The organism is Streptomyces sp. NBC_00984 (assembly GCF_045162475.1).
In the GTDB taxonomy this organism is placed as follows: Bacteria; Actinomycetota; Actinomycetes; order Streptomycetales; family Streptomycetaceae; genus Streptomyces.
In genome coordinates, this window is the sequence record NZ_CP108734.1 from 1,718,257 (window position 1) to 1,775,927 (window position 57,671).

44 protein-coding genes and 1 pseudogene (2 of these 45 only partly in view) are annotated in these 57,671 nt (G+C 71.1%); 13 read left to right on the forward strand and 32 right to left on the reverse strand.

What is annotated here, in order from left to right; translation table 11 throughout:
* The 3 genes from OG520_RS07445 to OG520_RS07455 all read right to left on the reverse strand — a co-directional run.
* Window positions 1–441: the 5' portion of a response regulator gene (locus OG520_RS07445; protein WP_406012633.1), read on the reverse strand. It extends 243 nt beyond the left edge of the window; only the first 441 of its 684 coding nucleotides appear in the window; it begins with the start codon at window positions 439–441; its stop codon lies beyond the left edge, outside the window.
* Between the two features lie 67 nt (window positions 442–508).
* Window positions 509–2,173 (reverse strand): murein biosynthesis integral membrane protein MurJ, encoded by a 1,665-nt coding sequence (gene murJ, locus OG520_RS07450; protein ID WP_406012634.1) that lies wholly within the window; start codon window positions 2,171–2,173, stop codon window positions 509–511.
* Window positions 2,170–3,333 (reverse strand): lipid II:glycine glycyltransferase FemX, encoded by a 1,164-nt coding sequence (locus tag OG520_RS07455; RefSeq protein WP_406012635.1) that lies wholly within the window; start codon window positions 3,331–3,333, stop codon window positions 2,170–2,172. Before OG520_RS07455 ends, murJ begins: the two co-directional genes overlap by 4 nt.
* A 225-nt stretch (window positions 3,334–3,558) precedes the next feature.
* Here OG520_RS07455 and OG520_RS07460 point away from each other — a divergent pair, with 225 nt between their 5' ends.
* Together OG520_RS07460 and OG520_RS07465 are read left to right on the forward strand one after the other, a co-directional pair.
* Complete coding sequence (locus tag OG520_RS07460; protein WP_406012636.1) at window positions 3,559–4,773, forward strand: Ig-like domain-containing protein; 1,215 nt, start codon at window positions 3,559–3,561, stop codon at window positions 4,771–4,773.
* A pseudogene (locus OG520_RS07465) lies at window positions 4,772–5,600 on the forward strand (CocE/NonD family hydrolase C-terminal non-catalytic domain-containing protein); the annotation flags it as partial. The gene OG520_RS07460 and the pseudogene OG520_RS07465, both read left to right, overlap by 2 nt.
* A gap of 58 nt (window positions 5,601–5,658) precedes the next feature.
* Here the strand turns inward: OG520_RS07465 and OG520_RS07470 are convergent.
* From OG520_RS07470 to OG520_RS07495, 6 genes are all read right to left on the reverse strand, one after another.
* Window positions 5,659–6,531, reverse strand: a complete 873-nt coding sequence (locus OG520_RS07470) for an amino acid ABC transporter permease (protein WP_406012637.1) — start codon at window positions 6,529–6,531, stop codon at window positions 5,659–5,661.
* Window positions 6,528–7,172: an amino acid ABC transporter permease gene (locus tag OG520_RS07475; RefSeq protein WP_406012638.1), complete on the reverse strand. Its 645-nt coding sequence runs from the start codon at window positions 7,170–7,172 to the stop codon at window positions 6,528–6,530. Before OG520_RS07475 ends, OG520_RS07470 begins: the two co-directional genes overlap by 4 nt.
* Window positions 7,173–7,189: 17 nt before the next feature.
* Complete coding sequence (locus OG520_RS07480) at window positions 7,190–8,101, reverse strand: glutamate ABC transporter substrate-binding protein (protein ID WP_406016435.1); 912 nt, start codon at window positions 8,099–8,101, stop codon at window positions 7,190–7,192.
* Window positions 8,102–8,115: 14 nt separating this feature from the next.
* Window positions 8,116–8,859, reverse strand: coding sequence for an amino acid ABC transporter ATP-binding protein (locus tag OG520_RS07485; protein WP_266428985.1), 744 nt, complete (start codon window positions 8,857–8,859; stop codon window positions 8,116–8,118).
* 123 nt (window positions 8,860–8,982) lie between these two features.
* Window positions 8,983–9,423 carry a DUF6278 family protein gene (locus OG520_RS07490; RefSeq protein ID WP_406012639.1) on the reverse strand — a complete coding sequence of 147 codons (441 nt, stop codon included), beginning with the start codon at window positions 9,421–9,423 and terminating at the stop codon, window positions 8,983–8,985.
* Window positions 9,424–9,557: 134 nt separating this feature from the next.
* Window positions 9,558–10,178, reverse strand: a complete 621-nt coding sequence (locus OG520_RS07495) for a TetR/AcrR family transcriptional regulator (RefSeq protein ID WP_406012640.1) — start codon at window positions 10,176–10,178, stop codon at window positions 9,558–9,560.
* Between the two features lie 48 nt (window positions 10,179–10,226).
* Between OG520_RS07495 and OG520_RS07500 the strand changes: the two genes are divergently transcribed.
* Together OG520_RS07500 and OG520_RS07505 are read left to right on the forward strand one after the other, a co-directional pair.
* Window positions 10,227–10,946, forward strand: a complete 720-nt coding sequence (locus tag OG520_RS07500; RefSeq protein ID WP_406012641.1) for an SDR family oxidoreductase — start codon at window positions 10,227–10,229, stop codon at window positions 10,944–10,946.
* Between the two features lie 563 nt (window positions 10,947–11,509).
* Window positions 11,510–12,688, forward strand: a complete 1,179-nt coding sequence (locus OG520_RS07505; protein WP_406012642.1) for a Cmx/CmrA family chloramphenicol efflux MFS transporter — start codon at window positions 11,510–11,512, stop codon at window positions 12,686–12,688.
* 124 nt (window positions 12,689–12,812) lie between these two features.
* Here OG520_RS07505 and OG520_RS07510 read toward each other — a convergent pair whose 3' ends face one another.
* The 3 genes from OG520_RS07510 to pcaC are packed head-to-tail and all read right to left on the reverse strand — an operon-like array spanning window position 12,813 to window position 15,588.
* Window positions 12,813–13,592, reverse strand: coding sequence for an exodeoxyribonuclease III (locus tag OG520_RS07510; protein WP_399332996.1), 780 nt, complete (start codon window positions 13,590–13,592; stop codon window positions 12,813–12,815).
* 48 nt (window positions 13,593–13,640) lie between these two features.
* A complete protein-coding gene (locus OG520_RS07515; RefSeq protein ID WP_399332998.1) occupies window positions 13,641–14,297 on the reverse strand; it encodes an MBL fold metallo-hydrolase in 657 nt (218 codons plus the stop codon).
* Between the two features lie 13 nt (window positions 14,298–14,310).
* On the reverse strand, window positions 14,311–15,588 hold the full coding sequence (gene pcaC / locus OG520_RS07520; protein WP_406012643.1) for a 4-carboxymuconolactone decarboxylase: 1,278 nt from the start codon (window positions 15,586–15,588) through the stop codon (window positions 14,311–14,313).
* 599 nt (window positions 15,589–16,187) lie between these two features.
* Here pcaC and OG520_RS07525 point away from each other — a divergent pair.
* Window positions 16,188–18,806, forward strand: coding sequence for an SdrD B-like domain-containing protein (locus OG520_RS07525; protein ID WP_406012644.1), 2,619 nt, complete (start codon window positions 16,188–16,190; stop codon window positions 18,804–18,806).
* Window positions 18,807–18,929: 123 nt separating this feature from the next.
* Window positions 18,930–19,751 (forward strand): hypothetical protein, encoded by an 822-nt coding sequence (locus OG520_RS07530; protein WP_399333004.1) that lies wholly within the window; start codon window positions 18,930–18,932, stop codon window positions 19,749–19,751.
* 108 nt (window positions 19,752–19,859) lie between these two features.
* Here OG520_RS07530 and OG520_RS07535 read toward each other — a convergent pair whose 3' ends face one another.
* Window positions 19,860–21,200: a right-handed parallel beta-helix repeat-containing protein gene (locus OG520_RS07535; RefSeq protein WP_406012645.1), complete on the reverse strand. Its 1,341-nt coding sequence runs from the start codon at window positions 21,198–21,200 to the stop codon at window positions 19,860–19,862.
* 57 nt (window positions 21,201–21,257) lie between these two features.
* Here OG520_RS07535 and OG520_RS07540 point away from each other — a divergent pair, with 57 nt between their 5' ends.
* Window positions 21,258–22,469: a Dyp-type peroxidase gene (locus tag OG520_RS07540; RefSeq protein WP_406012646.1), complete on the forward strand. Its 1,212-nt coding sequence runs from the start codon at window positions 21,258–21,260 to the stop codon at window positions 22,467–22,469.
* Here the strand turns inward: OG520_RS07540 and OG520_RS07545 are convergent.
* Window positions 22,375–22,875 (reverse strand): hypothetical protein, encoded by a 501-nt coding sequence (locus OG520_RS07545; RefSeq protein WP_406012647.1) that lies wholly within the window; start codon window positions 22,873–22,875, stop codon window positions 22,375–22,377. The genes OG520_RS07540 and OG520_RS07545 overlap by 95 nt on opposite strands.
* Window positions 22,876–22,924: 49 nt before the next feature.
* A complete protein-coding gene (locus OG520_RS07550) occupies window positions 22,925–23,686 on the reverse strand; it encodes a cbb3-type cytochrome c oxidase subunit I (protein WP_406012648.1) in 762 nt (253 codons plus the stop codon).
* Between the two features lie 388 nt (window positions 23,687–24,074).
* On the opposite strand from OG520_RS07550, the gene OG520_RS07555 reads away from it, so the two are divergent.
* Window positions 24,075–25,769 (forward strand): GAF domain-containing protein, encoded by a 1,695-nt coding sequence (locus OG520_RS07555; protein WP_406016436.1) that lies wholly within the window; start codon window positions 24,075–24,077, stop codon window positions 25,767–25,769.
* 14 nt (window positions 25,770–25,783) lie between these two features.
* On the opposite strand, the gene OG520_RS07560 is transcribed toward OG520_RS07555, so the two are convergent.
* On the reverse strand, window positions 25,784–26,506 hold the full coding sequence (locus OG520_RS07560) for a response regulator (protein WP_406016437.1): 723 nt from the start codon (window positions 26,504–26,506) through the stop codon (window positions 25,784–25,786).
* 266 nt (window positions 26,507–26,772) lie between these two features.
* Between OG520_RS07560 and OG520_RS07565 the strand changes: the two genes are divergently transcribed.
* The gene (locus OG520_RS07565) at window positions 26,773–28,110 is read left to right on the forward strand and encodes a globin domain-containing protein (protein ID WP_406012649.1); all 1,338 of its coding nucleotides are present in this window, start codon (window positions 26,773–26,775) and stop codon (window positions 28,108–28,110) included.
* Here OG520_RS07565 and OG520_RS07570 read toward each other — a convergent pair.
* Together OG520_RS07570 and OG520_RS07575 are read right to left on the reverse strand one after the other, a co-directional pair.
* Window positions 28,061–28,741, reverse strand: a complete 681-nt coding sequence (locus tag OG520_RS07570; RefSeq protein WP_406012650.1) for a vitamin K epoxide reductase family protein — start codon at window positions 28,739–28,741, stop codon at window positions 28,061–28,063. The genes OG520_RS07565 and OG520_RS07570 overlap by 50 nt on opposite strands.
* Window positions 28,738–29,217 carry a hypothetical protein gene (locus OG520_RS07575; RefSeq protein WP_399333019.1) on the reverse strand — a complete coding sequence of 160 codons (480 nt, stop codon included), beginning with the start codon at window positions 29,215–29,217 and terminating at the stop codon, window positions 28,738–28,740. Before OG520_RS07575 ends, OG520_RS07570 begins: the two co-directional genes overlap by 4 nt.
* 220 nt (window positions 29,218–29,437) lie before the next feature.
* On the opposite strand from OG520_RS07575, the gene OG520_RS07580 reads away from it, so the two are divergent.
* Window positions 29,438–29,896, forward strand: coding sequence for a pyridoxamine 5'-phosphate oxidase family protein (locus tag OG520_RS07580; RefSeq protein ID WP_406016438.1), 459 nt, complete (start codon window positions 29,438–29,440; stop codon window positions 29,894–29,896).
* A 201-nt stretch (window positions 29,897–30,097) separates the two neighbouring features.
* On the forward strand, window positions 30,098–30,946 hold the full coding sequence (argB, locus tag OG520_RS07585) for an acetylglutamate kinase (RefSeq protein WP_406012651.1): 849 nt from the start codon (window positions 30,098–30,100) through the stop codon (window positions 30,944–30,946).
* 81 nt (window positions 30,947–31,027) lie between these two features.
* Here the strand turns inward: argB and OG520_RS07590 are convergent, their stop codons facing one another.
* Window positions 31,028–31,549, reverse strand: a complete 522-nt coding sequence (locus OG520_RS07590; protein ID WP_406012652.1) for a GNAT family N-acetyltransferase — start codon at window positions 31,547–31,549, stop codon at window positions 31,028–31,030.
* Window positions 31,550–31,670: 121 nt separating this feature from the next.
* Window positions 31,671–31,880 (reverse strand): MbtH family protein, encoded by a 210-nt coding sequence (locus OG520_RS07595; protein ID WP_399333027.1) that lies wholly within the window; start codon window positions 31,878–31,880, stop codon window positions 31,671–31,673.
* A gap of 268 nt (window positions 31,881–32,148) precedes the next feature.
* Between OG520_RS07595 and OG520_RS07600 the strand changes: the two genes are divergently transcribed.
* On the forward strand, window positions 32,149–33,261 hold the full coding sequence (locus OG520_RS07600; RefSeq protein WP_406012653.1) for an alpha/beta hydrolase-fold protein: 1,113 nt from the start codon (window positions 32,149–32,151) through the stop codon (window positions 33,259–33,261).
* A 48-nt stretch (window positions 33,262–33,309) separates the two neighbouring features.
* On the opposite strand, the gene OG520_RS07605 is transcribed toward OG520_RS07600, so the two are convergent.
* The 8 genes from OG520_RS07605 to OG520_RS07640 form a co-directional block, all read right to left on the reverse strand.
* Window positions 33,310–35,010: an ABC transporter ATP-binding protein gene (locus tag OG520_RS07605; protein WP_406012654.1), complete on the reverse strand. Its 1,701-nt coding sequence runs from the start codon at window positions 35,008–35,010 to the stop codon at window positions 33,310–33,312.
* Window positions 34,997–45,880, reverse strand: a complete 10,884-nt coding sequence (locus OG520_RS07610) for an amino acid adenylation domain-containing protein (protein WP_406012655.1) — start codon at window positions 45,878–45,880, stop codon at window positions 34,997–34,999. The genes OG520_RS07605 and OG520_RS07610 overlap by 14 nt, the downstream gene beginning before the upstream one ends.
* Window positions 45,881–45,937: 57 nt before the next feature.
* Window positions 45,938–47,725 (reverse strand): ABC transporter ATP-binding protein, encoded by a 1,788-nt coding sequence (locus tag OG520_RS07615; protein ID WP_406012656.1) that lies wholly within the window; start codon window positions 47,723–47,725, stop codon window positions 45,938–45,940.
* A gap of 46 nt (window positions 47,726–47,771) precedes the next feature.
* Window positions 47,772–48,821, reverse strand: a complete 1,050-nt coding sequence (locus OG520_RS07620) for an iron-siderophore ABC transporter substrate-binding protein (RefSeq protein WP_406012657.1) — start codon at window positions 48,819–48,821, stop codon at window positions 47,772–47,774.
* Between the two features lie 154 nt (window positions 48,822–48,975).
* Window positions 48,976–49,818 (reverse strand): ABC transporter ATP-binding protein, encoded by an 843-nt coding sequence (locus OG520_RS07625; protein WP_399333039.1) that lies wholly within the window; start codon window positions 49,816–49,818, stop codon window positions 48,976–48,978.
* A 38-nt stretch (window positions 49,819–49,856) separates the two neighbouring features.
* Window positions 49,857–50,918, reverse strand: coding sequence for a FecCD family ABC transporter permease (locus OG520_RS07630; RefSeq protein WP_406012658.1), 1,062 nt, complete (start codon window positions 50,916–50,918; stop codon window positions 49,857–49,859).
* The gene (locus tag OG520_RS07635; protein ID WP_406012659.1) at window positions 50,915–51,973 is read right to left on the reverse strand and encodes a FecCD family ABC transporter permease; all 1,059 of its coding nucleotides are present in this window, start codon (window positions 51,971–51,973) and stop codon (window positions 50,915–50,917) included. Before OG520_RS07635 ends, OG520_RS07630 begins: the two co-directional genes overlap by 4 nt.
* Before the next feature lie 11 nt (window positions 51,974–51,984).
* Window positions 51,985–53,337, reverse strand: a complete 1,353-nt coding sequence (locus OG520_RS07640) for a lysine N(6)-hydroxylase/L-ornithine N(5)-oxygenase family protein (RefSeq protein WP_399333045.1) — start codon at window positions 53,335–53,337, stop codon at window positions 51,985–51,987.
* Window positions 53,338–53,581: 244 nt separating this feature from the next.
* Here OG520_RS07640 and OG520_RS07645 point away from each other — a divergent pair, with 244 nt between their 5' ends.
* On the forward strand, window positions 53,582–54,529 hold the full coding sequence (locus OG520_RS07645) for a methionyl-tRNA formyltransferase (protein WP_399333047.1): 948 nt from the start codon (window positions 53,582–53,584) through the stop codon (window positions 54,527–54,529).
* A 140-nt stretch (window positions 54,530–54,669) separates the two neighbouring features.
* On the opposite strand, the gene OG520_RS07650 is transcribed toward OG520_RS07645, so the two are convergent.
* From OG520_RS07650 to OG520_RS07665, 4 genes are all read right to left on the reverse strand, one after another.
* Window positions 54,670–55,260 (reverse strand): hypothetical protein, encoded by a 591-nt coding sequence (locus OG520_RS07650; RefSeq protein ID WP_406012660.1) that lies wholly within the window; start codon window positions 55,258–55,260, stop codon window positions 54,670–54,672.
* A 14-nt stretch (window positions 55,261–55,274) separates the two neighbouring features.
* Complete coding sequence (locus OG520_RS07655; protein ID WP_266428855.1) at window positions 55,275–56,438, reverse strand: ROK family glucokinase; 1,164 nt, start codon at window positions 56,436–56,438, stop codon at window positions 55,275–55,277.
* Between the two features lie 133 nt (window positions 56,439–56,571).
* Window positions 56,572–57,432 carry an ATP-binding cassette domain-containing protein gene (locus OG520_RS07660; protein WP_399333051.1) on the reverse strand — a complete coding sequence of 287 codons (861 nt, stop codon included), beginning with the start codon at window positions 57,430–57,432 and terminating at the stop codon, window positions 56,572–56,574.
* Window positions 57,429–57,671 carry the end of an ABC transporter permease gene (locus OG520_RS07665; RefSeq protein WP_399333053.1) on the reverse strand. 810 nt of this gene lie beyond the right edge of the window, so only the last 243 of its 1,053 coding nucleotides appear in the window; its start codon lies off the right edge, out of view — the gene reads right to left on this strand; it ends in the stop codon at window positions 57,429–57,431. The genes OG520_RS07660 and OG520_RS07665 overlap by 4 nt, the downstream gene beginning before the upstream one ends.

Below are 57,671 nucleotides of genomic sequence, written 5' to 3' on the forward strand. Positions count from 1 at the left end.
CCCGGCCTTGGCGACCGAGAGTCCGGCCCGGTCGACGGCCAGTTCGCCGTGGATCTCGGTGCCGCCGCGCCCGGCCGGTTCGACGTGCCTGCGCAGTACGGCACGGATCCTGGCCTCGATCACTTCGGTACGGGCCGGCTTGACGATGTAGTCGTCGGCGCCGGCCTCCAGCCCGACGACCACGTCGAAGTCGTCGCCCCGGGCCGTGAGCATGATGATCGGCAGCTGGCTGGTCTCGCGTATCCGGCGGCAGACCTGGACCCCGTTCATCGCGGGGAGCATCAGGTCGAGGAGCACCAGATCGGGCCGGAAATCCCCCAGGGCGGCCAGCCCCGCCTCGCCGCTCTCCACGGCGCGCAGTTCGTGGCCGCGCCGCCGCAGCCCCAGCTCGACCCCTTCGCGCACGGAGGGGTCGTCTTCGATCAGCAACACGCGAGGCATGACAGCAGTATCCCAGCGATCAAGAAATGGATTCGAATGGGTGAGCGGGCAGGTCTGCCCGGCGGGGTCATGCCCGCCGCAGCCGTCCCCGGCCCGCCGCGATCACGGCGCTGACCTCCCGCAGCCGGAGCGGCCGGGCCAGCAGCGCCACCGTGAGCAGGAGCACGAAGGAGCCCGCGCCCACCGCCGCGAAGTCCCCGAACCCGGCGCAGCTCCGGGCGGCCAGGTACCCCAGCAGCCCGGCGGGCACGGACGCCACCACCAGCCGGAGCTGCGCCCACAGCGCGGGCGAACGCACCGGCGGGGTTCCGGTGGCGTCACCGCGGCCGAGCCTGCGGTGCAGCACGTACGCGGTGGCCGCGAAGCCCGCGAACAGCGCCACCGAGTAGGCGCCGGCCATTCCCGTCACGGCCCAGCGGACCGGCAGCAGCAGATACGCGGCGACCGAGAGCCCGGCGTTGAGCGCCGCGATCACCAGATTGAGGAGGAACGGCGTGCGGGTGTCGCTCATCGCGTAGAACGCCCGGGAGAGCACGTACTGTCCCGAGTAGGCGATGAGTCCGGGCGCGAACGCCATCGTCATGCCCGCCATCACGGCGATGTCCGCGTCGTCCGTGGCCCCGTACCCGTACACCGCTCCCATCACCCACGGTGCCAGTGCGAACAGCAGGGCCACCGCGGGCACCACGACCGCGGCCGAGGTGCGCAGGGCGTACGAGACGTCGCGTCGCAGGCCCGGCAGGTCGTTGTCGGCCGCCGCCCGGCTCATCCGGGGCATCATCGCGGTGACGAGCGAGACGGTCACGATGCCGTGCGGCACCACCCACAGCTGATAGGCGTAGCTGTACGCGGTGTAGCCGGCGCCGCCCGCCAGTTCCATGTTGTCGGCGCGCTGGCCGATGGTGGTGGAGAGCCGGGTCACCACCCAGTAGGCGATCTGGTTGGTCAGCACGAGGGTGACCAGCCAGCCGGCCGCGCGCAGCGGCCGGGTGAGGCCGCTGCCCCGCCAGTCGAACCGGGGGCGCCAGCGGAATTTCGCGGCGCGCAGCGCGGGCACCAGGGCGAGCGTCTGGACGACGATCCCGGCCGTCGTGCCCCAGCCGAGCCACCGGGCCCGGTCCGGGGAGAGCGTGCCGTCGGAGCCCGCCGCGATGCCCAGGTAGAGCCCGAACACGGCGATGATCACCACGTTGTTGAGGACCGGGGTCCACATCATCGCGCCGAACCGCCCCCGGGCATTCAGTACTTGCCCGAGGAGGGTGAACAGTCCGTAGAAGAGGATCTGCGGCAGGCAGTAGCGGGCCAGTGCGACGGTCACGTCCGCCTGTGCGCCGTGGTAGCCGGGGGCGTAGACCGCGACGATCCACGGTGCGGCGAAAACCGTGAGGCCGGTGAGGGCGAGGAGACCCACGGTGCAGACGGTGAGCAGCCGGTCGGTGTACGCGGCCCCGCCGTCGGCGTGGTTCTTCGCCGCCCGCACCAGCTCGGGGACGAAGACGGCGTTGAGCGCCCCGCCGATGAGCAGCGTATAGAGGATGTTGGGCACGGTGTTGGCGACGTTGTACCCGTCGGCCCGGAGCCCGGTGCCGAGCGCGGCGACGACGACCGCCGAGCGTATGAACCCGGTCGCCCGGGAGACGATGGAGCCGGCCGCCATGACGGCGCCGTTGCGCAGCACCGAACGGGGCTTGGGGTCCGCGACCGTCGTGCCGGTCGCTTCGGTGGCCGTCATCGGCGGGCCAGGTACGCCTGGAACGCGCGGTACAGCGCGTTGTTCGTGGCTCCGCCCACCGATGGCTCCCACTCTCCGAGCGTCTCGACGACCTGACCGCCGGTGCCGAGCTTCCAGCGGAGCAGCCCGAAGGGGCGGTCGTCGGGGTCAAGGGTGGAGGGTACCCCGCGCATGTCGTACACATCGGCACCGAGCCCATGGGCATCGAGCATCATCCGCCACTGCAACGCGTTGCTGGGACGGACCTCGCGGCGGTGGTCGGCGGACGCTCCGGTCTGGTACCAGACCCGTCGGCCGGTGCTGACCATGGTGTGGGCGGCCAGGATCTCGCCCTGGTGGACGGCGAGGTAGAGCCTCATCCGGCCGGGCTGTTCGGCGTTGAGCACGGCGTACTGCCGCTGGAAATAGGCGAGGGAGCGGCCGAGCCGGAAGCCGTCGCGTTCCTCGGTGATCCGCAGCAGTCGGTGGAACTCCGGGAGTTCGGACTCCCCTCCGATGACGATCCGCACCCCGGCCTTCCGGGCCGTGCGCACGTTGCGGCGCCATTCCTGGTTGAGTCCGGACCAGAGCTGGTCGGGGGTCCGTCCGGCGAGCGGCACGTGGAAGACATGGCGCGGCTGTGCGTCGGCGTCCTTGCCGTCGCCGCCGCAGCGGCGCCAGCCGCGGGCCCGGAGCCGATCGGCGACGGCCGCGCCGAGCGGGTCCACCTCGGTCGCCAGTACGTCGGAGATTTTCCGGCCGGGCCCGGTGGCTGCCTTGAGTCGGCCGGTGTCCCAGCGGCGGTACGCCGGTGAGGGGCCGATCCGTACGGCGAAGGCGCCGGCCCTGCGCAGATGTGCCATGAGCGGGCCGAGCCAGCCGTCGATGTCCGGGTCGGCCCAGTCGGCCACCGGACCTTCGGGCAGATAGGCGAAGTATTTGCGGGTTCCGGGGAATTGGCGGTAGAGCACCAGAGCGGTTCCCGTCAGTTCGCCCCAGTCGCCGTACCAGCCGACCATTTCCGAGGTCCAGCGCTCCTTCACCCCGGCCCAGGACGGGTATTGCAGAAAACTCGCCCCCGGGCGGGTGGACAGGAATGCCCGGTGCTCGGCGGCGGTCAGGCCGCGTATCCGCAGCTCCCGGTCATGGCCGCGGTCTCCGGTCGCGAGCAGCGCTGACATGTTCGTGGCCCTCCCTGGTCCGCCCCGCTGTCGGCTCTGCGGGGCCGCACAGGATGCTCACAGCGGTCCGTGACGGAGCCGAGCGGCATATGTGACCGAACGATGACCGTTGCGCTGCGATACATGTCACACAGGGAAATTCCCGGTTTTTGGCCGATTTGCGGAACCTATCGTCGGACAAATACCTCTCCATCGACGAGAAGCAATGCCTTGGAGGTTTTTCCCTTGATCGCTGCACGCCGACCCGTACGCCGTACCACTCCGCTCGGCCGCCCGGTCCGGCTCACCCTGATCGCCGGTACCGCGGTGCTCGGTACCATGCTCACCGCCTGTTCCGGTGCCGCCGCGTCGGACTCGGAGTCGGACAAGGGCCACGCGGCCGCGTCGGCCTCCGACGCCAAGATCTCGGTGAACCTCCGGGGCGCCCAGGCGGCCCCGGGCACGCCGGTGAAGGTGACGCTGGGCACCGGAAAGCTGAAGGCGGTCACCGTGAGCGCGGACGGTGGCGAGGCGCTCACCGGCCGGATAGCGGCCGACGGCAGGACCTGGACGTCGGACCGGCCGGCCGCGCCCGGCACCACGTACGGCGTCGAGGCGAAGAACACCGAGGGCGGCAGCGCGAAGGCCGGCTTCACCACCGCCACCGCCGACAAGGTCAACAAGCTGTCGCTGGCCCCCGGCAAGAACACCACGGTCGGCGTGGCCCAGCCGCTCTCGGTCGTCTTCGACAACCCGGTCAAGGACAAGGCGGCGGTGGAAAAGGCCCTGAAGGTCTCCACCTCGAACAACACCGAGGGCTCCTGGGGCTGGCTGCAGGACTACTCGGGCAAGGACCGCGTCGACTGGCGGCCCAAGGAGTACTGGAAGTCCGGCACGAAGGTCACGCTCGACGCCGATCTCAACGGCATCGACTCGGGCCCGTCCGGCGGCTGGTTCGTCCGCGACTACCGGACCACCTTCACGATCGGCGCCGACCAGGTGGTCAAGGTCGATCTCGACCGTCACCGGCTGGCGCTGAAGCGGGACGGGAAGACCGTCATGGACGTGCCCATGTCGGCAGGCACCCCCGGCGGCGAGAAGGCGTCCTGGCGCGGCACCGCCGTACTGATGGCCAAGGAGGGCACGATCAACATGCGCTCCGAGACGGTCGGCCTCGGCGATGCCTACGACAAGATGGTCGACTCCTCGATGCGGCTGACCTGGTCGGGGATGTACGCCCACGCGGCGCCGTGGAACGCGGCCTACTTCGGGGTGGCCAACCACAGTTCGGGCTGTGTGGGGATGAGCGACGCCAACGCCGCCGCGCTGTACCAGCAGGTGCGGGTCGGTGACCCGTTCGAGATCACCGGCGCGGACGCCAAGGGCACGGTCGCGGAGGGCAACGGGTACGGCGCGTGGAACGTGTCGTGGTCCGACTGGCAGGCGAAGAGCGCACTGTAGCGGGCCGACCCAGCGCCTCCAGGCCGCCGCCCTCCTCGGCGGCACCGGTCTGCTCACCGGCCGCCCGAGCGACGAGCCGAACCGTGCACTCGCCCAATTCCTCGGCTCCGGCCTCGCCAGGGACAGGACGTGATCGAGTGGGGCGGGAAGCGCTCCCCCGCCACCTACTCGACGAGATCAACGCCGACGGCGCGGCCGTCATGATGGGCAACGCCTGGGGCGACACGATCTTTCCGCCGAACCAGTACGCCTCGTTCCACGAGAAGCTCGGCGGCCCCAAGCGCCTGGAGTTCCGCCCGGGAGACCACGCCACGGCGGAGGCCACCGGACTGCTCGGCCTGCCCAACGACACCTGGAACGACGCACACCGCTGGTTCGACCGCTCCCTCAAGGGTGAGCGCAGCGGAATCGACGAGGAGCCGCCGGTCCAGCTCAAGTCCCGTACCTTCGCGGGCGTCTGGCAGTCCGGGAAGTACGCGGGCCGCAGCACATCCGGGGCACGACGAAGCTCCACACCACGGTGACCGGAAACAAGGAGAGCGGCACCTTCGTCGCGTATCTCTACGACGAAGGGCCGCTCGGCCTGGGCAAGCTGATCAGCAACGCCCCCTATACCTTCCACGGGCAGACGCCGGGCCGGCCGTTCCCCCGTAGACCTGGAGCTGTTCTCCACCGCCTACGACGTTCCGGCCGGTCACCGTCTCACCCTGGTGATCGACACCGTCGATCCGCTCTGCATCGAGCACAACCCGGCCGGATCGCAGCTGACCTTCTCCTCGACCCCGGCGGACCCGTCGTACGTGTCCGTGCCGTTGCGCGAGAAGTGATCACCGGCTGCTGCCGGGCAGGCACCGCTCTGCCGGGACCGCCTCGCGGCGGACCCCGCTACTGCACTCCCGGCAGCAGCGTTCCTGGTTCGGCCGGTGCGATCTCCACGGCCTTCATCTTCGGATTACGCCGTTCCCGCTTGGCCACCCAGGTCGCGAACCAGGAGAGCAGCATGCACATCCCGATGTAGATCGGCGAGATCACCATCACCACGGGGATGAAGGGAAGATCGTAGTCGAGGTTGGACGCGATGAGCTTGCCCGCGTGGAGAAATTCCTCGTAGGTGATCAGATAGCCGAGCGAGGTGTCCTTCAGCGCCACGACCAGCTGGCTGATGATCGTGGGCAGCATGGCGCGCACCGCCTGCGGGGCCAGTACGAAGGTGGTGACCTGCGTCTTGCGCAACCCCAGGGCGTACGCGGCCTCGGACTGGCCGCGCTCCACCGAGAGGATCCCGGTGCGGAACACCTCGGCGAGCACCGAGCCGTTGTACAGGGTCAGACCGGTGACCAGGGCGGGCAGCGGCTGCACCTTCAGCGCCACGAAGATGAAGAAGATCATCACCAGGACGGGCATGGCCCGGAAGAACTCCACGAGCAGCGTCGCGATCCAGCGCACGGCCCGGTGCTCGGAGAGCCGGCCGACGGCGAGGACGGCGCCCAGCAGGAGGGAGAGCACCGCGGCGTACGCGAACGCCTTGAGGGTGTTGCCCAGTCCGCGCAGCAGCAGTTCCTGGATGCCCTTGTACTCGAAGGGTGTCCACTTGGCGCTGGTGAACTGTTCGGTGTCGAAGAGCAGATAGACGACCCAGCCGAGCAGGGCGAGGATCAGGGCCGTCGAGACGATCCCGTACAGGAGATGGCGCTTGCGGGTCGCCGGGCCCGGGATGTCGTAGAGCGCGGTGGCGGACGGCGCGGTGCGGGTGGTCATCGGGCGACTCCCCAGCGCTTCTCCATCACGTTGAAGAGCGCACTGATGGACAGGGTGATGATCAGGTAGCCGACGGCGATCCAGACGAAGGTCCAGATGATGCTGTAGCCCAGCTCGTTGAGGGTCTTGTAGGTGCCGAGCAGTTCGGTGACGCTGAACGCCCCGGCGATGGCCGAGTTCTTGGCCAGGGCGATGAGGGTGGAGCCGATCGGCGGGATCACCGACCGGAACGCCTGTGGCAGCACCACGGTGTTCAGCGTCTGGCCGAACGTCATACCGAGGCTGCGGGCCGCCTCGCCCTGTCCCGTCGGCACGGTGTTGATGCCCGAGCGCAGCACCTCGCAGATGAACGCGGAGGTGTAGCAGCCGAGCGCGAGGACCGCGAAGACCTTGAAGGGAAGGACCAGGCCGAAGCGCGGCAGACCGAGCAGGACCGCGAAGAAGAGCAGCGTCAGCGGGGTGTTGCGCAGCACCATCACCCAGACCGTGCCGAGCACGCGCAGCGATCCGACGGGGGACACCCGGCAGGAGGCCATGAAGAAGCCGAGGAGCAGGGCCAGGATCGAGGAGTAGACGGTCAGTTCGACCGTGCCCAGGAAACCCTTGCCGTAGAGCGTGAAATTCTCGGTGAGTACGTCCATCGTCGATGCCCGCCCTCTCAGGTAGCCGGGTAGCGGTCGATGGGCGGCGGCTTCGGCGCGGGCACTCCGGACAGACCGAGTGTGGCCTCGAACGCCTTCTTCCAGTTGCCGTTCTTCTCGTTCGCCTCCAGGGCGTCGTTCAGGGCGAACCGCAGCGCGTTGTCGCTGCGCGGGACGCCGATGCCGTACGGCTCCTGGGAGAACGGCTTGCCCACGACCTTCATCTCCTTGGGCGCCTTGGCCGCGAAGCCCAGCAGGATGGCGTCGTCGGTGGTGACGGCGTCGACCTGGTAGGTCAGCAGATTGTCGACGCAGATCGAATACGTGTCGTAGGCGACCAGGATCGCCTTCGGGTAGTCGGCGGCGATGCGCTGGTACGGGGTCGACCCCGCGGCCGAGCAGACCGTCTTGCCGGCCAGGTCCTGCGGGCCGTTGATGTCGTGCTCGTCGGTGCGGACGAGGAGGCTCTGTCCGGCCATGAAGTAGGGACCGGCGAATCCGACGAGCTTCTTGCGCATGGCGTTGATGGTGTAGGTGCCGACGTAGTAGTCGATCTGCCCGTTCTGCAGCGCCGTCTCGCGGTTGGCGGAGGCGATGGTCTTGAAACGGATCGTCTTCGGGTCGAACCCGAGCGAGGCCGACATCATCTTGGCGATCTCGATGTCGAAGCCGGAGTAGACACCGGTGGCCGGGTCCTTCTCGCCCAGGTAGGGCTGGTCCTCCTTGGCCCCGACCCGGAGGTAGCCGCGCTTCTTCGCCTTCGTCCAGGTCGGCGAGGCGGGCAGCCGGAAGCCGGAGTCGACCTTGTAGACCGGCAGTTGCTCGGGCTTCGGACCCTTCACCGGCGGGCTGCCCTCCTTGCCGCACGCGGCGGCGAGCACGGCCAGCAGGAGGCCGGCCCAGGCGGCCAGAACTTTTCTCGTACGCAACACGGAGCCGCCCGTCAGTGCTTGAGGATCTTGGACAGGAAGTCCTTGGCGCGGTCGCTCTCCGGAGCGGTGAAGAACGCCTCGGGAGTGCGGTCCTCGACGATGCGTCCGTCGGCCATGAAGACCACGCGGTTGGCGGCGGAGCGGGCGAAGCCCATCTCGTGCGTGACGACGACCATGGTCATGCCGTCCCGGGCGAGCTGCTGCATGACTTCCAGCACCTCGTTGATCATCTCCGGGTCGAGCGCCGAGGTGGGCTCGTCGAAGAGCAGCGCCTTGGGGTCCATGGCGAGGGCGCGGGCGATGGCCACGCGCTGCTGCTGACCGCCGGAGAGCTGGGCGGGGAACTTGTCGGCCTGCGAGGCCAGTCCGACCCGCTCCAGCAGTTCACGGGAGCGCCGGTCCGCCTCGTCCTTCTTCCGCTTGCGGACCTTGAGCTGGGCGAGCGAGACGTTGGCCAGCACGGTCCGGTGCGCGAACAGGTTGAACGACTGGAAGACCATGCCCACTTCGGCACGGAGCTGGGCGAGGCCCTTCCCCTCCTCCGGGAGGGGTCTGCCGTCGATCGCGATGCGGCCGGACTCGATCGTCTCCAGCCGGTTGATGGTCCGGCAGAGCGTCGATTTGCCGGAGCCGGAGGGGCCGATGACCACCACCACCTCCCCGCGGCCGACGGTGAGATTGATGTCCCGCAGTACGTGCAACTGTCCGTAGTACTTGTTGACGTCCCGCAGCTCGATCAACGGATCGACGGCCATACGCTGCCCTACCCACTTTTCGCTGTGTCGAGGTCAGCGCAAACTATCCAGCCCGAAAAGGGACTTCGTCACCGACACGCACAAATGGGGCATAAGGCTTCTTATTCGGTTGTAGTGAAATCCCTATCCTTCGGCCGACTCCGAGTACACCTGCGAGAGTTCGGGACTGCCGGCCATCGCCCAGTCCAGCCCGGCCTCGACCACATCGATCTCCCGCCCGGAGGCGAGCCGCACCACGGGCCGCCCACTGGGCCAGATGTTCCAGGCCGCGCCGGAGACGTTCCGCACCAGGACCGTCCCGAGGTACAACCCGGCGTCGTTGCCCAGCCAGGGCAGCTCCTCGGGGTCGTCGCGCCAGCGCGGCGGCAACTGGTCGAGAGCCGCCAACGAGGCCGGGCTGTCGTCGAGTTCGAGCCCGCGCTGCCCCGCCCGGACACGCAGCAGCTCGCACTCGGCGAGGAGCTCGGCCACGCCATCGGGATCGGCGGCGACGGCGGCGGCGAGCCCCGCCCCCCGCGCACCGTCGTGACGCTTACGCCAGTTGTCCAAGAAAGGGATGTTCATACCACTCAGGGTCGCATCCCTCCCGTGTTGCGCACCACAAGGCGCGCGGCCTGTCGTTCGAGTGCTGAACCCGACGCGGACGCCCGCGCGCGCTCCGCAGCGCGCGCCGTGCACGGCCCGTCCCGGGCGGACGGTCACTCCCGCCTCGCGCCGGAAGCCGCCGGTTCCGGCGCGAGAAGGGTCAGCAGTTCGTCGACGAGGTCCTCGCCGAAGGGTTCGCGGGTGGCCAGGACGCGGTACCAGAGCATGCCGAACACGAGGTCGAGCACCGTGGACGGCGCCGGGCGGGCCGGCAGGTCGCCGCGCCGTCCGGCCCGGTCGAGGATCTCCCGGAGCGCCTCGCGGCGCCCCTCCAGGAAGCCGGTACGGAACCGCTCACCGAACCCTTCGTCGATCTGGGCCTCCGCCATCAGCGCGCACAGGATGCCGGTGACCTGCCTGTTTCCGGCGAGCCGATAGGTGTCGGCCAGGAAGGCCCGCAGGTCGTCGCGGTACGAACCCTGGTCGGCGGTGGTGACGTACAACTCGCCCTTGACGGCGAGCACATCGAGCAGGACGTCGGCCCTGGATCGCCACCACCGGTAGATCGTCTGCTTCCCGCAGCCGGCCCTGGCGGCGATGCCCTCGATGGTCAGGCCCGCGTATCCGACCTCGCCCATCAGCTCGAACGCGGCGACCAGGATCGCCATCCGGCTCTCCTCGCTCCGCTTGCGGCCCGGACGGGGTGCGGTGGGGGGTGTGTTCTCCGTCGACATGGCGCCAGCTTAATACGAGACGCCGCGGTTCGAATTAGGAGATGTCCTGTGTCCCATCGCACCGCACTCGTTGTCGGAGGAACCTCCGGCATCGGACTCGCCACGGCCCGGCTGCTGCACGAACGAGGTAAGACGGTCCACATCGCCGGCCGCGGCAAGGGCCGCCTCGACGAGATCACGGCCACCGACCCCGGGTTGATCGGCCACCGGGCCGATGCCCGGGACGCCGACGAGATCGGCGCACTCGTCGAGTCCATCGGCACCATCGACTGGCTGGTCCTGACGCTCAGCGGCAGCGACGGCATCAGCCCGATCGCCGAGCTGGACCCGGAAGTGCTGCGCGGCGCCTTCGACGCCAAGTTCTGGGCGCACCTCACCACGGCCAAGGCCGCCCTGCCGCATCTCGCGAAGGACGGCTCGATCACGCTGCTCGGCGCGATCACCGCCCGCGCCGGTCTGCCCGGGACCTCGGGCGTCGCCGCGATCAACGGTGCGGTCGAGTCCCTGGTGAAACCGCTGGCCGCCGAACTCGCCCCGATACGGGCGAACGCCGTCTCCCCCGGGTTCGTCGACACCCCCTGGTGGAACGGCATGCCCGAGGAGGCCAAGCGGGCCTACTTCGCACAGGTCTCGGCGGTCCTGCCGGCCCGGCGCGTCGCCACCGCCGAGGACATCGCGGAGGTCGTCGTCCTCGCCGCGACCAACGCCAACACCACGGGTACGGTCATCGAGTCCGACGGCGGTGCGCGTCTGGTGTCACTGGGCTGATGCGCACCACCGGAACTCCGCCGTCGGCCGGTCCGTCGGCGGAGTCCCGCGTATGCGGCAACAGGCGTGCTCCGGGCCGTCGTTCCGGGGTTCCGCGGTCTCGCAGTTCCGCAGTTCCGTAGTTCCGTGGTTCCACAGTTCCGTGGTTTCGCAGTTCCGTGGTTTCGCAGTTCCGGCCGAAAAGGGGTGGAGGCGAGGCGATCCGGGCTGGTAGCTTCACGATCATGTCCAGCCCCGAGTCCGACAGAGGCTAGCCACCGGTCCGCCGGTGGCTGATCCGCCGTCGAATCGATCCCGTCGCGCCGCGTGCCGGCCCGGAGCCGATTCCCCCGGCTGCCACCGCAGGACCACTGCCGTGTGGGCTGCGCTCTTCCCGTCCGCGCTCGTGAACCGCTCCCGATGCGACCGTGCGTGGACTCTCCGGCTCCGGCGCCCGCCACGTTGCCGAGTCACGTCCATGAACTCCCCCGGACGTTCTTCCGCGTTGCCGCCCGTCATGACGGGCGGGCGTGGGCCCACACCCCCTGCCTGGTCCATCCTTCAGCCGTCCATGGGGTTCCTTCATGCCATTCACTGTCTACGCGCTCGGGCTCGCCGTCTTCGCCCAGGGCACATCCGAATTCATGCTGTCCGGTCTGGTCTCGGACATCGCCGACGACCTGCATGTGTCCATTCCCGCCGCGGGGCTGCTGACCTCGGCCTTCGCGATCGGAATGATCGTCGGAGCGCCGTTGATGGCGCTCTTCAGCCGGAACTGGCCGCGCCGCCGCGCCCTCGTCTTCTTCCTCTGTGTCTTCAGTGCCGTCCATGTCATCGGCGCGCTCACCCCCGGCTACGGACTGCTCCTCGCGACGCGGGTCGTCGGGGCCCTGGCCAATGCGGGCTTCTGGGCGGTGGCCCTGGTGACCGCGGTCTCCATGGTCGGGCCCGAAGCACGGGCACGCGCCACATCGGTGGTGGTCGGGGGCGTCACCATCGCCTGTGTGGCCGGGGTGCCCGCCGGTGCGGCGCTGGGCGGGCACTGGGGGTGGAGGTCGGCCTTCTGGGCCGTGGCCCTGGTCTCCGTACCGGCCGTCGCCGTGATCGCCAGGACCGTTCCGGCGGGGCGGCCGGAGTCCACTCCCGCTCCCGCGAGCGTCGAACTGCGGACCCTGGCCGGCCCGCGGCTGCTGCTGACCCTGCTGACGAGCGCCCTCGTACAGGGGGCTACGTTCTGCGCGTTCTCCTACGTCGAACCGCTCGCCACCCATGTGACAGGGCTCGCCCCGGTCTGGGTCCCCGGTCTGCTGGCGCTGTTCGGACTGGGCTCGTTCATCGGTGTCACGGCCGCCGGCCGATTCGTCGACACACGGCCGGTCACCTTCACCGCGGCCGGTCTGGTGGCTCTGGTGATCGGCTGGACCGGGTTCGCGCTGACCGCGGGCAGCCCGTTCGCGACGGTGGCGCTCGTCCTCGTCCAGGGGATGCTCGCCTTCGGCACCGGCACGGCGCTGATCTCCTGGGTGTTCCGGCTGGCGGCCGACGCACCGACCCTGTCCGGCTCGTTCGCCACGGCCGCGTTCAATGTGGGCGGCGCGCTCGGCCCCTGGCTGGGCGGCCTGGCGATCGGTGCGGGGTTCGGCTTCCGGTCGCCGCTGTGGGTGAGCGCCCTGCTGATGGTCCTGGCGCTGGGCACCGCCGGGGCGGCACTGGGGATGCGGCGTACCGCCGCTCGCGGTCGGGACGGCGTCCCCGCGGTCTGACGGACAGCGGCGGATGGGGCCCCGCCCGGCGCTGAACGGGCGGGGCTGTCCTGGTCACAGCAAGCAGCCAGCAAGCGGGATAAGGACAGGAACCACGCTATCGGCCACCACTGACAACGGGTCCTCAGATGTCGAGGTCCACCACCACCGGGGCGTGGTCGGACGCGCCCTTGCCCTTGCGCTCCTCGCGGTCCACATAGCTGTCCGCGACCGCCGCGACGAAGGGCGCGTTGCCGTAGACCAGGTCGATCCGCATGCCCTTGTTCTTCGGGAAGCGCAGCTCCCGGTAGTCCCAGAAGGTGTACGGGCGGTCGTACTTGAGCGGGCGCGGCATGACGTCCGACAGCCCTTCCTCGCGCAGTGCGGCGAGGGCGGCACGCTCGGCGGGGGTGACATGCGTGGCGCCCTCGAACAGCGCCGGGTCCCAGACGTCCTCGTCGGTCGGGGCCACGTTGAAGTCGCCCAGGACGGCGAACGGCCTCGAGCCGGCGGCGTCCGCGGCGACGGCCTTCTGCAGGGCCTCGAACCAGCGCAGCTTGTACGCGTAGTGCGCGTGCTCGACCTCGCGGCCGTTGGGCACGTAGACCGACCAGACCCGGACCGGGCCGCAGGTCGCGGAGATGGCCCGCGGCTCCTGCACCCCGTCGTAGTCCGGGCCGTCCGGCAGTCCCTCGACCACGTCGGACAGGCCGGCCCGGGAGACCAGCGCCACGCCGTTCCACCGGCCGGTGGCGTTGACCGCGGACTCGTAGCCGAGCTCGCGGAGCGCGTCCGCCGGGAACTGTTCGGCGGTGCACTTGGTCTCCTGGATGCACAGCACATCCGTGCCGGTGCTCTCCAGCCAGGCCAGCAGCCTCGGGAGCCGGGCGGTGATCGAATTGACGTTCCAGGTGGCGATGCGCATGTACGTAAACCTAGCGGCTGGCACTGACAGCCGCCGGTCCGGCGCCGGTCACAGGCCGGTCGAGTCCCCCGGGGCCAGCCGGCCGTGGTCGGCGCCGCCGAGGCTGCCGATCTGGTTGTCGTAGATCGGGCGGGCGAGATCGGTGAGCAGCGCGTCGTGGATGTCGATGGCGCGGCGCGGCTTGACCTCGCGTACGTAGTCGATGACCTCGGAGAGCTTGTTCCAGGGGGCCATCACCGGGAGCAGCAGGGTGTCGACGGGCCGGTCGGGGACGGTGAGCGCGTCGCCCGGGTGGAAGAGCGAGCCGTCGACCAGGAAGCCGATGTTGGTGATCCTCGGGATGTCCGGGTGGATCACCGCGTGCAGCTCGCCGTGCACCTGTACGTCGAAGCCCGCCGCGGTGAAGGTGTCGCCGTGGCCGACGGTGTGGACGCGCCCGGGGAAGGCCGCAGCGAGCCGGTCGGCGACGCTGCGCAGGGTCCAGATCTCGGCGGCCGGGTCGGCCTCCATGCCCGCGCGCAGCCGCCCCTCGTCGAAGTGGTCGGGGTGCTCGTGCGTCACCAGCATCGCGTCGGCGCCGACGGCGGCGTCCTGCTCGGAGAAGCCGCCCGGGTCGATGACGAGCGTCCGCCCGTCCTTCTCCAGACGGATGCAGGAGTGCGTCTTCTTGGTCAGTGTCAGGTGCACGGGGTTCACGGCGTCCATGGCTCCCATCCTGCTACGGGCGGGGCCTCGTTTCTTCCTGAATCACGCTCTGGGCGACGGAGAAGGCGGCTCCGGCGGCGGGGACGCCGCAGTACACGGCGGTCTGCATCAGCACCTCCTTGATCTCGGCCGGGGTGAGGCCGTTGCGCAGGGCGGCCCTGACATGTGCGGCCAGGCCCTCCAGATGGCCGGAGGCGACCAGCGCGGTGAGCGTGACACAGCTGCGGGTACGGCGGTCCAGGCCCTCCCGGGTCCACACCTCGCCCCATGCGTAGCGGGTGACCAGCTCCTGGAAGTCCTCGGTGAAGTCGTCGGCATCGGCCAGGGCCCGGTCCACATGGGCGTTGCCCAGCACCTCGCGGCGGATCTTCAGGCCGGGCTCGTACGGGTCGGCGCGTCCGGTGGTCCCGGTCGGGGGCTGCGGCGTGGCCGCGGTGATCTCCGCGACGGGCAGCACGGGCGCGGAGAGCTGCGGGGTGGACGGCGGGACGGGGATGGCGGCGAGGGTGTCCTGCCAGGCCGTGGAGAAGTGGGTGAGGAGCAGATCGGAGACGGCTCCGGGCTGCTCGACCGGGGCGAGATGGGCGGCGCCGGGGACGAGCGCGAGCCGGGCGTCCGGTATGCCCGCGACCAGGGTGCGTGCGTCGCCCGGTCCGGTGACCCGGTCCTCGGCGCCGACCAGGACGAGGGTCGGGGCGGTGATGCGGCCGAGTTCACCGCGGACGTCGAAGGCGGCGAGGGCCTCGCAGGCGGCGATGTAGCAGCCGGGGTCGGTGGTGCGGACCATCTGGACGGCCCAGTCGACGATGGCCGGCTGCGCGGCGGCGAACCCGGGGGTGAACCAGCGCTCGGGTGCGGTGCGAGCCATCGGTTCCAGTCCGTTGGTGCGCACGACCACCCCGCGCTGGCGGAATTCGTCGGCGCTGCCGAACCGGGACGAGGCGGCGACGAGGGCCAGCGAGGCAACCCGGTGCGGGTGGCGCAGCGCGAGGTCGGCGCCGATCGCGCCGCCGATGGAGCAGCCCGCGTACCCGAAACGCTGGACACCGAGACCGTCGAGGGTGGCGAGCAGCCGGTCGGAGAGGTCGCCGATGGCGGTGGCGGGGTGGGCGGGGGCGCCGCCGTGACCGGGGAGGTCGTAGCGGAAGACTCTCCAGTGCTGGGTGAGCTCCGGTATCTGCCGGTCCCACATGTGCCATGAGGTGCCGAGGGAGGGGCCCAGGACCAGGATCGGTGCGTCTTCTGGCCCGTCAAAGCGGTATTGCAGGGTTTCAGTCGTCGTCTCACTCACCCGCTCACGCTCCCATAGCGCACGAGATCCCACATCGCCGGGGGAACCTAGCGGTTTCTGTCCCTCTCTTGACGACGGGCCCGGCACTGCCGGGATCCCGCGGGACCAGGTGGCCGTAGCCGAACCGGCCCACCCGATTTCCGCCACCGGTCCATGCCGGCAGCCGGACCGGTCCTGCTCGCACGTGGAGGGCGTCCGTGTCCGCAGCGACCGGTGCGACAGGCGTGCGAGCCTCGCTCGCCACCTCGCCGCCCGCCCGCGATGCGCTCGGAGGCCGTTGCGTGAAAGTTCGACGGAGGACAAGTTCGCCATTCCGCCACGATCTTGCCGAAAGCCCTTCTAAGATCCCTGGCAAGGCGGTTCTCCGCATCTCTATGTACTCCCTCACGAGCAGGGCATCAGGCCCTTCTGAACGCTGAGAGCAGGAGATGACATCTACGTATGAGCAAGCGAAGGGAGCCGCGCCCGAGCCGCGTCGGCGACGGCCGGGCATGCCCGGTCGCCGCACCGTCGGCGGCCTGGCCGTGCTCGCCTTGGGAATCGGTAGTGGCTCGTTAGCCGTGGCGCCTGCGGCGCACTCGCAGACGGAGGAAGGATCGGTGACGGTCCGGGTGATCCGGGCCGTGGACAACACCGGAGTGTGGACACCCGCGTTGGAACCGGGCCTCGCGGGCGTCAAGGTGACCCTCACCGACGACGCCGGGACGGGCATCGAGGGGGTCACGGCGGCCGACGGCACCGTGACACTGACTCCGGCGGCGGGCAGCGCCACCAGCGGCAAGTACCGGGTGCAGGTGGTGAATCCGAGGCCGGGGGTGCTGTTCCCGGCCTTCGCCTCGCGTCAGGGACTGGACGGTGCGCCCAACCAGTTGAGCAGCAATGAGGAGTTCGTCGACCTCTCCGGCGAGAAGAACGTGGCGTACACCACCGGGCTGTGGAGTCCGGGTGACTACTGCCAGAAGAACGCACCGCTGGTGACGAGCTGTCAGCCCACCACGCGCGAGGGCGGGACCCAGCGCACGCTGGTCTCCTTCCCGTACGACGCACGTGGCCAGGACGGCGTCGACGTCAACGTCACGAACATCGCCACCAACGCCGAGACCGGCACGCTTTTCGGCATCGCGTGGAACAAGGCCGACAAGCGGGTGTTCTCCTCGGCGCTGGCCAAGCGCACCACGGACTACGGTCCGGGCGGCGCCGGGGGGATCTATGTGACCGACCGCGCGCAGAAGAAGACCACCCTGTTCACCGTCGTCCCGGACGCGGGGACCACGGCGCACGGCCAGGGTACGGACGGCGCCTTCCTCACCGTGCCCGGCAGGGAGAGCCTGGGCGGCATCAAGATCACCGATGACGGCAAGGACCTGTTCGTCGTCAACCTCAACAACCGCAAGCTCTACCGCTATGACGCCACGGTGGCGACCGCGGCGGCGCCCGAGGCCGTCGCCTCCATCCCGGATCCGGGCTGTCCGGCGGCCGGGGACTGGCGCCCCTTCGGCCTGGGCCTGCAGGACGGCGTCGGCTACCTCGGCGGGGTGTGCTCCGGCGAGTCCACCGGGAAGCTCTCGGACCTGCGCGCGGTGGTCATGCCCTTCGACCTCGACACCGGAGCGTTCCGCAAGGCGGTGCTGGACCAGCCGCTGGACTACCCGCGTCAGTCCACGGTTGGCAGTGGCCCATGCGACGGCGCGGGCTGGTTCCCGTGGACGAGCACCTACCCGGTCTCGCAGAACGGTCGTCCGTGTGGCAACTCCACCATCGCCAACCCCGAACCGGAGTTGGGCGAGATCGGCTTCGAGTCCGACGGCTCGATGCTGCTGGCCTTCCGCGACCGCTTCAGCGACCGCGCGCCAGCCGGTCCCACGCCGAACTCCGCCGCCATCGTCATGTCGGGCGGTGACCTGAACAAGGCCTGCCCGGCGAACGGCATGTATGCGATGGACACCAACAACGGCTGCGGGCTCTCCCCCCGGGGCACCCGTTTCTTCGACACCAGCTGGGGTGGTCACCGCAACACGGCGTTCGCCGGCATGGCGCTCTCCAAGGCCGAGAACACCATCGCGACCTCCGCTTTCGACCCCAACCACACCGCCCTCGGGTACGGCACGTCGTTCCTCCAGCGCGACGGCGCGCAAGACCCGGAGTTCGGCCTGCGCCTCAACCCACCGGGAACCATCGCCCCGTTCGGCAAGGGCGCCTCGATGGGCGACCTGGAGGTGCTCTGCGACCAGGCCCCGCTCCAGATCGGCAACCGGGTCTGGTACGACCCCGAGCGCACGGGCATCCAGAACCCGGGCCAGCGCCCGGTCGTGGGCGCGACCGTCCACCTGTACGACGAGTCGGGCAAGCTCGTGGGGACGACCGGGACGACGGCGCGTGGCGAGTACTACTTCGACGACTCCAATGTCGCCGGTGGCCTCCGGCCGAGGACCAAGTACACCATCCGCCTCGACAAACCGGCCGACTACGCCAAGGGCGGCCCGCTCCACCAGTGGGTGCCCACGGAAGCGGATGTCGGCGACAACCACTTCATCGACTCCAAGGGCATCGTCCCGCGCGACGCGCACTTCCCGGAGCGGGCGTTGACCACCGGCGGGCCCGGAGAGAACGACCACACCTACGACTTCGGCTTCCGGCAACAGGAGGGCGTGCTGCGCCTGGTCAAGCACGACCAGGACGGCAAAGCGCTGGCGCGGGCGAAATTCCAGCTGTGGAAGGAGACGAACGGCTCCGACGAGCTGCAGACCACCGGGGCGGAGCCGGACACGAAGGTCGGCAAGCCCTGCATGACCGGGACCGACGGCATCTGCCGCGGCACCGGCGCACCGGGCACGTACTACTGGCAGGAGGTCAGCCCGCCCGCAGGTTACGCCGCACCGGATGTGACCGTGTTCGGGCCACTGGTACTGACCTCCGACAACCTCGACGACGGGGTCTCGGTGACAGCGGTCAACCGACGGCTTCCCGCCACCGAGCCGACACCGAAACCGACGAAGCCGACACCGGACACACCAGGCAAACCGGGTTCGCCGGGGGCTCCGGGCGCACCGGGCGCACCGGGTGCACCGGGTGCACCTGGCCACGTACCCGACTCGGGCCTGGCTGCCACCGGCATGAGCCAGGTGGTTTCGCTGGCCCTGGCCGGCTGCGCCGCGCTCACCGTTCTCGGTGCGGCACTGGTCGTACTGATGCGCAGGCGAAGGGCACAGCACCGCTAGGGCCTGTCCCGGAGCGGGGCGACCGGCACCGGTGACCGTCCGGGCCGGCTCGGGCGGGTTCGCGGACCAGCGGTTCGCGGACCCGCCCTCCTGTGTGACCGACCGATGAGAGAAGGCGACCGCATGGCTCGGAAGAGGAAGACCGACGGCCGTACGCCGCGTCGGGCCCTCTGGTTCAGGACACTGATCGCGGTCACGGCGTGCGGCGCCGCGGTGGGCGGCCTGGCCGCCTACCGGACCTTGTCGGACGACACCGCCACCGAACGGCCGGTGACGATGGAGGAGGCGTCCAGGCTGGCGCTGTCGCGGCTGAATCTGTACCAGGCCAGTCCCGTGGCGGTGACGCTCACCGCCACCGAGGGCGGCGGAGTGGTGGTGCGGGTCAAGGGGGTCGTGGACTACCGAACCCACCGGGCCGTGGGGAGCTATCAGGTCACCGGATCCTCCGGCACTTCCGGGGCCGCCACCGGGCAGCTCGACCACGGGCTGATCGTCTGGGACACCGGTGGCCTCGGCCTGGCCCCCGTGCCCAAGGGCGACAACAGACCGGCCTGGCAGCAGGCCGGGCACATCCCGCGCTCGGGCTGGTCCGCGCGCTCCTACACGGCCGATCCCCTGGACGCCGGGCTCCAGTTGCTGATCGGGCTCGGCGCGGACCGCCCCGACAACCCGCTGCTGCTCGCACAGTCCGGGGCTCGCCGGCTGGAGCGTGATCGCATCGACGGCCGCAGCTACGACCGGTTCGCCGGGCCGCGCGCCCAGGGCGCCACGCCCGGTGCGGGCCCCGACGGCGGACGGTCGCCGCTGACGTACTGGGTCGACGGTGACGGCGGCCTGCGGCGGGTGACGATGCGGATGCCGGGCCTGGGGACTCCGACCACCGTGGAGTTCTCCGGGCGCGAGAGCCGCGCGAAGCTCCCCGAGGCTCCGTGGGGCACCGGCTGACGTCTCGGTGCCGATGCGCCCCGGCTTCCGCGGTTGCCGACGGCCCTCCTCGACCCACCCTTCGAGGCGGCACGGTGAACGGGGGCCGAGTCCACCGCAGCGCCATGCTCAGCGTGAGTGCGGCACGGCGCCCACGTCCTTCGGGAGCGGATACGCGGCCGCGTCGACGGCCCCTGGCAGGCCGGTCGCCGGGCTGCCCGGGGCCGTCGGGTCCGGCATGGACGGCTGGGCGGGTGGGGCCGGTACCTGGCTGAACGGTACGCCGGGCGGCGGCTGCACCGGCGCGGTCCGGCCGGTGGGCAGCGCGCCCCGGCCGCGGGTGCCGCAGCCCGCGCGACCCTCCAGGCCGTTCGGGCTCTGGGTGTCGGGCCGGTTGCCCGCGAAACAGTTGCCGGGGTCGGCCGAGGCCAGCACGAGGTCGATGCCGTTGCCGGTGGCGCGGTTTCCTTCGACGCGATTGCCGCTCGCCGGATGCCCCGGCGGGTCGGTGACGACCACTCCGGCCGCCCGGTTGCCCCGGACCAGGTTGCGCTGGACGCGGTTCGCGGTGCCGCCGCCGATGCCGATGCCGATACCGAAGCCCCCGTCCGCCTGCTCGGGCGTGTCGGCGGCGTTGTTGTCGGCGACCACGTTGCCCGCGATCACCGCGCCGTGCTGCGGGGCGAGGGCCTCCAGGTCGTTGGAGTTGACCGTGACGCCGACCCGGTTGCGGGCGACGCGATTGCCCAGCACCGACAGGCCGTCCGAGGCATTGGTCAGTTCGATGCCGACCGCGTTGCGCTCCACCGTGTTGCCGCGGACGACGGTGCCGCAGGGCTTGCACTGGCCGACGTAGATGCCGGAGTCGGCGTGCCCGGAGGCGTAGGAGTCCTCGATCACGCCGTCGCGCGCGTCAAAGGCGTAGATGCCGTACAGGCCGTTGTTGTATGCCGTGACCCGGGTCGCGCGGAAACCCCGGACGGCAGGGAAGCGGGTGGTGTCCAGCGGGTCGTAGGCGGAGCCGCCGGCACCGCGCTGCTGCAACCGCTCGTCGGTGACACCGGTGAACAGCACGCCGTTGGCGAGGTAGCCGTGCACGGTGAGGTTCTCGACCACCGAGCCGGCGCCGGTCACGGTGATGCCGTTGGCCAGACGCACACCGCCGTCGAAGACCACCTTGTTGCGGTCCGTTCCGCGCAGTACCAAGCGGGGCTTGGTGACGCGCACGCTCTCCCGGTACACACCCGGGCCGATCAGCACCGTCTCGCCTTCACGAGCGACGTCCACCGCCTGCTGCACCGAGGGGAAATCCTGCGGAACGCGCAGCACGCTCCCCGCCGGATGCCGCGCATCGCCGGACGTCGACCCCGTACCGGAGCACCCGGTGGCCGCCAACGCGACCGAGACGACCAGCACCGACAGACGCAGCGTCGCCCGGAACACCTCCGCCGGGACTGCCAAACGGTTCAACAGGCGTTCTGCAGACAGGGTTTGCATGGCAGATGTTTTATCGTCTCCAATAGGCCTATGCCCACCGAACAGGGAAATGCGCAGGATCCACCCCGACCCGCGGCAACCGGTTTCGGGCGGCGTCGGGCACTGCTCGCAGCCGGAGCGGTACTCGCAGCCGGGGCCGGCGCGGCAGCCGACGAACTGGCGAGAGGCGACCGGACAGCTGGCCGTGCCACCTCCGGCGCCCCGCCGGCCGAGGCCGCGATTCCCTTCCACGGCGCCCGACAGGCAGGTGTTACGGCGCCCCAGCAACCGGCGACGCACCTGCTCTCCTTCGACCTCCCCCGGACCTCGGCCGCCACCGACCGGAAGGCCCTTCGCAGCGTCCTCGGAGCGCTGACCAGCACGCTCGCCACCGCAGCCGCCGACACCCCGCCGGACCCGCGGCTCCAAGGCGGTGGCGCGACCCGGCTCACCTCCCTGGTCGGCATCGGCCCCGCTCTCGCCGCTCGGCTCGGCCTCGACGTCCCCGCCTCGCTGGTGGAGTTGCCGCCGTTCCCCGGCGACCGCCTCGACCCGCGCCGCAGCAACGGCGATCTTCTGGTCCAACTGTGCGCAGCCGACCGCTGGACGCTCACCGTCGTCGCCGAACTCGTCGGCAGGGCCGCACAGGCCGCCGGCGCCGTGCCGCGCTGGACCCAGTCCGGCTTCCTGCCCCACACGGCCCCGGGCACCACCCCGCGCAACTTGTTCGGCTCCAAGGACGGCACCGCCAACCCCGATCACGCGGCGGCCGAACAGTGGGTCTGGGGCCCACCCGGAGCCCACGGGGACGGCACCGTTCTGGTCTACCGCCGGATCCGCATGGACGTCACCGGCTTCGCGGCCCTCTCCGAGGGTCGGCGCGACCGGGCGATCGGCCGCCGTGCCCGCGACGGCGTCGCCCTCAGTGGCACCGCCGAGCATGACGAGCCGGACATCTACGCCAAGAACCCCGACGGTTCCTACGTCATCCCGGCCACCGCCCACGTGCGTCTCGCCAGCCCCCGCTTCGACGGCGGTGCCCGTATGCTCCGCCGCAGTTACAGCTACGACGACGGCCCGACCGACCGCGGCCTTCTCTTCTGTGCCTTCATGCGCGACTCCGCCCAGTTCACCCGCGTCCAGAACCGCCTGGCCGCCCGCGACGCCCTCACCCCGTTCCTCCAACACCGGGCCTCGGCCGTGGCCTACGTCCTGCCCGGCGCCGCATCCTCCGGGACTCTCGGCGAACAGCTCTGGACATGAGGTCCGCCTCGCTCCCTCCGCCCGGAAATGCCCCGGACCGGCTGGTCCACTCGTCCTCGGTGGTCCCGGCCGGGCCGGCGGTCCGTACCGGAAAGAGCGTGGACCAGCGTGCTTCCTCCTCACGCTGCTCCTGGCCCCGTCGCCGCCGCGCCTGGACGGTCAGGGACACCACGGCGGTGGTGCCCGCGACCGCCGGCAGCGCGGCCACGACCGGAGCGACCGGCGTGAGCAGCAGGAGCATCGTGAGGGCCGCCGATCCCCACGCGGTCAGTACGGCGGCCGCGGCCGGCCGCCGGGAGCGCGGCCGGTCCTGGCCCGCTCGCAGATCGACATAGGCAGGCAGGTACCAGACGTTGCCGGACGCGAGCAGCACGACGACGCCGACCGCCAGAACACCGTGGGACATCGGGCAGCACTCTCCTGAGGGCGGGGTTCGGGGACGGGAGACGGAAGGGTCAGTGCGGTACAGCGGGTTCGAGTTCGAATGCGGCGATCTCCGGATGGTGCAGATCGAGGGCCGGGGACTCGCTGCGGATGCGGGGCAGCGAACTGAAGTTGTGCCGGGGCGGAGGACAGGACGTGGCCCATTCCAGGGAACGGCCATAGCCCCAGGGATCGTCGACGGTGACCTTCCGGCCGTACTGGCTGGTCTTCCAGACGTTGTAGAAGAAGGGCAGGAACGACAGTCCGAGGAGGAACGAGCCGATGGTGGAAAGGGTGTTGAGAGCGGTGAATCCATCAGCGGCGAGATAGTCCGCGTACCGGCGCGGCATTCCCTCGGCTCCGAGCCAGTGCTGCACGAGGAACGTGAGGTGGAAGCCGACCGTCAGCACCCAGAACGTGATCTTGCCCAGGCGCTCGTCGAGCATCCTTCCGGTGAACTTCGGCCACCAGAAATGGAATCCGGCGAACATCGCGTACACGACCGTGCCGAAGAGCGTGTAGTGGAAGTGGGCGACGACGAAGTACGAGTCGGAGACGTGGAAGTCCAGGGGTGGTGAGGCCAGGATGACGCCGGTCAGTCCGCCGAAGACGAAAGTGATCAGAAATCCGGTGGTCCAGAGCATCGGCGTCTCGAAGGACAGCGATCCACCGGACCGTGTCCTCCAGCTCTTGCGGTTCTTCGAGCGCTCCCCGCCGCACGGGCGGAGGGGAGCGGTCGGAAAGGTCCGGCGCGGATTACGAGGGGACGGACCGGACCTTCCCGGCCGCACCATGCTGGCCGTGCCGCTCGAAGCCCTCCAGGGACCGACGGGTACCGCCCACGGGGCCGACCGGCCCTACTGCCGGTCCGTCAGGCGGCCGACCGGCCTCAGCCAGGCCGGTCCGGGAGGCGGCGGTGCACCGCCGGGCCGTCGGCCTCGTGGCTGTCGTAGGCTGACCGTCCGTGGACCGGTCCCAGCCCTGCGGTGATCCGGTGAGCGATTTCCCGGCATACGGCACACGGATTCTGAGAGCGGCGCCCCGATGACAGAGACAACACCTACCGCGCCCGGCTCCCCCTTCGGAGTCCCTTCTCCCGGCTCCGCCTCCCCCGCCCTCGACTCGCCCGGAGCCCGCTGCACCGGTCCGGCGGCCTGGCCCCAGCCCAGCCGGCCGGACAGGATGCGCAGTCTGCTGGATTCCGTGATGAGCCTGGGGCGGGGCCTGGAACTGCCCGAGGTGCTCCGCGGGATCGTGGAGGCCGCGGTGACCCTGACCGACGCGGAGTACGAAGCGCTCGGCATCGTCGGGGACGGGCAGAAGCTGCTGGAGTTCCTGCCGGTCGGCATATCGGAGCAGCTCGCCGCCGTGATCGGCCAGACGCCGTGCGGGCGCGGAATCCTCGGTGAGCTGATCCATCACCCGGAGCCGCTGCGGCTCACCGATCTGAGCAGCCACCCCCGCAGCTTCGGATTTCCGCCTCATCATCCCCCGATGCGCACCTTCCTCGGGGTACCGGTGCGGGTTCGGGACGAGGTGTTCGGCAACCTCTACCTCACGGAGAAGCGGGGCGGGGTGAGCTTCGACGCCGACGACGAGGCGGTGCTGACCACCTTGTCGATCGCGGCCGGGGTCGCCATCGACAACGCCCGCATGTACGACGAGAGCCGTCGTCGGGAGCGGCGCCTGGAGGCACTGGGCGAGATCACCCGCACCCTGCTCTCGGGGACGGACGCCGACGAGGTGCTGCATCTGATCGCCGAGCGGGCGATGGAGGTGGCGGGCGCCGACCGGGCCGCGATTCTGCTGCCGACGCCCCCCGCGTCGCTCTCCGGGGCCTCGGAGACATCCGGGGCCGAGGCGCGTCTGACCGTTGCCGTCGCCCATGGCAGGGACGCCGAGCGCGTGACGGGGCTGTCCGTACCCGCGCGGGGATCACTGGCCGGACTCGCCGCCCGTACGGGGACACCGGTGCACTGCGCCGATGTCCGTTCCGATCCCCGCGCCCACCCGTTCGGCGACGGTGCCGAGGACGGTCTGGGCCCGGTGGTGACGGTGCCTCTGCGAGTCGACACCGGGGCGAGGGGCGCACTGCGTCTGGGGCGGCCGGTGGACCGCCCGCCGTTCGACGACACCGAGGTCGCACTCGTCTCGGGCTTCGCCGACCAGGCGGCCATCGCCCTGGAACTGGCCCGTAGGCGGGCCGAGTCCGAGGAACTCGCCGTCATGCACGACCGGGACCGGATCGCCCGCGATCTGCACGATCTGGCGATCCAGCGTCTCTTCGCGACCGGGATGACTCTCCAGAGCACCACGCGTGCCATCGCGGACCGGCCGGACGCGGCCGAGCGGGTCAGCCGTGCGGTGGATGATCTGGACACCACGATCCGGATCATCCGGTCCACCATCTTCGATCTGCGGACGGCGGACGGTTCGGGCCGCGGCGGGCTGCGGCACCGGATGGCCGAGACCGCCCGCACGGCGGCGCACGCCCTTGGCTTCCGGCCCTCCGTGCGGATCGACGGGCCGGTGGACACCACGGTCCCGGACGAGCTGGCCGAACATGTGGTGGCGGTCGCCGCCGAGGCGGTGTCCAATGCCTCTCGCCATGCCCGTGCCACTCGTATCGGCATCGTGCTGTCGGCCGACGACGCGGTGACCCTGACCGTCACCGACAACGGCATCGGGATCCGGGACGGTGTCACGACCGCGTCCGGGACAGGAGCAGCGGTCGATGCCGGTGAACCGGCGGCCGAACGCCTCGGAGGGCTGGCCAATATGCGTACGCGGGCAGAGCTCTGCGGCGGCACACTGGCCATCGAACGGCCGGCGGACGGCGGCACCAGGATCATCTGGCGCGTGCCGCTCCACGACTGACGCCCGAGTGTCCGTCAGCCGCGTGGGGCCGAGGGCCACCCCTGGCGGTCCTTGATCCGGCCGACGAGCATCGCGGCCTGGATGCGTCGGCCCACGCCCAGTTTGGCGAGGATCGAGGAGATGCGGTTCTTGACGGTCTTCTCGGCCAGGAAGAGACGTTCCGCGATCTCACGGTTGGTGAGGCCCTCGCCGATGAGGTCCAGGATCTGCCGTTCCCTGGGCGTGAGTCCGTCCAGTTCCGATGCCTCCGACGCCTCGGCGGGGGGTCGCTCGGTGCCCCGCAGCCGGGCCATCACTCGGGCGGTCGTCCGCGGATCGAGCATCGAGGTGCCCGACGCGACCGTGCGTACGGCGGCGATCAGATCGGCTCCGTTGATCTGCTTGAGCACGTACCCCGCGGCGCCCGCCATGATGGCGTCGAACAGAGCCTCGTCGTCGTCGAACGACGTCAGCATCAGGCAGGCGAGTTCGGGCATCAGGGCGCGCAGTTCCCGGCACACCTCGATACCGGCGTGGTCCCCGCCCCGGTCGTCGCCGAGGCGTACGTCCAGCACGGCGACCTGCGGTCTGCTGGCCGGTACGCGGGCCAGCGCCTCCCGGGCGTCGGACGCCTCGCCGACGACCTCGATGTCGTCCTCGGCTTCGAGCAGATCGCGTACGCCGCGCCGTACGACCTCGTGGTCGTCGAGGATGAAGACGCGTACGGGGGCCGCGGACGGCGACGGGGTCGTGCTCAGTGGGGAATTCGGGAACTCATTCACATCGTGCTCGATCGGTTCGGGGAGAGGGCCGCAAGACAGTATGTGCCCGTCCCGGGGCCCGGTCCCGCCGGGGTGCGACAGCATGGCGAACGGCGTCTGAACAGGGCCGAAAGGCCCTGTGGCCGGGGGCCGGTCAGCGGGCAGGACGCGGTGCCATACTGACGCCGCCAAGATCGTCCGGGCGCTACGGACATCTCCCTTCCCGGCCACCCCACTGCGCTGCACCGAGGAGTCACCGGCCCATGAACACCCCGAGCGAGGACTACCACGCATTGCTCGCACGGCATGACGCGATGCGGCTGCGACGACGCATCCTGGCCCCGTCCGGCAGCCGTGCCGAAGTGTGGAGCGCCGAGGCCCCGCAGGCGTACGACGGAACGGCCGACCAGTTGCTGATCGGTGACTCGCTCCCGCTGGTGAACCCGCTGGAGGAGCTGATCGCCGAGCTGTACCGGATCCTGTTCGAGCGGCATCCGTATCTGCGGTCGCTGTTCCCCGAGTCGATGGCGTTCCAACAGGCCCATCTCGCAGGGATCTTCCGCTATCTGATCGGCAATCTGCACCGTACGGACGAAATGATCGGCGTCTTCGGGCAGTTGGGGCGCGACCATCGCAAGCTCGGGGTGCGCCCCGCGCATTTCGAGGCCTTCGAGGCGGCGTTGATCGAGGCACTGCGCGTGCGCGCGGGCGCCCGGTGGACCCGTGCGCTGGAGCACGCGTGGCTGCGGATGCTGCGGCTGGCCGTCTCGGCGATGGTCAGGGGAGCGGACGAGGCGATCGCCGAACCGCCCAGCTGGGAGGCGACGGTGACCTCGCACGAACTCCGCACGCCCGATCTCGCGGTGCTGCGGGTACGGCCCCACCAGCCCTACGCCTTCGAGGCCGGGAGTTACGCGTCCCTGGAGTCGCCGCTGCTGGAACAGGCCTGGCGTCCGTACTATCTGGCCCGCGCGCCGCATCCGGACGGTGAACTGGAGTTCCATGTACGGGCCCGGGGCTCCGACGGGGTGAGCGACGCGCTGGTGCACGGTACGCGGGTGGGCGGCGCCGTCCGTCTCAGCGCCCCGCGCGGTGCGCTGGCCCTGCCGGATCTTCTTCCGTCCTCGGACATTCTGCTGATCGCCTCCGGTACGGGCTGGGCCCCGATGAAGGCGTTGCTCCAGCGGATCGACGCCGACCGGTCCCGTGCGCACCGGGTACGGCTGCTGCTGGGTCCCGCCGCGCCGGAGGAGAGGGCGACGGCCGAGGAGATGTACGACGCGGCGTACCTGGAAGCGTTCCGGCGCGAACGCCCCTGGCTGACCGTCGTCGCGGCCGATGCGGCGAGCACGCGCTTCGCGGGTGCCGGGCTGCGGGTCCTGAACGGAATACTGCCCGCGCATCCCGGGGCCGCCGCCCGGCAGCACGCCTTTCTGGCCCTGGCCCCCGAGGCCGCCACGACCGGGCCGGCGCAGGCCGTGGCCGCGCGGCTGGCCGCCGCCGGAGTACCGGCCGCGCAGATCCATCACGAGACCACCGGCATCGTCGCGGTCACAGAAATGTCTGCCAGTACGACCAGAACCGGACTGCTATCAGCATGACGATGGCCAGGCACCAGGTCACCGGCACCACGAGGGGGAACTCCAGCACCGCCGCGACCAGGGCGCGCGGGGCGGGCAGAACGCCATGGCGCAGGTTGTGCACCGTGGTGTGCCAGAACATGAGGATGGTGGCCACCCACACGAGCATGCACCACAGGCAGAGGGCGCCTATGTCGAACAGGGCCTGTGTCATCAGCCACATGCAGAAGCCGACTCCGAACAGCGTGCCGAGGTTCAGCCCCAACCAGTACCAGCGCCGATAGCGTGCGCCTGCGAGCAGGCCCGCGCCGGTCGCCATCACCGCGCCGAAGGCGACCAGCCCGATGAGCGGGTTGGGAAAGCCGAACACCGACGCCTGCTCGCTGCGCATCACACTCGTGCAGGACACCACGGGGCTCAGCGAGCAGGCGGGCACGAATCCGGGATCGGCGAGCAGTTCGAACTTGTCGATCGTGATGACGAACGAGCCGAGCAGCCCGAGCGCGGCCGTGATGACCAGCAGCCACCCGAACCCGCGCCTCGCCCCGGCGCACTCCCGGTCGTGGCCCGTCCCGGACGCGCCGGGGCGCACCCGCTCGTCGGCCTCGGGTCCTTCCACCGTCCTCCCCGTCCCGCGTTCCGGCAGTCTCATGTCCGCTCCCGTACGGAACCGTCCGGCCAGACGACCTCCACCCGGATTCCTCGCGCACGCGCGAAGGCAACCAGATGGGCGGTGGCGTCCCGGCCGTCCGACGGCGATCCGTCCCACACGGCGAGCACGGTCCGGCACGTCTCCACCAGTCGTTCGTCGGCGCCGACACACGCGTCGCGGTCGGCCGGATCGAACGCCAGCAGCCGTACGTGTTCGGCCAGCACCAGCAGTTCGCCCGCGGCCGACCGGTCCCGCTCGGGCAGCACGGCGGGAACCACGCCCTGAGCCGGCAGCAGTACTGTCAGCTTCCGCCCGGCCTCCCGGGCGGCCCGCCCGAATGCCAGCGGCAGCCCCGCGCCGACCCGCACCAGGGCGGCGGCACCTTCTGCCAATCGGTCCAGCCTCGCTCTCAGTTCGGCTTCCACCAGTTCCAGGGATCTGTTGCTGAGGTCTCTGTGCCCGACGACTGCGATCACCGTGTTTCCCTCCTGCGCGCACCCGCGGCGTGCGATGCACCGCAGTGAACCCATCGGAGGTCCGACGCCGCTAGGGCCGTTCGGCCCTGGGGCCGTTCGGCCCTGGTGCGGGGACGGCGCCACCCGATGTACTCGTGCCTCAGGTGAGCAGACCAGGAGACGAGGCAGCCCCGTGAACCACTCATGCCATCAGTCGCCCCAGCCGTCCGTGTGCACGGCCGTGACCGCGCCGCCGGAGGCGGCACCGTTCTCGGATGCGGCGGCCGCAGGTCCGCGCCGTACGGTCGAGTTGACCGGTACCCAGGCACTGAGCCTGCTCGGCGGGGCGTCGCTCGGGCGGATCGTCTTCACCCAGCGCGCGCTGCCGGCCATCCGACCGGTGAACCATCTGCTGGACCACGGTCAGATCGTGATCCTGACCCATCAGGACTCGGATCTGTTCGCCCAGGCCCGCGACCATGGCGACCGGGGGGTCGTGGTCGCCTACCAGGCCGACGACATCGATCCGCTGACCCATCTGGGCTGGAGTGTCGTCGCCACGGGCTACTGCCGCCCGGTCGCCGATCCGGACGCGCTGTCGCGTTACCATCGGCTGCTCCGCCCCTGGCCCGGTCCGGTGATGAACTGTGCGGTACGCATCCGCCCGCATCTGGTCACCGGGATCCGGCTGGTCGCCTGACGCGAGGCGCTCCGCGCCGGCCGGAACGGCGGTACGGAACCGCACCCGTGCGGTTCCCCGGCCGAACTCGGAGCACGTCCCGTCCCGCTCGCCGATCGGCAACTCCCTTCACAGGCAGGGAGTTGACCGCTGCTCAAGTTCCGGGAGGCGGGCCGGCCCGAACCAGGATCGCGGCTATTTAGGTTAGGCTAAGCTAATCGCGTGAACAGGGTGCGGGGCGGCGCGGTCGTCGTCAAGTTCGGCGGCAACGCCATGGTGGACGCGAGCCTGCAGCGGGCGTTCGCCCGGGATGTCGTGGAGTTGTGGCGGACCGGGCTCCGCCCGGTCGTCGTCCACGGAGGCGGGCCGCAGATCAGCGCGATGCTCGACCGTCTCGGCCTGGAGTCCCGCTTCGAGGCGGGTCTGCGGGTGACCACCCCGGAGGCCATGGACGTGGTGCGCATGGTGCTGAGCGGGCGGGTCCAGCGGGAGCTGGTCGGCCAGATCAACGCACACGGGCCTTTCGCGGTGGGCATGACGGGCGAGGACGCGCACACGATGACCGCGGTGCGGCGTCCGGCCTGGGTGGACGGCCGGCCGGTGGACATCGGCCTTGTCGGCGACATCGTGGACGTGAACCCCGGCATGGTGCGCACCCTCCTGGAGCAGGGGCACATCCCGGTGGTCTCCCCCGTGGCACGCGGCGAGGACGGACAGGCCTACAACGTCAACGCCGACCTCGCGGCGTCGGCCCTGGCCGTGGCCCTCGACGCCGAGCGGCTGGTGATGCTCACCGACGTGGCAGGGCTGTACGCGAACTGGCCGCACAGCACCGAGGTGATCGAGCACCTGACGGCCGACGCGCTGGAAGGACTGCTGCCCGGACTGGCCGGCGGGATGCTGCCGAAGATGGAAGGCTGCCTGCGGGCCGTCCGCGGCGGTGTGCGCAGGGCGCACGTGCTCGACGGCCGCGTGCCGCACGCGGTGCTGCGCGGCGTCCTCGGCGAGACCGGCCCCGGCACCACCGTGGTTCCCGACGACAGCCAGGATCGCCACAGCAGCACCGTATGACCGCGGCGGGCGAAGCGCCTCCGACGCGCCGCCGAAGGGCCGCACCGACGGAGAGCGGCGCGCACACGCGCGCGCCGGCCGTCACAGGACCTTGGTGAGGATCCGCGCGTTGCGCCGGGGATCCAGGGACTCCGCCCAGGACGAAGGCGCCAGGCGCGCGGGCGCGGGCGCGAAACCGTACCGGAGGAAGAGGCCGCCACCGCCGGTCGTCGCCGTGAACAGGGCATCGAGCGACTGGGCGCGCGCCATGGCCAGTACCGTGCGCAGGAGCCCGGCGCCGACTCCGCGCCCCTGACTGTGTCCGGCCACGCAGAAGTTGTACAGGACGCCGACGGGCCCGCGGCCCTCTCCGGGGACGGCCGGGTGCACGCGCAGGCCGACACAGCCCTCGATGGGCCGTCCGGGGGTCTGCGTCACGAGGAAGTCGGCGGCGTGGGCGGCATAGAGGGAGGCGGGCCGCTCCCGCAGCGCCCCCGAGTGCACGAACGGCCGGGACAGTTCGGCGAGTTCGGCAGCGTCCTCCTCATGCGCGGAGCGCACGGAGGAGGACGGTACGGGGAGCGCGTGCGGCAGTGGGGCGCGGTGCGGCGTGGCCGTGATCAAGACTTTCCTTACTCGGTTCACGATCAGGGACCGGCTCATCGCCGTGTCGTTCCGACGCGAGGAACGGGAGCGCCGACAGGCCCGTCCCGCGGGCGGCGGCGGGGCGATTCGCCGCGTGGGGTCAGTCGGTGGATGCCGCGAGGGAACGGGGGCGCAGATCGGTCCAGTTGGTCTCGATGAACTCCAGGCACGCCTCCCGGGAGTTCTCATCGAAAGCGGTCGTCCATCCCCCGGGAACCTCGGCGAAGGACGGCCAGAGCGAGTGCTGCCCCTCGTCGTTCACCAGGACCAGGAAGCGGCCTTCGGGGTCGTCGAAAGGGTTGGTGCTCATATGTCAGTGCCTCCTGGGCCCGACGGGCCGGTGACGGCCGCGTCATGAGTGCGCGTCAGAACGTCGGTGCGGGTGGAATCAGAGATGAGGCGAGCCGAGACATTAGGTTAGGCTCACCTAATATGAGAGGAGCCTAGCCTCTCACCCTTCCCCCTCACAAGGAGATGCCGATGCGCCTGGTGACCGAACGGCTCCGCACCGAGGACGGCACGAACGCGTCCCCGAGCACGTTCCTCCGGACCACGGCCGACCGCCTCATCGGCCGGCCATGACCGGTCCCGACACCGGCCTCAGGGCCGACGAGGAGAGCGTCTTCGCCGAGTTCGGGCTGCCCGGCGCACCCGGCACCGACGCGTTCTGGGCGGCTGCGCGGACGCCCGCCCCGGTGCCCGACGGCGACGGCGGCTGGCGGACCCTGTTCCTGTGGCGCGGGGCCGGGGCCTGCATCGACTTCGAGAGCTGGTCACAGCCGGTTCCGCTGCGCCGATGGGCCGGCACGGACTGCTGGTACGCCGAAGTGCGGATGCCCGCGCGGCTGCGGGTGACCTACCGGATCATCACGGGTGACGCGGCCCACGCGGACCCGTTCAACCCGGTCGGGGCCGGCGCCGACCGGTCCATCGCCGCGACCCCGGACGCCCCGGCCCAGCCGCACTGGCCCGCCGTCGGCGCCGACGACGTCCTGCCCCTCCCCCGCACCCGGCTCCGCTGGAGCAGCGACCGGCTCGGCGGACGGCGCACCGTGCGTGTGCACCCGGCGGGCGGCGGCGGGCCGGTGGTCCTGCTGCTCGACGGAGACGACTGGCTGCACCTGCACCCGGCCATGGCCGCGTTCGACTCGGCCGTCGCCGGTGGTGGGATGCCCCCCGTCACGCTCGTCTTCCTTCCGGCCAAGGACAGGGTGGCCGAGTTCGGGTGCAGGCCCGAGCTGTGGGAGGCGGTCCGGGACGAACTGCTGCCGCTGGTGACGGAATCCGGCGTACCGGCCGACCTGGACCGGCTGGTGGTCGCCGGGCAGAGCCTGGGCGGGCTGAGCGCGCTCTACGCGGCGCTGGAGTTCCCGGACCTGGTCTCGCGCGTCGCCCTCCAGTCGGCCTCCCTCTGGTGGGCACCCGGTGCCATGGACCTGGCGGACCCCCTGGGCGGCCCGGTCGGCGGCGCCGTCGCCGCACGGCTGCGGCAGAACCCCGACCTGTCCCGTCTGCGGTGCGCGTTCGACGTGGGAGAACACGAGACGCGGATGCTGCCCCACTGCGAACTGGCCGAGAAACTGACCGAACGGGCCGGTGCGACGGTGCGGGTCTCGCGCTCGGCTTCGGACCACGACCGGGCGGGCTGGCGGCACGCCCTGCTCAGGGACGTCGCCTGGGCCCTCGGCTGAGCGGTTCCGGGGACGTGTTCGGGCACGTCCCCGGAACCGCCCGGGGCTTCACCGGGCCACGGCCAGGCAGTAGTCGGCGTCACCGGCCAGGAGGTTGCGGTGGGTGTCCTCGGCGGTGATGACGCCGTCGTCCAGGACGAGAACACGGTCGGCGGCGTCCAGCAGGGCCGGGCTGCTGGTGATCACGACCGTGGTACGGCCGCGGCGCATCTTCGCGACGTTGCGCGCGACGAGCTGCTCGGTGACCGCGTCGACGGCTGTCGTCGGGTTGTGCAGGACCAGCACGTCGCTGTCGGCGGCCAGGGCACGGGCCAGGGACAGCCGCTGCCGTTGCCCCCCGGAAAGGTTCGCCCCGCGGTCGCGGACCGCGTAGTCGAGCCCGTCGCGGTGGAGAGCGACGACATCGGTCAGCATGGACGCCTCGACGGCCTCGGGAATCCGCCGGCTGGTGCCCGACGGGTCGATGTTCGTGCGGAGCGTGCCCGCGAAGATCTCCCCGTCGTACGGATTCACCAGCATGTGTTCGCGGACCGCCTCGATCGACAGCTCCGCGATCGGCTGCCCGCCGAGCCGCACCTCTCCCTCGTACGCGTCGGGCGCGACGTTCACCGCGAGGACCGACGCGAGGTCGGCCGCCGCACGCGGTTGATAGACGGCGATCGCCACGAACTCACCGGCGGCCACCTCGAACTTCAGCCTGCGCAGGGACCCGTGCCGCACGCAGTCGACCGCGAGGCCTCCGCCCTCGGCCGGACGCTGCGAGCCCGGCGTCGCCACCGGTGGAGCGGAGAGCACCAGCGCCATCCGCTCGGCCGACGCGCGCGCCATCATCACGTACTTGGGCATCTCCGAGAACATCTTGAGCGGTTCGATGATGAACTGCGCGAGGCCCACGGCCATGACCAGTTCCCCGATGGTGATCCGGCCGTCGAACGCCAGCCCGCCCGCCGTCAGGGACACGGCGGCGGCGAGGACCGCGTTGAGGGCCAGCGCGGTGCCCGCGTACGTGCCGTTCACCCGGGCGACCGTGATCGCCTGGCGCTTCGCGTCCGTGCTGACCTTCCGGTAGGACCCGAACGCCGCGTGGTTGCCGCCGAAGCCGTGCAGCGGGCGCAGGCCGATGATCAGGTCGGCGACCTTCGCACCCGCCCGCGCCACCCGGGCCTGCTGTTCGCGGGTACTGGCGCCGATCCGCCTGGACAACACGGCCAGGATCGACAGGATCGCGACGGTCCCCACGACCACCAGCAGGCCGAGCCGGATGTCGGCCAGGGACAGCGCGACCGCCGCGACCACCACCGCGACCAGGGAGCTGATCAGCAGCGGCACCACCTCGACGATGTCGGCGGTCTGGTCGGCGTCCTCGGTGGCGATGGTCAGCACCTCGCCGGACTTCAGGTCGACGTCCCTGGCCACCGGCTGGAGCCCGCAGGCGGCCACCTGCACCCGCCAGCGGTGCGCCTCGGTCGTGTTGGCCTTCTGCAGGACGCGCATCCCGAACCGCCACGACAGCGACACCGTCGTGATGATCACGGCCAGCGCGCCGATCGACAGGCCGAGCGCGCTCGGGCTCCGGTCCTGCATGGTGTGCTCGACGATCACGCCGAGCGCGATGGGGAAGGCGGTCTCCCCCGCCTGGTACAGGCCCATGAGGACGGTGCCCCGGACCATGGCGCCGACGTTGCGGCGCAGCGCGGTCCGCAGGATGTCCGACCCCGGCCGGGGCCGCTGCGTGTCAGGAGTTTTCATCAAGGTGGCGGGCAATCGCTTCCGGGGTTCGCAGGGTGAACAGATCACGGATCGTGATCACAGGACCGTACTCACGGCGGAGCAGCCCGGTCAGCCGCACCGCCAGCATGGAGTGCCCTCCGAGGGACACGAAGTCGCTCACCGCGCTCACCTCGTCGTCGTCCAGGTCCAGTGCCTCGGCGAAGAACTCGCACACCGTGATCTCGTTCTCTGTCTCCGGGCCGCGCTCTCCCCCGGTGGTCAGCGCGCCGAGCGGCCTGGCCTCCGGCAGCGCCCTGGTGTCGGCCTTCCCGTTCACGGTCAGCGGGATGCTGTCGACCTGGGCGAAATGCGTCGGGCGCAGGAAGTCCGGCAGACCGGCGCCCACTTCGGCGGCGACCCGTGCCAGGTCCGCTCCCTCCAGCACGAGATAGGCGGCCAGCCGGTACGCGCCGTCGACCTGCGGGTCGGGCTGGGCGACCGCGGCGGCGAACCGCACCGCCGGGTGCGCCGCGAACACGGCCTCGACCTCCCCCGGTTCGACCCGGTGTCCGCGGATCTTGACCTGCTGGTCGGTGCGGCCCAGGTACGTCAGGTTCCCGTCGGGCCGGCGGACCACCAGGTCGCCGGTGCGGTACATGCGCTCGCCGGGCCCGCCGAACGGGCACGCGACGAAGCGGTGGGCGGTCCGGGCGCTCTGCCCGAGGTAGCCGCGCGCGATGCCGATGCCCGATACGTACAGCTCACCGGGGACCCCGTCGGGCAGCGGCCGCAGCCACGGGTCCAGTACGTACACCTCGGTGTTGTCGATCGCGACGCCCACCACCGGATCCTGGCACTCGAAGGTGCCGACGCCGAGGGTGTTGATGGTGTACTCGGTGGGCCCGTACAGGTTGTAGCCGACCGTTCCCTCGGTCCGGGCGAGCCGCTGCCAGAGCGTCGGGGTGACGGCCTCGCCGCCCAGCAGCACCAGCGCCGGCCGCCGTGCCGGGTTGTCGAGCAGGCCCTCGGCCACCAGCTGCTGCGCATAGGTCGGGGTCACGTTGATGACGTCGATCCCGTGCTCACGGCAGTACTCGACCAGACGGGGGGCGTCGCGGCGCAGTTCCTCGTCGCAGATGTGGACCTCGTGGCCGTCGGCGAGCCACAGCAGCTCCTCCCACGACATGTCGAACGCGAACGACACGGTGTGCGCGATCCTGAAGACCCGGTGGTCGTGCTCGGCGAGGACCGGCTCGAAGATCCGACGCTGATGGTTGATCAGCATGTTGGTGAGCCCGGCGTACTCGGTCACCACGCCCTTGGGCTTCCCGGTCGATCCGGAGGTGTAGATCGTGTACGCGGGGTGCCGCAGACGGTCCGGGTCGTCCGGTGCGAACGTCACGTACGGATCGGCCTCGGGCAGGGGGCGGTCCAGCTCGATCAGCTCGCCGCCGAGCCGGGGCGACACGGCGCTCACGGTGAGGATCGCCTCGGGCCGGGCGTCCGCGACGATGGTCGCGATCCGCTCGTCCGGGTGGTCCAGTTCCAGCGGTACGTAGGCGGCGCCGACGCGCAGCACGGCGAACAGCGCCACGATCGAGTCGAGGGAGCGCGGGATCGCGAGGCCCACCATCGTCTCGGGGCCGATGCCCCGCCGGGCGAGCACACCCGCCACCGCACGGCTGCGGTCCCGGAGTTGGGCGAACGTCATGGTCGAGCCGTGGGCGACGAGCGCGATCCGCTCGGGATCGCGGTCCGCCGCCCGGTCGAAGCGGTCGACGACGGTGTCCGTGCCGACTTCGGTGCGCTCGGCCGGTCCGGGGACCGGGGCGAGGCCCGGAAGCGCGCCCACCCGCCCCGTCGACCGGGCCAGGTCCTCCAGCACGCGGAGGTAGTCGTCGAGGAGGCGACGGGCGCCCGCGGGGTCGTCGTCGCGGTGCTCCAGCTTGACCGTGAGCCGGTCGCCGGGCGTGACGACCCAGGTGAACGGGTAGTGCGTGGAGTCGTCGGCCTGCACCGAGGTGATGCCGTGCCTGGCGTTCATCTCGGCGAACGCGTCCAGGTCCAGGAAGTTCTGGAGCACGAACAGGTTGTCGAACAGGGTGTCGTGCCCACTGGCCCGCTGGATCTCGCCGAGCCCCAGGTGCTCGTGCTCCATCGCCTCGACCCTGGCCGCCTGTACGGCCGACAGGTACGCGCCGACCGTGTCGTCGGGCCGTGCCCGGGTCCACATGGGCACCGTGTTGAGCAGCACACCGACGATGCCGGCGTGGCCCTCGCCCTCCCGGCCCGAGACGGTCACGCCGAACACGGCGTCACCGCGCCCCGTGTGTGCGCCGAGAAGGAGGCCGAACGCGCCGGTCAGCACCGTGTTCAGGGTGACGCCGTGCACCCTGGCCGCGTCCCGCAGCAGCTGTGACAGTTCGGCGGAGAGCGTGTACACGAGAGCGCGCGGCAGGTCGTCCGACAGGGCCGGGGCCGGTCCGGCGAGCAGCGTCGGGCCCGGGAGCCCGGCCAGGTGCTCCGCCCAGAAGCGGTTCGACACCGCGGGGTCCCTGGCGTCGAGCGTCCGGGCGTACTCCTCGAAGCTCGGCACGGCCGGGGTCGCGGCGGGCGGCTCGCCCGCCACGACGGCCTCGTACGCGTCGAAAAGGTCCCGCAGGACGATCTCCCGGGACCAGCCGTCCCAGAGCAGCAGGTGGTAGCTGAGCAGCAGGCCGTCCCGGCCGTCCGGCAGCCGCACCACGGTCAGCCGGACCAGTGGCGGCTCGACCGGGTCGAACCCCGACTCGCGGTCCCGGGTGCGCAGCGCCTCGACCTCCGCGTCCGACGTCGCGGCGATCGTGCGGACGTCGACCCGCCGGCCCGCCTTGAGGACCTGGACCGGGTTGCCGTCGTCGTCGGTGGTGAAGCCGGCGCCCACGACCGGGTGCCGCGCGATCACGTACGCCATCGCCTCGGCCAGCGCGTCGGTGTCCAGGCGCCGCTCGAAGGTGAACCAGCTCTGCGCGACGTAGTGTCCGGCCGCGCCCGCCATCTGGGCCTGGAAGAACAGGCCCCGCTGGAGCGGGGTGACCGGTGCCGTGCGCTCGGCCGTCGCGGCGGCGTCCGCCAGGTGCTCCAGCGCGCCGCGCCAGTGCTCGGTGATCCCGTCGGGTATGCCCTCGGCGAGGGTGAAGGCCGCGTGCAGGCTTCCGGTGGCGTCGTCGGTCCACGCGTTGACCTCGACGGCGTACGGGCTGCCCTGGTCACCGCCGGTGACGTGCAGCGCCCTGGACTCGCAGCCCCGGCCGAGGTAGTTGAACAGCACCTGCGGGCGGGCGCCCAACAGCGGTGCCGTCTGCGGGTTGAGGTACCTGAGCAGGCCGTAGGCGACGTGCCCGCACTCGTCCGGCTGGCGCTCGGCGACCTCGCGCGCCGCCGCGACCGGGTCGGTGTGCGCCGTGAGCCGCACCGGTGCGATGGCGGTGAACCAGCCGACGGTACGGGAGTAGTCGTGGTGTTCCAGGGCCGGGACCCGGCCGTGCCGCTCCAGTTCGATCGCGAGGTCGGTGGGTGTGGGCTGGACGCGGGTCAGCGCGGTGCGCAGGGCGCCGCACAGCAACTCGGTGAGACCCAGGCCGAATGCGGCGGGGGCGCTGCGCGTCACCCGGTCGCTCACCTCGGGCGCGAGCACGACCGTGGTCTCGCGCGGGTCCTGGACCTCGGGCAGCAGGGCGGGGGCCCCGAGCGTGGTGATCCAGTGTCCGAGGTCGTCGGTGACCCGTGCGGACCGCACCGCCAGCGCTTCGGCGTACTCGGCGTAGGACGTGGTGGGTGGTGCCAGGGCCGCCCCGCTCATGGCGGTGGCCAGGTCGTCGAGGAGGACCAGCCAGGACACCGCGTCGACGGCGAGGTGGTGCACGGTGACCACCAGGGTCCGGCTCGCGGCCAGCCAGGAGAAGGCGATGACGTCCCCGGAGCCGGGATCGAGCCGTCCGGCGGCCTCGTTCGCCGCGGCCGTCGCGTCGCGGGCGTCGGTCGGCAGGACGGCGACCTCGCGGGCGGGTTCGGTACGCAGGGACCACACACCGTGCTCGACGCGCAGCCGCAACCGGAGGGCCGGGTGTGCGGCCACGACGGCGTTCGCGGCGCGCCGGGCGTCGGCGAGGTCGGTGCCCTCGGCCGCCACCACTGCCCTGGCCTGGGCGAACCGGGCGAGCGAACCGCCCAGTTCGCGCTGGCGCAGGATGATCGGGGTGGCCGGCAACGGGCCGTCCTCGCGGCGGGACGGCGCGGACGCCACGGGCTGCGGGGCCCGCGCGGCCAGGTGGTCGGCAAGCGCGCGCGGCGTCTTCAGCAGGAACACGTCCCGGGGGACGATCGGCAGGCCGAGCGCCCTGGCCCGGTTGATCACGGTGATGGCGACGATGCTGTCGCCCCCGGCGCCGAAGAAATCGGTGTCGGCGTCCACCGCGACGCCGGGCAGCGCCGCGGCGAAGACGTCGACCAGTGCGGTGAGTGCGGAGTCGCTCGTGGCCACCGGGGTGTCGTCCTGTGCGGCGCGCTCGCCCAGGGCCTTGCGGTCCAGCTTGCCGTTGACCGTCAGCGGCAGGGCGTCGACCGGCAGCACCCGGCCCGGCACCATGTGGACGGGCAGCTTGGTGGACAGCAGCGCGGTGAAGTCTCCGGGCACCCGGCCCACGACGTGTGCGACGAGGTGGTCACCGCTGTCCGCCACGGTGACGGCCGCATCGACGACACCGTCGAGTTCCCTGACCGCCGACTCCACTTCGCCGAGCTCGATGCGGAATCCCTTGAGCTGCACCTGGTCGTCGGCGCGGCCGACGAACTCCAGCTCGCCGTCGAGCGTGCGGCGGGCGAGGTCGCCCGTGTGGTACATGCGGGAGCCGTCGGCTGCGAAGGGGTTCGCCACGAACCGGCCCGCGGTGAGCCCGGGTCGGCCCAGGTAGCCGAGCGACACCTGGTCCCCGGCGACGTAGATGGCGCCCACCCGGCCCGGCGGCACCGGCCGGAGCCGGTCGTCGAGCAGGTGGGTGACCAGGCCGGGGATCGGACCGCCGATCGGGCTGACGTCGTCGCCGGGGCCGAAGTCCTCGTCGGTCAGCACCCGGTGGGTGACATGGACGGTGGTCTCGGTGATGCCGTACATGTTGACCAGCTCGGGCGTACCGGTGCCGTGCCGCTCGACCCAGCCGCGCAGCCGCCCGAGGTCCAGCGCCTCGCCTCCGAAGACGATCCGGCGCAGCGCCGTGACCGGTTCACCGGCGAGCCGGTCGGCCTCGATGAACCGGTAGAACGCCGAGGGGGTCTGGTTGAGCACGGTCACCCCGCGCTCGCGGACCAGCCGGTGGAAGTCGACCGGGGAGCGGGTCAGCGCGTACTCCGGCACCAGCAGTTCGCCGCCGTGCACCAGCGCGCCCCACAGCTCCCAGACCGCGAAGTCGAAGGAGAAGGAGTGGAACTGGACCCATACGTCGTGCGGGCCGAAGCCCATGTCGGGCCGGGTGTTCGTGAGGAGCGTCACCACGCTGGAGTGCGGGACGGCGACGCCCTTGGGCCGGCCGGTCGAGCCCGACGTGTAGATGACGTACGCGGGATCGTGCCAGTCGGCCCCGGGCCCGGCGGTGGTGGCCCGTGGCAGCTCGTCGCCCTGGACGAGCACCCGGGCCTTCACCTCCGCTCGGGCCAGCAGGCGGGTGAAGCGGCCTTGCTGTTCACGGTCCACGAGCACGACCTGCGGGGCGGCGTCGGCGAGGATGTGCTCCAGCCGCTCGTCCGGGTACGCCAGGTCCAGCGGCACGTACGCGCCGCCCGCGCCGACGACCGCGACCAGGGCAACGACCTGCTCCACGGAGCGCGGGACGGCGACGGCGACCCGCCGGCCCGGCCCGGCACCGGCCGCGCGCAGGGCTGAGGCCAACTGGTTCTTGGCGTCCGCGAGTTCACCGTAGGTCAGGGACCGGGCACTGCCGTCGAGAGCGCATTGGGTGACGGCGGTGGCCGCCGGGTCACGGTTCGCGGCGGCGTCGAACAGCTCGCCCAGGGTCGCCGGGGAGATCCGCGCCGGGCTCCGGCCGGCCTCGGGGGCCAGATCGTCGACCAGGGCGTCCGGCCGGTCGAGCAGGCCGGTGAGGGTCCGGGTGAACGTGCGCAGGATCGCCTCGGCGCTCTCCCGGCGCAGCAGTTCACCGTCGTGGATCAGGTTGAAGCGCGGTCGGCCGTCGGTGGCGCGCTCCACCACCAGCGTCAACGGGTAGTGCGGGGCGCCCTCGTTGACGATGCCGGTGATGACCAGCTCGTCCTCGGGGCCGCGCAGGGCGTCCACATCGGCCGCGACGTCGAACACCACCAGGGTGTCGAAGAGGGGGCCGGTGCCGGCCCGGCGGCCGATCCTCGCCAGTGAGACGTGCTGGTGCGCCAGCACCGTGCTCCGGTGTTCCTTCACCGCGGCGAGCAGCTCGCGCGCCGTGGTGGCGGCGGCCCACCGGGCGCGCACGGGGATCGTGTTGATGAACAGGCCCACCATGTCCTCGATGCCGGGCACCTCCGCGTCGCGCCCGGACACCGTGGAACCGAACACGACGTCCCTGCCGTGCAGGATGCCGCCCAGCGTCACCGCCCACGCGCTGTGCACGGCCACGCTCAGGGGCACGCCGGCCGACCGGGCGGCGGCGTCGAGGTCGTCGGCGGGCTCGACGGCGGTGTCGGCGAACCGTTCGGAGGGGGTGTGTCCTTCGGCGACCAGCGAGGGGCCGGGCAGACCGGCGAGTTCGCCGCGCCACACCCGGTCGCTCTCGTCGTGGTCGCGCCCGGCGAGCCAGGCCACGTAGTCGCGGTAGCCGCCGAGCGGGTACGCGGTCCCCGGCGCGTGGTACTCGGCCAGCAGCGCGCGGAGCATCGGCGGCACCGACCAGCCGTCGGCGACGATGTGGTGCACGGTCTGCACCAGGACGGTGCGGCCGGAGCCGGCCCGGATGAGCGTGTAGCGCATCAGCGGCCCGGTGGCCAGGTCGAAACCGGCGCGGCGGTCCCGCTCGGCGTGGTCGCGGATCTCGTCGTCGGTGAGGGAGGGGCGGTCCAGCGTGGTGAAGGGCGCCTCCGCGCCGCTCTCAACGACGGAGACGACCCGGCCGTCGGCGAGGGCCGTGAACCGGGCGGCCAGATTGGGGTACAGGGTGAGCAGTCGGGTGGCCGCCGCCGCGAGCCGGCCGGCGTCCACGTCGCCGTCCAGCGTCAGCAGTTGCTGCTCGACGTAGCTTCCGGTCGCGTCGTCGTCGAAGACCGAGTGGAAGTACAGGCCCTCCTGCAAGGGGGTCAGCGGCAGGATGTCCCGCAGCGCCGGGCCGTCCAGGTCGTCGACGTCGGCCTGGGTGAGCCGCACCAGGGGGAAGTCGCTGGGAGAGTGGCCGCCCTCTTCGAGTGCGGCGAGGGCGGACAGGGCGGCCCGGAAGTACTCGCCGAGGGTGGTGATGTCCTCGTCGGTGAACATCCCGTCGGGCCAGGAGAGGGTGGTGACCAGCTCGTACGCGCCACTCGCGTCGGGTTCGGCGATGGCGTTGAACTCCAGGGCGCGCGGCATGCGCATCCTCGGGTCGCGCTTCTCGCCCAACTGCCCCGTGGTGCCCGCGAGCTGCCAGTCTCCGGCGGCGCCGGCGTCGAAGCGGCCCAGGTAGTTGAACAGCACCTGCGGTGCGGGCGTGGACAGTCCGGTGTCGGTCAGGTAGCGCAGGGCACCGTAGGAGACGCCGTTGCCGGGCACCGCGGCGAGATCCTCCTTGACCGCCCTGAGGGCGGCGGCCAGGTACGCGGGTGCGGTGAAGTCGGCTGCCGCGCCGGGGTCCACGGTCACCGGGAACAGGGTGGTGAACCAGCCCACGGTCCGCGACAGTTCCGGCTCGAAGCCGGCCGCGTCCGCCACGTAACGGCTCTCGCGGCCGTGTCCCTCCAGTTCGATGTGGGCGAACGTCTGGTCCTGCCCGAGGTCGCGGCGCCACCGGGCGAGGGTGACGGCGAGCGCGGTCAGCAGTACGTCGTTGACGCCCGCGTGGAACCTCGCGGGGATCTCGCCCAGCAGCGCGGCCGTGTCCTCGGGCCCGACGGAGAAGGTCCGTGTCCGCTCCCGGGCGACGGTGTCGGCCTCGGTCCGCGTACGTCTGCCCAGTGGTGCGTCGGCACCCGGCAGGGGGCGCTGGAAGTGGGTACGGTCCGTATCGGATGCCGCCCGCTCCAGCAGCTGCGTCCAGCGCCGGAACGACGTGCCCACGGGGGGCAGTTCGATCGGCGTGCCCGAGGCGAACCGGCGCCATGCCGTGGCCAGGTCGTCCATCAGGATCCGCCAGGACACGCCGTCGATCACGACGTGGTGGGCGACCAGGACCAGTTGCCGCGCCTCGCGGCGCCACACGGCGCGCAGCATCACACCGCCCGCCGGGTCGAGCCCGTCGGTGGCGAGCGCGACACACTCCTCCAGCGGGCGGTCGCTCTCCTGCCACCCCACGACGGCCGGGCCGGCCTCGGGGATGTCGAAGCCCCAGCGGTCGCCGCGCACCAGCCTGGCGCGCAGCATGTCGTGCCGTCCGAGCACGGCGGCGAGGATCTCGTCGAGGGCGTCGGCGGTCAGCTCCGCCGGCGTGTTCAGTACGACCGACTGCACGAAGCCGTCGATCGCGTCCGTGGCCCGGCCGAGCCACTGCACGATGGGCGATCCCACGACGGAACCGGTCGCGACATCGCCGTGGTCCACGGCGGAGACGTCCTCGCGGCTCGCCACCGCGGCCAGTGCGCCGAGAACGCTGTGGGTGAAGATCTGCCGTGCGGTGACGTAGAGGCCGTCGTCCCGCAGCGCGCTCAGCAGTGAGATCGCCAGAATGCTGTCTCCGCCGAGCTGGAAGAAGTCCTGGTCGACACCGGCCCTCTCCAGCCGCAGCACCGACGCGACGGCCGCGCACACCGCCCGTTCGTCGTCGGTGGCGGGCGCCACCACGGGGCCCGTGCCGATCGCGGGCTCCGGCAGGGCGCCCCGGTCGAGCTTGCCGTTCGCGGTGAGCGGGAACTCCTTCATCACGACGAGATGGGCGGGCACCATGTACTCCACCAGGTGCCGGGCGGCCCACTCCTTGACCTCGTCCGCCCGCAGCTCCTCGTGGCCGGCGGCCGGGATCACGTACCCCACCAGGTAGGTGCCGCCCGCGGCGTTCTTCTTCGCGACCACGCAGGTGTGCCGTACCCCGGGGTGTTCCGCGAGGCCGACCTCGACGTCCTCGATCTCCAGCCGCATGCCGCGGATCTTGATCTGGTTGTCGGCGCGGCCGAGGAAGTCCAGCGACCCGTCGGGGGCGAACCGCGCCAGGTCACCGGTCCGGTACAGCCGGGACCCGTCCTCGGCGAAGGGGTTCGCCACGAACCGGGACGCCGTCAGGCCGGGCGCGTTGACGTACCCGCGCCCCAGGAGGTGCCCTCCCGCGTACAGCTCGCCGCCGACCCCGACCGGGACCGGGCGCAGTTCGTCGTCCAGCACGTACAGCTGGGTGTTGGGGTTGGCCCTGCCGATCGATGTCGACAGGCGTTCGGCCGCACCCCGGTAGATGACGTGGGAGACGCCGATGGTCGTCTCGGCCGGGCCGTAGCCGTGGTACAGGGGGATGCCGAGCCGGGCGCGGAACCGCTCGTACAGCTCCGGTGTCAGCACCTCGCCGCCGCACCACACGTGCCGCAGGCTGTCCAGGCGGCCGGAGTCGCCCGCGATCTCCAGCAGCACGTCCAGCATGGACGACACCAGGTAGGTGAAGGTGACGCGCTGCTCGGCGATGACGCTCAGCAGGTGGTGCGGGTCGCGTTCACCGCCGGGCCGCAGGATCACCAGCCGGCCGCCGGAGACCAGCGGCAGGAAGATCTCGTTGATGGATATGTCGAAGGACAACGGCGCCTTGAACAGTGACGCGTCGTCGTGGCCGAAGCGCAGGATCTCGTCGACCTGCCACAGCAGGCGCTCGCTGATCGCCTCGTGCCGGATCATGGCGCCCTTGGGCCGTCCGGTCGAACCGGACGTGAAGATCACGTACGCCAGGGCCGCGCCGGGGACGGTCGCCTCCGGTGCCTCGGCCGGGTGGGCGCCGAACCCCCAGTCTCCGAGGTCGACGGCCACGGCGTCCGGTTCGCCAGCGCCGTGCTCGCCCGAGTCGTTGAGCTGGAGCACGACCCGGGCGTCCTCGACGACGACGGCCCGTCGCGCGGCGGGCCACTGCGGATCGAGCGGCACGAACGCGCACTTCGCCTGGAGCACGGCGAGGAGCCCGATGACCATGTCGGCGGAGCGGCCGAGCGAGATCCCGACGACCTGCTCGGAGGTGAGACCTCGTTCGATCAGATGATGGGCCAACTGGCTGGAGTATGCCGCCGCCTGGCGATACGTCAGCGACCGGTGCTCATCGACGATCGCGACCGCGTCCGGCCTGGCGCGCGCCTGCTCGCGGAACATCTCCATGATGGTCGGGCGGACCCGGTCGGCCCGGGTGTCGTTCCACCCGGCCAGGGCTTCGAGCCTCGCCGCCGGGCCGGACGGGCCGATGGTACCGATGGGCCGGTCCGGGAAGTCGGCCAGGTCGTCCAGTGCGAGCTGCGCGTCGGCAAGCACGACGCCGTCGGGGACGGTGATGCTCCGGCCGTCCGCGCCGGCCTCCCAGTCGCCGCTCCCGGCACCGCCGTTGTCGACCCACCCGAGGAGGTCGGCGAAGAGCGTGCCGGGGGTGAGGTCCATGCCGTCGGGGCCGAGGCCGGTCGCCCAGTACGACAGCCCGATGGCACACGCTTCGGCGATGGTCCGGTCACCGTAGTCCCCGGTTCGACGGCGCACGTCGGCCAGGCGGGTGGGAGAGAGCAGTACGCGCGGGGCGCTCGGTTCCATCATCGAAGACTCAGCATCCTTCCGAGATATGAAGGTTAGCCTAACCTCACTGAGGCTCACCTAACTACCCTCTCTCCAGGCGCGCCACAGTCGCGCGTACTGGCCACCCAGAGCCACCAGCTCCCCGTGCGTTCCCTCCTCCACCACGCGTCCCGCGGACAGCACGGCGATCCGGTCCGCCGCCATGGCCTGGGTCAGCCGGTGCGCCACGAACAGCGTGGTCCGGCCCGAGCACGCGGCCAGCACGGCCCGCTCCAGCTCGGCGGCACCCTCGCTGCCCGCCTCCGCGGTCGACTCGTCGAGCACCACCACCGGCGAGCGGCCCAACACCAGCCGGGCGAGGGCGATCTGGGCGACCTGGGTGACGTCCAGGCGCTCGCCGCCCTCGCCGACCATGGTGTCCAGCCCGTCGGGCAGCAGCTCGACCCACCTGTCGGCGCCGACCGTACGCAAGGCGTCCATCAGCTCGGCATCGTCGGCCCCGGGCGCGGCGAGCCGCAGGTCGTCGGCGAGCGGGCCCGAGAACACGTGCGTCTCCTGCGTCAGGATGCTCACCAGGGCCCGCGCCCCCGCCTCGTCCAGACCGGCGAGGTCCTGCGACCCGATGCGCACCGACCCGGCCTGCGGGGTCCCTGTGCCGGCGATCAGCGCGGCCAGCGTCGACTTGCCCGCACCCGTCGCCCCCACCAGGGCGAGCGAACCACCGGCCGGGATGGACAGGTTCACATCCCGCAGGACCGGTTCGTCGGTGTCGGGATAGCTGAAGGTCAGGCCCTCCACCGTCACCGGACACGGTCCGGTGTCCGCGGCCGGGACGGACACGTCTCCCACCAGCCGGTCCTCCGCGGGCTCCCCCAGCACCCCGACCAGCCGGGTGAGGCTCGCGCCCGACTTCTGCGCCTCGTCGAAGGTGAACATGATGGCGCCCAGCGGGGTGAACAGCCGGTGGAACATCAGCGGAGCCGCCGACACCTCGCCCAGGCTGGCGGCGTCGGCCTCCAGCAGGGCGTATCCCACCACGACGATCAGGGTCAGCCCGATGAACTCGGCGCGGTTCTCCCTGCCGACGAACCGTCCGAAGAACCGGAACACGTCGACGCCGTACTCGCGCACCCGCCACGACTCGCGGGTGACCTTCTCGCGGACGGCGTCCTCCATGCGGTACGCCCGGACCGTATCGATCCCGTTCAGACCACTGATCAACGCCTGCGCACGGTCGGCCTGGGCCGCCCGCTGCTTCCGGTAGAGCGGCGCGGACCGGGGCAGGTACCACCGCAGGGCCAGCACGTACGCGGGCAGCGCGCCGGCGCCTGCCAGGCCGAGCCGCCAGTCCAGTCCGAACATGCCCGCAGTGGCGATGACGACCAGCACACCGGCGGAGAACACCGTGGGGATGGCGGCCCGGATGCCCTTCGACAGCACGGCCACGTCGTCACCGACCCGGGACAGCACATCGCCCCGGCCGACCTGTTCCACGCGTGCGCTCGGCATCCCCAGCACCGCGCGGACGGCGCCTTCCCGCAGCCGGGCGAGCAGATCCGCTCCCAGCCGTCCGGTCAGATACGTCGACACCGCGGTGGCCACCGCGCCGAGCAGCGCGGCGGCCACCATCAGTACCCCGATCCTGACGAGCACCGAGCGCGATTCGCCACCGACCACCCCGTCGACCACCTGGCCCAGCAGAAGCACGGGGAGCACCTGGAGCGCCGCCCCGGCCACCGTGGTGAGCAGGGTGGAGGCCGTCAGCCACGGGGCCCGGCGGCAGTGCGTCGCGACCCACCCGGCGGCCTCGCCCCCCGTCGCCGTGCGCAGGGTTGCCGGGGCGACGGGGGTGTCGGTGACGCTCACACGAAGACCAAATCTCTCCGGGGACGGGGCAGTCCGATCGGCATTTCTAGTCGACCGACTTGACGAGTTCGTCGATCGCGTAGGGCAACGACAGCAGGGTGCCCTGGGACATGGCCGCGCCGACCGCCGGTCCCTCGCTGTCCAGCAGGTACGACACCTTGCCGTTCTTGACGGCGGACAGGTTGGCGAACAGCTTGGACTTCTTCAACGCCTCGGTGTCCGCCTTGTCGTTGATGACGAAGATACGGTCGACGTCCACCAGGTCGATGCGCTCGGGGGACAGCACGGTGAAGAACTTGCCGTCCGCGATCGTGTCGATCTTGGTCTGGTACTTGAAGCCGGCACCCGTCACCAACCGTCCGCGCACGTCGGTGGAGGTGAACGGTCCGACGGAGTCCTTGTACCAGGACAGCACCACGGCGGTCTGGTCGGCGAACTCCGGGTGCGCCTTCTTGGCCGCGTCGAGCTTGCCCTGGATGCCCTGGACCAGCTCGGTGCCCTCGTTCTCCTTGCCGAGCGCCTTGGCGATGTGCAGCGCGTTGTCCTGCCACGGCGCGCTGAAGGGCTCCTTCTCGCCCTTGGTGCGGCCCACCGTCGGGGCGATCTTGGAGAGCTTCTCGTAGGCGGCCCGGTCGATCTCGGAATAGACCGCGATGATCAGGTCCGGCCGCAGGGAGGCGATCTTCTCGTAATTGGGGCCCGAGTCACCGTTGTTCATGATGACCTCGGGGCGGGTGTCGCCCCACTTGTCCTTGACCCAGGGCCACTGGGTGTTGATGTCGGGGGACTTGCCCGCCGGGTTCGGGTACTGGTCGACCATGCCGACCGGCTTGATGCCGAGCGCCAGGATCGCCTGGTCGTCCGTGTAGCCCACCGAGACGACGCGCCGGGGAGCCTTGGTGATCTCCGTGGATCCGAATGCGTGCTCCACGGTGACCGGGAACGCGCCCGCGGCGGTGGCCGGGGCGTCGTCGCCCTTCTTGTCCGCAGAGTCGGAACCGCATCCCGCGAGGAGGCCGACGCCCAGGGTCGCGGCGGACAGTATCCCCGCCACCCGCCGCCAGGGCCTCACGCGCGTCGATCGATGGAGAAGCATCCGGAATCCCTTGCTTTCACACTGTCCACTGCGCCTCTGTGTAAGGGCAGCCAAACCTTATCCTGAATAAGTTAGGCTAGCCTAGCCTAACTTCTGAATCGCCCTCCGTCGGGCACGAGTTGGGCTCCGGCCCGCGCCCGCACGCCACAAGGAACTACGGGTCGAGCCGGACGTGCGTACGGCCGATCGGCACGATGAGCGGCCGATCGCCCACCGGGTCGTCGATCACCATGGCGTGCAGCCCGAACGCCTCCCGCAGCAACTCGGCGGTGATCACGTCGCGCGGGTGCCCCTGCGCCAGGACGGATCCCTCCCGCATCACGATGAGGTTGTCGCTGTAGCGCGTGGCCAGATTGAGGTCGTGCAGCACCATGACCACGGTGCACCCCGACTCGTGCAGGTCGTCCACCAGGTCGAGCACGTCGATGGCGTGCGCCAGGTCCAGATAGGTGGTCGGCTCGTCCAGCAGCAGCAGGTCGGTGCCCTGGGCCAGCGTCATCGAGATCCAGACGCGTTGGCGCTGTCCGCCGGACAGCGAGTCGACCGGCCGGCCGGCCAGCTCGGACACCCCGGTCATGGCCAGCGCGCGCTCCACGACACCGGCGTCGTCCGAGGACCACTGCCGCAGCCAACTCTGGTGCGGGTGACGCCCCCTGGCGACCAGGTCGGCCACCGTCAGCCCCTCCGGCGCGACCGGTGCCTGCGGCAGCAGACCGAGCTTCTTCGCCACGTCCCTGGTCCTGAGCCTGCCGATGTCCTCGCCATCCAGCACGACCGCCCCCTTGGCCGGCTTGAGCAGCCGGGTCAGGGTGCGCAACAGGGTGGACTTCCCACAGCCGTTGGGACCGATGATCGTGGTGATCACCCCTGGAGGGATCACCACGTCGAGATCGTCGATGACCGTGCGGCCGCCGTACCCGACGGTGACCCCCCTGGCTGCCAGCCGTGGGACGTCCTCGACCCCGGCCTCGATCTCGGTGATGAACTGAGCGGCCACAAGCCCTCCTTGTCTGGGTTCGCCTTATTTCTTACCGTCTACCTCAGGTTCGCCCGCACCAGCAGATAGACGAGGAACGGGCCGCCGATCGCGGCGGTGACCACGCCGACCGGGAGCGTGATCGGCAGCGCGGTGCGCGCGACCAGGTCCGAGCCGATCAGCAGCAACGCTCCCACCAGGCCGGAGGCCACCATCGGCGGCGTCGGGAACCTCGCCAGACGCATCGCCACCTGCGGAGCCACCAGGGCGACGAACGGGACCGGGCCTGCCGCGCTCACCGCCACCGCGGCCAGCAGGACCGCGCACAACAGCAGGACCGCCCGCACCCTCGAATACCGGACGCCCAGCCCGGCGGCGACCTCGTCGCCGAGGTGCATCGGCTTGAACTGGAACGCGACACCGGCCACCACCATGATGAGGACGAGCGTGCACCAGAACGCCACCCGGATCTGGTCCCACGACCGGTCGTCCAGCGAACCGACCAGCCACGCCTGGGCCCTGGCCACGTCCCTGATGTCTGCCGAGACCAGCAGCCAGGTCGTGATCGCCTCCATCACGGCGCTCACCGAGATGCCGATGAGGATGAGCCGGAAGCCGTCGATCCCGCGCCGCCACGCCAGGAAGTACACCAGCAGCCCGGTACCGAGACCGCCCGCGAGTGCCGCCGCGGGCAGGCCCACCGAGCCGACGACCGCCGCGGCGGTCCCGCCCGACACCGTCACCAGGAACACCGCGACCGCGCTCGCTCCCCCGGTGATGCCCAGGATGTCCGGACTGGCGAGCGGATTGCGCGCGACCGACTGCGTGATCGCCCCGGACACCCCCAGCGCGACCCCCACGACGAGACCGGCCAGGGCACGCGGCATCCGCAGATCCATGACCACGAACTCGTCGATCTGTTCGCCCCGGCCGAGGATCGTGGCGATCACCCTGGACAGGCCGATGGGGAAGTCCCCGACCCCGATGGAGAGGCAGAACACCAGGAAGGTCGCCGCCAGCAGCAGCAGTGTGACCAGGACGAGCCAGGGCCGCCATACGAACGACACATGGCCGAGCCGTACGCCCGGCGCCACCGATGGGTTCACGTCTGTCCCGTTCATGCGCTCCTGAACTTTCCCCGCCACACCACAATCGCGAAGAACGGGGCGCCGAGAAGGGCGACCACCACACCCGCGTCCAGCTCGCCCGGCCGCACCACCAGACGCCCCACGATGTCGCAGACCAGCAGGACGACAGATCCGAGCAGACCCGCGTACGGCACCAGCCAGCGGTAGTCGGGGCCGGTCAGATACCGGGCCACATGGGCCACCATGAGCCCGAGGAAGGCGATGGGGCCGCAGGCCGCCGTGGCCGCACCCGCGAGCAGGGTGATGGCGACGATGCCGACGGTCCGGCTCAGCGCGATGTTCACTCCCAGCCCCCGCGCCACGTCGTCGCCCAGGTTGAGCAGGTTGAGGGCGGGCAGGGTGATCAGTGCCAGCACCAGTCCGGCCGCCATGAACACGGTCACCGGCCAGATGACGTCGAATCCGACACCGGCCACGGAGCCCGCGTTCCAGAACCTCAGCGCGTTCAGCGACTTCCGGTCGGAGAGCGCGACCGCCGTGGTCATCGCCGCGAGGAACACCGTGATCCCCTGCCCGGCCAGGGCGAGCGTCAACGGATTGCCCGCCCCCCGGCCGATGCTCGCCAGACCGAAGACGACGACGCCGGCGACACCCGCGCCCACGAAGGCGAACCAGACGTACTGGAACGGGTCGGCGAAGCCGAACACGGCGATCACCGACACCACCGCGAACGAGGCGCCGGAGTTCACCCCCAGCAGGCCCGTATCGGCTATCGGGTTGCGGGTGTACCCCTGGATCAGCGCACCGCCGACCCCCAGCGCGAGGCCCGCCACGACCGCGAGCACCGTCCGGGGCACCCGCACGGTCTGCACGATGAGCCTGATCTCGGTGAGCCGCCGGTCGGCGTCGGGCGCCGCGAACAGTCCGTGCCAGACCTCGGCGGGACTCAGCGCGCGCGTGCCGACGGCCAACGACACCGCCGCGGCGACCACGAGGATCACCACGAGCGCGACCAGGCCCACGGCCCGCCGCCGGCGGGCCTCTGTCGTACCCCCGGGCGCGGGGCGCTCAACTGCAGTCGTGCGCATGTCGACGTTCGTTATCCCTTTGTTCCGGTGCCGTCGACGACCGGCCGGGCCTCGTCGGAGGCGGACTTGACGCCCCGGTCGAGCAGTGAGTCCAGGATCTCGCCGACCCGTATCGCGGTGTTGGACAGCAGGGACGTCGTGATGCCGTGCGTGTGCTCCGTACCGCCCTGCAGGTAGATCCCGCAGCGCAGACCGGGGTCGGTCGAGACGCGGTAGTCGCGCTCGACGCGGACGCGGCCCTCGTCGTCGCGCAGGCAGCGGTCGGCGACCTCGCCGAGGAGGCCGAGGGGGTCGGCGGGGCTGTAGCCGGTGGCGAACACCACGACATCGGCGTCCAGGAGCGTCTCCTCGCCCGTGACGAGGGACTTCACGGTGGCACGGACGCCGTCGGGCATCTCCTCCACGTCGCTGACCCGGGACACGTTGAGGAAGCGCAGCCGTTCGGTGCCGAGGACCTTCTCCTGGTACATCTGCCGGTACAGGTCGTCGATCAGGTCGATGTCCACCACGGAGTAGTTGGTGTTGCCGTGGTAGGCCATCAGCCGGCTCTTGACGCTGTCGGGCGCGGTGAAGTAGTCGTCGACCGCCCCGGGGTCGAAGATCCGGTTGGCGAAACTGCTGTCGTCGGCGGGGCTGTAGCCGTAGCGGGAGAAGACCGCGCAGACCTCGGCCCCGGGGAAGCGGCGGTGCAGGTAGGCGACGTTCTCGGCGGCGCTCTGCCCGGCACCCACGACGACGAACCGCGAGGGCGAGGTGCCCTCCAGGCCGTCGACCTTGCGCAGCAGGTCGGAGTTGTGCCAGATCCGGTCACCGCGCTCCACGCCCGCCGGCATGAGGGGGCGCAGCCCGGTGCCGACGACGAGGTTGCGGGCCCGGTGGACCTCCAGCCCCTCCCCCGACCGGACGGTCACGTCCAGGTACTCCACGGCACCGTCGTGGACGAAGGGCGTGACGGCGACGACCTCGTGGCCGTAGGAGACCATGTCGTCGACCTTGGCCGCGGCCCACTCGAAGTAGTCGTGGAACTCCACCCGCAGCGGGAAGAGGTTCTTGTGGTTGATGAAGTCGATCAGCCGGTCCTTGCTCTGCAGGTAGCAGAGGAAGCTGAACTCGCTGGCCGGGTTCCGGAGCGTCACCAGGTCCTTGAGGAAGGACACCTGCATGGTGGCGTCGTCGATCAGCATGCCGCGGTGCCAGCCGAAGCTCGGCTGCTGCTCGAAGAAGTGAGCGGTGACCGGCTCCTGCCTGCCGACGCCTGAGTTGTGCTCGCTCAGCGCAATCGCCATGGCCACATTGGAGGGGCCGAAGCCGATGCCGATCAGGTCGTGGACCAGTGGTGCGTCGCCAGGAAGAACCTGTGACATGTCACTCCCATCGTGCGGGAAAGCCGCCTGTCAGGCGTAGGGAAAGTACGAAAGGTGGGCACGCCGACGGAGCTGCCCAGCAAACTTAGGTGAGCCTAAGCTAATCACACGGTGTTGTCGATAGGACAACCCGGCATCGAGCGCTGACGAATCGTCAACCCGGGCCCGAATTCGCCCTGTTGCAAACTAAGGTAAGCCTTGCTTTACTTGCTGTCGGTCTATCCCTGCCCTGAGGAGGAACCCCATGCGGGTCGTCATGTTCGGTTACCAGACCTGGGGGCACCGCACCCTGCAAGCCCTCCTGGACTCCGAGCACCACGTGGTACTGGTCGTGACGCACCCCAAGAGCGAGCACGCGTACGAGAAGATCTGGAGCGATTCCGTCGCCGACCTCGCCGAGGAGCACGGCGTCCCGGTGCTGATCCGCAACCGCCCCGACGACGACGAGCTGTTCGCGCGCCTCAAGGAGGCCGACCCGGACATCATCGTGGCCAACAACTGGCGGACCTGGATCCCGCCGCGGATCTTCGGCCTCCCCCGCCACGGCACACTGAACGTGCACGATTCGCTGCTGCCGAAGTACGCCGGCTTCTCCCCGCTGATCTGGGCCCTGATAAACGGCGAGTCCGAGGTGGGCGTCACCGCGCACATGATGGACGACGAACTCGACGCCGGCGACATCGTCCGCCAGGAGGCGGTTCCGGTCGGTCCGGCGGACACCGCCACCGACCTCTTCCACAAGACCGTCGACCTCATCGCCCCGGTCACCATCGGCGCACTCGACCTCATCGCCGCCGGGCAGACGGAGTTCACCAAGCAGGACCGCTCCCGGGCGAGCTTCTTCCACAAGCGGTCCACCGAGGACATCCGCATCGACTGGAGCCGGCCGGCGGAGGACCTCGAACGCCTGGTCCGCGCCCAGTCCGAGCCGTACCCCAGCGCCTTCACCTTCCACCGGGGCAAGCGTCTGGAGGTCCTCGCCGCGGTGGTGTCCCAGAACCGCTACGGCGGTACGCCCGGCCGCATCTTCTACCGCGAGGGCGAAGGCGTGGTGATCGTCGCCGGAGCCGACGCCCGCACCGGCCGCAACCACGGCCTGGCCATCACCCGCGTACGGACCGAGACCGGCCGGGAGCTGCCCGCGACGGAGTACTTCACCTCCATGGGCGGCTATCTGACCGACCGCCCCTGACGCACCGTCACCACCGCGGCCCCGGGGCGCCTCCCCCGGGGCTCCTCAGGAAAGGGCGCCCCACTCGAAGCCGAGGGGCCACTTGCGGGTGCGCTCCCGGGAGGCGCGCACCTGCTCGCCGCGGCGGCGGCCCGGTCCGGTCAGGGGGTCGCCGCGGACACGACGTAGACGACCGGGTTCATCGGATCGGTCATGTTCACCGTGATGTCCTGGGTGGGCCGCGGTTCCTTGTTGGTGTGCCTGGTACCCGCCCATTCGGCCCCGGGGCCGAACGTCCAGCCCGAGACCTTCTGGTCACGGGCGCCGATGGTCACCTTGCCGGTCTCCAGATCGGAGCGCCCGCTGCCCATCCGGCCGAGGAAGCGGTCGAGCCCGGCGGACGTGGTGCGGAACTCCACGTACAGCCGGCTGGCCTTCCAGTTGTTGGTCTCGTAGTACTGCACGTCCAGGGAATTGCCGGGCATCGGCAGTTCGAAGATCCGGCGCTGCAGCCGGGACGGCCAGCCCTCCCGGAGCCCCTGCGCGGAGGCCTCGGCCTCCTTGTTCTGGCCGGCGCGGCGGCTCTGCCCGGCGGAGATCAGCAGATAGCCGGCCGGGATGCCGATGAGCAGCACGATGATGGTCGCCGTGATCAGCCGGCGGCGGATCATCCGGCGCCGGTCCTGCGGCGGCCGGCGGTCGTCGGGCGGCGAGGACTGACGCGGCAGGACGGGGTGCTCGGCTGCGGTCATGTGTCTGGGGATCCCTAGGAGGTGCGGGTGTTGCGCGTATTACGGATGGTGCTCGCGGCCTGGTCGTAGATCTGGGCGTACCGCTCGTACCGCTCGACGCGGCGGCGATTGGCACGGCGGAATCTGCGGGCCACCAGCCGGGCCAGGTCCGCGGCGCCGACCATACCCGCCTCCGGGCCGAGCTGTGCCTTGGCGATCCGGGCCTCGGGCCGGTAGCCGCGGCCGGTGAGATGGCGCCTGAAGGCGTCCCTGGCGGGGCCGATGAGCAGATCGTCGGCGGCGCTCACACCACCCCCGATGACGAAGCAGGAGGGGTCGAGCGCGGCGGCCAGATTGGCGATGCCCACGCCCAGCCACTGGCCGATGTCCTGGAGGAGCTCGACGCACATCGCGTCGCCCTCGCGGGCCAGTTCGGTGATGAGGGGCCCGGTGATGTCGGGGATGTTGCCCTTGACCCGCTCGATGATGCCGTGCGCCACCGGGGAGTCCGCGGCGGCCAGCTCCTTGGCCTCCCGGACGAGCGCGTTGCCGGAGCTGTACTGCTCCCAGCAGCCGCGGTTCCCGCAGGGGCAGCGGTGTCCGCCGGGCACCACCTGCATGTGGCCGAACTCACCGGCGACGCCGTACTTGCCGCGCTTGACCTGGCCGTCCTCCAGGATCGCGCCGCCGATGCCGGTGCCGAGCGTGATCATGACGAGGTGGTCCTCGCCGCGGCCCGCGCCGAAGCGCCACTCCGCCCAGGCGGCGGTGTTGGCGTCGTTGTCGACCATGACGGGGACGACGAGGCGGGAGGCGAGGGCGTCGCGCAGCGGTTCGTCTCGCCAGGCGAGGTGCGGGGCGAAGAGCACCTTGGAGCGGTCCGCGTCGACCCAGCCGGCCGCCCCGATGCCGACGGCGTGCACATCGTGCCGGTCGGAGAGGTCCAGGACCAGCTCGACGATGGTGTCCTCGACGACCTTGGGGCTCTTGGACTTGTCCGGCGTCTCGGTGCGCAGCTGCTCCAGGATGTTGCCGTCGGCGTCGACGACGCCCGCCATCACCTTCGTACCGCCGATGTCGATGCCGACGGTGGGTACCCGCGGTGCCGTGAGGTGCGAGCGCCGCTCCCTGGTGCCCACGGTCCGCAGGACGGTGGCGCGGGCGGAGCCGCGGTGTGTGAAGTCGCGGTACGTGCTCATCGTCCCTGCGGGGTCTGGGGGGAGCCGGGGGCGGTGCTCCCGGCGGCGGACTGCGCCCGTCGGGCTCGATTCTGCCACTGCCGGGACACCGGGGCTGGCGGACCGGTGCGCAGGGGGCCGGTCCCGGCCGGGGCTACTCGGGCTTGCCGGGGAGCGGGTGGCCGCCGAGACGGGTCGGTGCGGGGGCCCGTTCCAGCTCGTGGCTGAGCTCCTCCAGCTCGCTGCCGCCCGCCATCTGGCGGGTCAGCTCGTCCAGAGTGATGCTCGCCCTGGTGTGGCTGCCGGACATGGCGCCCCGCTTCAGCAGCACGAAACGGTCACCGACGAGATACGCGTGGTGCGGGTTGTGCGTGATGAGGACCACGCCGAGACCCGCGTCGCGGGCGGCCGCGACGTACTTGAGCACGACCCCGGACTGCTTGACGCCGAGTGCGGCGGTGGGCTCGTCCAGGACGAGCACCTTGGCGCCGAAGTAGACGGCCCGCGCGATGGCGACGCACTGGCGCTCGCCGCCGGAGAGAGTACCGATCGGCTGGTCGACGTCGCGCAGGTCGATGCCCATGCGCAGCAGCTCGGAGCGGGTCGTCTCGCGCATCAGCCGCACGTCGAGGCGCTTGAAGGGGCCGGCGCCGGTGGTCGGCTCGGAGCCGAGGAAGAAGTTGCGCCAGACCGGCATCAGGGGGACGACGGCCAGGTCCTGGTAGACCGTGGCGATACCGCGGTCCAGGGCGTCGCGCGGGTTGGCGAGAGTGGTCTCCTCGCCGTCGATGAGGAAGGTCCCGGCGTCGTGCCGGTGCAGCCCCGCGATGATCTTGATCAGGGTGGACTTGCCGGCGCCGTTGTCGCCGAGCACACAGGAGATCTCGCCCGCGTGGACCACCAGCGAGACGTCCGTCAGGGCCTTGATGTTGCCGTAGAACTTGCTGACGTGGTCCAGCTCGACGAGCGCCCGGTGGGACGCCTCCGGGTCGGCCGGTGCCTTGGGGGCCGTCATTTCGTCGCCTCCGCGCGCTTGCGTACCCATGCGTTGAGCAGGGTGGCCAGGAGCAGCATGGCTCCGAGGAAGAACTTGAACCAGTCCGGGTTCCACTCCGCGTACACGATGCCCTTGCTGGTCATGCCGAAGATGAAGGCACCGACCGCGGAGCCGATCGCGGAGCCGTAGCCGCCGGTGATCAGACAGCCGCCGATGACGGCCGCGATGATGTAGATCAGTTCGTTGCCGACGCCCTC

Bases quoted from the DNA above. Each gene is read 5' to 3' on its own strand.
- OG520_RS07510 (WP_399332996.1), bottom strand. From the start codon at position 13,592: ATGCGCATCGCCACCTGGAACGTCAATTCGATCACCGCCCGGCTCCCG.
- OG520_RS07545 (WP_406012647.1), bottom strand. From the start codon at position 22,875: ATGTCCCACGGTGTTCTGGCGGTCGGCGTCGTCGTGCTGCTCGCGTCC.
- OG520_RS07595 (WP_399333027.1), bottom strand. From the start codon at position 31,880: ATGAGCACCAACCCTTTCGACGACCCCGAAGGCCGCTTCCTGGTCCTG.
- OG520_RS07660 (WP_399333051.1), bottom strand. From the start codon at position 57,432: ATGACGGCCCCCAAGGCACCGGCCGACCCGGAGGCGTCCCACCGGGCG.
- OG520_RS07570 (WP_406012650.1), bottom strand. From the start codon at position 28,741: ATGAGACTGCCGGAACGCGGGACGGGGAGGACGGTGGAAGGACCCGAG.
- OG520_RS07495 (WP_406012640.1), bottom strand. From the start codon at position 10,178: ATGTCGACGGAGAACACACCCCCCACCGCACCCCGTCCGGGCCGCAAG.
- OG520_RS07485 (WP_266428985.1), bottom strand. From the start codon at position 8,859: ATGGCCGTCGATCCGTTGATCGAGCTGCGGGACGTCAACAAGTACTAC.
- OG520_RS07455 (WP_406012635.1), bottom strand. From the start codon at position 3,333: ATGTCAGCGCTGCTCGCGACCGGAGACCGCGGCCATGACCGGGAGCTG.
- OG520_RS07530 (WP_399333004.1), top strand. From the start codon at position 18,930: ATGGCTCGGAAGAGGAAGACCGACGGCCGTACGCCGCGTCGGGCCCTC.
- OG520_RS07540 (WP_406012646.1), top strand. From the start codon at position 21,258: ATGCCCACCGAACAGGGAAATGCGCAGGATCCACCCCGACCCGCGGCA.
- OG520_RS07605 (WP_406012654.1), bottom strand. From the start codon at position 35,010: ATGAAAACTCCTGACACGCAGCGGCCCCGGCCGGGGTCGGACATCCTG.
- OG520_RS07550 (WP_406012648.1), bottom strand. From the start codon at position 23,686: ATGGTGCGGCCGGGAAGGTCCGGTCCGTCCCCTCGTAATCCGCGCCGG.
- OG520_RS07600 (WP_406012653.1), top strand. From the start codon at position 32,149: ATGACCGGTCCCGACACCGGCCTCAGGGCCGACGAGGAGAGCGTCTTC.
- OG520_RS07650 (WP_406012660.1), bottom strand. From the start codon at position 55,260: ATGACCGCAGCCGAGCACCCCGTCCTGCCGCGTCAGTCCTCGCCGCCC.
- OG520_RS07475 (WP_406012638.1), bottom strand. From the start codon at position 7,172: ATGGACGTACTCACCGAGAATTTCACGCTCTACGGCAAGGGTTTCCTG.
- OG520_RS07610 (WP_406012655.1), bottom strand. From the start codon at position 45,880: ATGATGGAACCGAGCGCCCCGCGCGTACTGCTCTCTCCCACCCGCCTG.
- OG520_RS07555 (WP_406016436.1), top strand. From the start codon at position 24,075: ATGCGCAGTCTGCTGGATTCCGTGATGAGCCTGGGGCGGGGCCTGGAA.
- OG520_RS07635 (WP_406012659.1), bottom strand. From the start codon at position 51,973: ATGCGCACGACTGCAGTTGAGCGCCCCGCGCCCGGGGGTACGACAGAG.
- OG520_RS07645 (WP_399333047.1), top strand. From the start codon at position 53,582: ATGCGGGTCGTCATGTTCGGTTACCAGACCTGGGGGCACCGCACCCTG.
- OG520_RS07640 (WP_399333045.1), bottom strand. From the start codon at position 53,337: ATGTCACAGGTTCTTCCTGGCGACGCACCACTGGTCCACGACCTGATC.
- OG520_RS07470 (WP_406012637.1), bottom strand. From the start codon at position 6,531: ATGACCACCCGCACCGCGCCGTCCGCCACCGCGCTCTACGACATCCCG.
- OG520_RS07515 (WP_399332998.1), bottom strand. From the start codon at position 14,297: ATGGACGCCGTGAACCCCGTGCACCTGACACTGACCAAGAAGACGCAC.
- OG520_RS07490 (WP_406012639.1), bottom strand. From the start codon at position 9,423: ATGAACATCCCTTTCTTGGACAACTGGCGTAAGCGTCACGACGGTGCG.
- OG520_RS07620 (WP_406012657.1), bottom strand. From the start codon at position 48,821: ATGCTTCTCCATCGATCGACGCGCGTGAGGCCCTGGCGGCGGGTGGCG.
- OG520_RS07630 (WP_406012658.1), bottom strand. From the start codon at position 50,918: ATGAACGGGACAGACGTGAACCCATCGGTGGCGCCGGGCGTACGGCTC.
- OG520_RS07565 (WP_406012649.1), top strand. From the start codon at position 26,773: ATGAACACCCCGAGCGAGGACTACCACGCATTGCTCGCACGGCATGAC.
- OG520_RS07505 (WP_406012642.1), top strand. From the start codon at position 11,510: ATGCCATTCACTGTCTACGCGCTCGGGCTCGCCGTCTTCGCCCAGGGC.
- murJ (WP_406012634.1), bottom strand. From the start codon at position 2,173: ATGACGGCCACCGAAGCGACCGGCACGACGGTCGCGGACCCCAAGCCC.
- OG520_RS07655 (WP_266428855.1), bottom strand. From the start codon at position 56,438: ATGAGCACGTACCGCGACTTCACACACCGCGGCTCCGCCCGCGCCACC.